General features: G+C 36.5%; 60 protein-coding genes and 1 tRNA gene (1 of these 61 running past the window's edge). 26 read left to right on the top strand and 35 right to left on the bottom strand.

The genetic code is table 11. The features are described from left to right. The 3 genes in view from METBO_RS00295 to METBO_RS00285 are tightly spaced (at most 12 nt apart) and all read right to left on the bottom strand, a layout consistent with a single transcriptional unit that may run on beyond the window. Positions 1-483, bottom strand: the 5' end (the start) of a protein-coding gene (locus METBO_RS00295) for an ABC transporter permease (protein ID WP_013643665.1). The gene continues 687 nt to the left of window position 1, outside the view; the window shows 483 of its 1,170 coding nt (coding positions 1-483); its start codon is at positions 481-483; the stop codon falls past the left edge of the window. Then, positions 476-1,570: an ATP-binding cassette domain-containing protein gene (locus METBO_RS00290; RefSeq protein ID WP_013643664.1), complete on the bottom strand. Its 1,095-nt coding sequence runs from the start codon at positions 1,568-1,570 to the stop codon at positions 476-478. The genes METBO_RS00295 and METBO_RS00290 overlap by 8 nt, the downstream gene beginning before the upstream one ends. Before the next feature lie 12 nt (positions 1,571-1,582). Continuing rightward, positions 1,583-2,050 (bottom strand): PadR family transcriptional regulator, encoded by a 468-nt coding sequence (locus tag METBO_RS00285; RefSeq protein ID WP_013643663.1) that lies wholly within the window; start codon positions 2,048-2,050, stop codon positions 1,583-1,585. Positions 2,051-2,177: 127 nt separating this feature from the next. On the opposite strand from METBO_RS00285, the gene METBO_RS00280 reads away from it, so the two are divergent. The 4 genes from METBO_RS00280 to METBO_RS00265 all read left to right on the top strand — a co-directional run bounded on the left by METBO_RS00280 (position 2,178) and on the right by METBO_RS00265 (position 5,582). Next, positions 2,178-2,939: a sugar phosphate isomerase/epimerase family protein gene (locus METBO_RS00280; protein WP_013643662.1), complete on the top strand. Its 762-nt coding sequence runs from the start codon at positions 2,178-2,180 to the stop codon at positions 2,937-2,939. 263 nt (positions 2,940-3,202) lie between these two features. After that, the gene (locus tag METBO_RS00275; protein WP_013643661.1) at positions 3,203-4,309 is read left to right on the top strand and encodes a DUF362 domain-containing protein; all 1,107 of its coding nucleotides are present in this window, start codon (positions 3,203-3,205) and stop codon (positions 4,307-4,309) included. A gap of 153 nt (positions 4,310-4,462) precedes the next feature. Then, positions 4,463-4,963, top strand: a complete 501-nt coding sequence (locus METBO_RS00270; protein ID WP_013643660.1) for a DUF6790 family protein — start codon at positions 4,463-4,465, stop codon at positions 4,961-4,963. A 1-nt stretch (position 4,964) separates the two neighbouring features. Continuing rightward, positions 4,965-5,582, top strand: a complete 618-nt coding sequence (locus METBO_RS00265; protein ID WP_013643659.1) for a TMEM175 family protein — start codon at positions 4,965-4,967, stop codon at positions 5,580-5,582. A gap of 123 nt (positions 5,583-5,705) precedes the next feature. On the opposite strand, the gene METBO_RS00260 is transcribed toward METBO_RS00265, so the two are convergent. The 4 genes from METBO_RS00260 to ala all read right to left on the bottom strand — a co-directional run bounded on the left by METBO_RS00260 (position 5,706) and on the right by ala (position 8,594). Beyond that, positions 5,706-6,494, bottom strand: a complete 789-nt coding sequence (locus METBO_RS00260) for an HAD family hydrolase (protein WP_013643658.1) — start codon at positions 6,492-6,494, stop codon at positions 5,706-5,708. 173 nt (positions 6,495-6,667) lie between these two features. Next, positions 6,668-7,315, bottom strand: a complete 648-nt coding sequence (locus tag METBO_RS00255; RefSeq protein WP_013643657.1) for a LysE family transporter — start codon at positions 7,313-7,315, stop codon at positions 6,668-6,670. Between the two features lie 56 nt (positions 7,316-7,371). Beyond that, positions 7,372-7,533 carry a hypothetical protein gene (locus METBO_RS13800; protein WP_013643656.1) on the bottom strand — a complete coding sequence of 54 codons (162 nt, stop codon included), beginning with the start codon at positions 7,531-7,533 and terminating at the stop codon, positions 7,372-7,374. A gap of 53 nt (positions 7,534-7,586) precedes the next feature. Beyond that, complete coding sequence (gene ala, locus METBO_RS00250; RefSeq protein ID WP_013643655.1) at positions 7,587-8,594, bottom strand: alanine dehydrogenase; 1,008 nt, start codon at positions 8,592-8,594, stop codon at positions 7,587-7,589. 141 nt (positions 8,595-8,735) lie between these two features. On the opposite strand from ala, the gene METBO_RS00245 reads away from it, so the two are divergent. From METBO_RS00245 to METBO_RS00230, 4 genes are all read left to right on the top strand, one after another. Continuing rightward, positions 8,736-9,503, top strand: coding sequence for a DUF1624 domain-containing protein (locus METBO_RS00245; protein WP_013643654.1), 768 nt, complete (start codon positions 8,736-8,738; stop codon positions 9,501-9,503). Positions 9,504-9,625: 122 nt separating this feature from the next. Then, positions 9,626-11,005, top strand: coding sequence for an Asp-tRNA(Asn)/Glu-tRNA(Gln) amidotransferase subunit GatA (gene gatA, locus METBO_RS00240; protein WP_013643653.1), 1,380 nt, complete (start codon positions 9,626-9,628; stop codon positions 11,003-11,005). Positions 11,006-11,259: 254 nt separating this feature from the next. Continuing rightward, positions 11,260-12,519: an MFS transporter gene (locus METBO_RS00235; RefSeq protein WP_013643652.1), complete on the top strand. Its 1,260-nt coding sequence runs from the start codon at positions 11,260-11,262 to the stop codon at positions 12,517-12,519. Positions 12,520-12,583: 64 nt separating this feature from the next. Beyond that, on the top strand, positions 12,584-14,077 hold the full coding sequence (locus tag METBO_RS00230; RefSeq protein ID WP_013643651.1) for a nucleotide-binding protein: 1,494 nt from the start codon (positions 12,584-12,586) through the stop codon (positions 14,075-14,077). 31 nt (positions 14,078-14,108) lie between these two features. Here the strand turns inward: METBO_RS00230 and ribB are convergent, their stop codons facing one another. The 3 genes from ribB to sepS form a co-directional block, all read right to left on the bottom strand. Then, the gene (gene ribB, locus METBO_RS00225; RefSeq protein ID WP_013643650.1) at positions 14,109-14,792 is read right to left on the bottom strand and encodes a 3,4-dihydroxy-2-butanone-4-phosphate synthase; all 684 of its coding nucleotides are present in this window, start codon (positions 14,790-14,792) and stop codon (positions 14,109-14,111) included. A gap of 43 nt (positions 14,793-14,835) precedes the next feature. Continuing rightward, entirely contained in the window at positions 14,836-15,213 is a 378-nt protein-coding gene (locus METBO_RS00220) for a DUF120 domain-containing protein (RefSeq protein WP_048186290.1), read from the bottom strand. 140 nt (positions 15,214-15,353) lie between these two features. Continuing rightward, positions 15,354-16,949 (bottom strand): O-phosphoserine--tRNA ligase, encoded by a 1,596-nt coding sequence (sepS, locus tag METBO_RS00215; protein WP_013643648.1) that lies wholly within the window; start codon positions 16,947-16,949, stop codon positions 15,354-15,356. 441 nt (positions 16,950-17,390) lie between these two features. On the opposite strand from sepS, the gene tfrA reads away from it, so the two are divergent. Next, the gene (gene tfrA / locus METBO_RS00210; protein WP_013643647.1) at positions 17,391-19,067 is read left to right on the top strand and encodes a fumarate reductase (CoM/CoB) subunit TfrA; all 1,677 of its coding nucleotides are present in this window, start codon (positions 17,391-17,393) and stop codon (positions 19,065-19,067) included. 56 nt (positions 19,068-19,123) lie between these two features. Here tfrA and METBO_RS00205 read toward each other — a convergent pair. From METBO_RS00205 to cfbD, 7 genes are all read right to left on the bottom strand, one after another. Beyond that, positions 19,124-19,195 (bottom strand) — tRNA-Arg (locus METBO_RS00205). Between the two features lie 124 nt (positions 19,196-19,319). Continuing rightward, entirely contained in the window at positions 19,320-19,934 is a 615-nt protein-coding gene (locus METBO_RS00200) for a phosphatase PAP2 family protein (RefSeq protein ID WP_013643646.1), read from the bottom strand. Positions 19,935-20,125: 191 nt separating this feature from the next. Next, positions 20,126-20,557, bottom strand: coding sequence for a hypothetical protein (locus METBO_RS00195; protein WP_013643645.1), 432 nt, complete (start codon positions 20,555-20,557; stop codon positions 20,126-20,128). A 55-nt stretch (positions 20,558-20,612) separates the two neighbouring features. Continuing rightward, positions 20,613-21,977 (bottom strand): AIR synthase-related protein, encoded by a 1,365-nt coding sequence (locus METBO_RS00190; RefSeq protein ID WP_013643644.1) that lies wholly within the window; start codon positions 21,975-21,977, stop codon positions 20,613-20,615. Between the two features lie 78 nt (positions 21,978-22,055). Further along, positions 22,056-22,667 (bottom strand): imidazole glycerol phosphate synthase subunit HisH, encoded by a 612-nt coding sequence (hisH, locus tag METBO_RS00185; RefSeq protein ID WP_013643643.1) that lies wholly within the window; start codon positions 22,665-22,667, stop codon positions 22,056-22,058. A gap of 44 nt (positions 22,668-22,711) precedes the next feature. Then, positions 22,712-23,719 carry a sugar phosphate nucleotidyltransferase gene (locus METBO_RS00180; protein WP_013643642.1) on the bottom strand — a complete coding sequence of 336 codons (1,008 nt, stop codon included), beginning with the start codon at positions 23,717-23,719 and terminating at the stop codon, positions 22,712-22,714. Between the two features lie 172 nt (positions 23,720-23,891). Then, on the bottom strand, positions 23,892-24,971 hold the full coding sequence (gene cfbD / locus METBO_RS00175; RefSeq protein ID WP_013643641.1) for a Ni-sirohydrochlorin a,c-diamide reductive cyclase catalytic subunit: 1,080 nt from the start codon (positions 24,969-24,971) through the stop codon (positions 23,892-23,894). A 103-nt stretch (positions 24,972-25,074) separates the two neighbouring features. Here cfbD and sfsA point away from each other — a divergent pair, with 103 nt between their 5' ends. The 3 genes from sfsA to METBO_RS00160 all read left to right on the top strand — a co-directional run bounded on the left by sfsA (position 25,075) and on the right by METBO_RS00160 (position 27,832). Continuing rightward, complete coding sequence (gene sfsA / locus METBO_RS00170) at positions 25,075-25,791, top strand: DNA/RNA nuclease SfsA (protein ID WP_013643640.1); 717 nt, start codon at positions 25,075-25,077, stop codon at positions 25,789-25,791. 245 nt (positions 25,792-26,036) lie between these two features. After that, on the top strand, positions 26,037-27,434 hold the full coding sequence (locus METBO_RS00165) for an NAD(P)/FAD-dependent oxidoreductase (RefSeq protein ID WP_013643639.1): 1,398 nt from the start codon (positions 26,037-26,039) through the stop codon (positions 27,432-27,434). Positions 27,435-27,454: 20 nt separating this feature from the next. Further along, a complete protein-coding gene (locus tag METBO_RS00160) occupies positions 27,455-27,832 on the top strand; it encodes a DUF5518 domain-containing protein (RefSeq protein ID WP_013643638.1) in 378 nt (125 codons plus the stop codon). 164 nt (positions 27,833-27,996) lie between these two features. Here METBO_RS00160 and METBO_RS00155 read toward each other — a convergent pair whose 3' ends face one another. Next, positions 27,997-28,221, bottom strand: a complete 225-nt coding sequence (locus tag METBO_RS00155) for a hypothetical protein (RefSeq protein WP_013643637.1) — start codon at positions 28,219-28,221, stop codon at positions 27,997-27,999. 226 nt (positions 28,222-28,447) lie between these two features. Here METBO_RS00155 and METBO_RS00150 point away from each other — a divergent pair, with 226 nt between their 5' ends. Beyond that, positions 28,448-29,665, top strand: a complete 1,218-nt coding sequence (locus tag METBO_RS00150; RefSeq protein ID WP_013643636.1) for an MFS transporter — start codon at positions 28,448-28,450, stop codon at positions 29,663-29,665. 63 nt (positions 29,666-29,728) lie between these two features. On the opposite strand, the gene METBO_RS00145 is transcribed toward METBO_RS00150, so the two are convergent. The 7 genes from METBO_RS00145 to METBO_RS00115 all read right to left on the bottom strand — a co-directional run bounded on the left by METBO_RS00145 (position 29,729) and on the right by METBO_RS00115 (position 34,653). After that, positions 29,729-30,079: a VOC family protein gene (locus tag METBO_RS00145; RefSeq protein WP_013643635.1), complete on the bottom strand. Its 351-nt coding sequence runs from the start codon at positions 30,077-30,079 to the stop codon at positions 29,729-29,731. Between the two features lie 113 nt (positions 30,080-30,192). Continuing rightward, a complete protein-coding gene (locus METBO_RS00140) occupies positions 30,193-30,813 on the bottom strand; it encodes a carboxymuconolactone decarboxylase family protein (protein WP_013643634.1) in 621 nt (206 codons plus the stop codon). Between the two features lie 608 nt (positions 30,814-31,421). Next, positions 31,422-31,748, bottom strand: coding sequence for a hypothetical protein (locus tag METBO_RS00135; RefSeq protein WP_013643633.1), 327 nt, complete (start codon positions 31,746-31,748; stop codon positions 31,422-31,424). A gap of 87 nt (positions 31,749-31,835) precedes the next feature. Further along, positions 31,836-32,195: a hypothetical protein gene (locus METBO_RS00130; RefSeq protein WP_013643632.1), complete on the bottom strand. Its 360-nt coding sequence runs from the start codon at positions 32,193-32,195 to the stop codon at positions 31,836-31,838. Positions 32,196-32,228: 33 nt separating this feature from the next. After that, positions 32,229-32,513, bottom strand: a complete 285-nt coding sequence (locus METBO_RS00125; protein WP_048186289.1) for an ArsR/SmtB family transcription factor — start codon at positions 32,511-32,513, stop codon at positions 32,229-32,231. A gap of 479 nt (positions 32,514-32,992) precedes the next feature. Then, on the bottom strand, positions 32,993-33,295 hold the full coding sequence (locus METBO_RS00120) for a hypothetical protein (RefSeq protein WP_394294928.1): 303 nt from the start codon (positions 33,293-33,295) through the stop codon (positions 32,993-32,995). A gap of 170 nt (positions 33,296-33,465) precedes the next feature. Then, complete coding sequence (locus METBO_RS00115; protein ID WP_013643628.1) at positions 33,466-34,653, bottom strand: redox-regulated ATPase YchF; 1,188 nt, start codon at positions 34,651-34,653, stop codon at positions 33,466-33,468. A 218-nt stretch (positions 34,654-34,871) separates the two neighbouring features. Here METBO_RS00115 and cbiE point away from each other — a divergent pair, with 218 nt between their 5' ends. After that, positions 34,872-35,495 (top strand): precorrin-6y C5,15-methyltransferase (decarboxylating) subunit CbiE, encoded by a 624-nt coding sequence (cbiE, locus tag METBO_RS00110; protein WP_013643627.1) that lies wholly within the window; start codon positions 34,872-34,874, stop codon positions 35,493-35,495. 68 nt (positions 35,496-35,563) lie between these two features. Then, positions 35,564-35,950 carry a DUF2115 family protein gene (locus METBO_RS12910; protein ID WP_013643626.1) on the top strand — a complete coding sequence of 129 codons (387 nt, stop codon included), beginning with the start codon at positions 35,564-35,566 and terminating at the stop codon, positions 35,948-35,950. Positions 35,951-36,010: 60 nt separating this feature from the next. Here METBO_RS12910 and METBO_RS00100 read toward each other — a convergent pair whose 3' ends face one another. After that, on the bottom strand, positions 36,011-36,379 hold the full coding sequence (locus METBO_RS00100) for a cupin domain-containing protein (protein ID WP_013643625.1): 369 nt from the start codon (positions 36,377-36,379) through the stop codon (positions 36,011-36,013). Between the two features lie 41 nt (positions 36,380-36,420). Continuing rightward, positions 36,421-37,419, bottom strand: coding sequence for a TRC40/GET3/ArsA family transport-energizing ATPase (locus METBO_RS00095; RefSeq protein WP_013643624.1), 999 nt, complete (start codon positions 37,417-37,419; stop codon positions 36,421-36,423). A gap of 212 nt (positions 37,420-37,631) precedes the next feature. Here METBO_RS00095 and METBO_RS00090 point away from each other — a divergent pair, with 212 nt between their 5' ends. The 3 genes from METBO_RS00090 to leuS all read left to right on the top strand — a co-directional run bounded on the left by METBO_RS00090 (position 37,632) and on the right by leuS (position 41,820). Beyond that, positions 37,632-38,465, top strand: a complete 834-nt coding sequence (locus tag METBO_RS00090; protein WP_013643623.1) for an NAD+ synthase — start codon at positions 37,632-37,634, stop codon at positions 38,463-38,465. 2 nt (positions 38,466-38,467) lie between these two features. After that, positions 38,468-38,788 carry a divalent-cation tolerance protein CutA gene (cutA, locus tag METBO_RS00085; RefSeq protein WP_013643622.1) on the top strand — a complete coding sequence of 107 codons (321 nt, stop codon included), beginning with the start codon at positions 38,468-38,470 and terminating at the stop codon, positions 38,786-38,788. 155 nt (positions 38,789-38,943) lie between these two features. Further along, positions 38,944-41,820, top strand: a complete 2,877-nt coding sequence (leuS, locus tag METBO_RS00080) for a leucine--tRNA ligase (RefSeq protein ID WP_013643621.1) — start codon at positions 38,944-38,946, stop codon at positions 41,818-41,820. Between the two features lie 49 nt (positions 41,821-41,869). Here leuS and METBO_RS00075 read toward each other — a convergent pair whose 3' ends face one another. Both METBO_RS00075 and hisG read right to left on the bottom strand, forming a co-directional pair. After that, positions 41,870-42,649 (bottom strand): fumarylacetoacetate hydrolase family protein, encoded by a 780-nt coding sequence (locus tag METBO_RS00075; protein ID WP_013643620.1) that lies wholly within the window; start codon positions 42,647-42,649, stop codon positions 41,870-41,872. Between the two features lie 11 nt (positions 42,650-42,660). Next, positions 42,661-43,521 carry an ATP phosphoribosyltransferase gene (gene hisG, locus METBO_RS00070; protein ID WP_013643619.1) on the bottom strand — a complete coding sequence of 287 codons (861 nt, stop codon included), beginning with the start codon at positions 43,519-43,521 and terminating at the stop codon, positions 42,661-42,663. Between the two features lie 111 nt (positions 43,522-43,632). On the opposite strand from hisG, the gene METBO_RS00065 reads away from it, so the two are divergent. From METBO_RS00065 to truD, 4 genes are all read left to right on the top strand, one after another. Continuing rightward, entirely contained in the window at positions 43,633-44,931 is a 1,299-nt protein-coding gene (locus tag METBO_RS00065) for an amidohydrolase family protein (RefSeq protein WP_013643618.1), read from the top strand. Positions 44,932-44,949: 18 nt separating this feature from the next. Continuing rightward, positions 44,950-45,630, top strand: a complete 681-nt coding sequence (locus METBO_RS00060) for an HAD family hydrolase (protein WP_013643617.1) — start codon at positions 44,950-44,952, stop codon at positions 45,628-45,630. Between the two features lie 159 nt (positions 45,631-45,789). Beyond that, positions 45,790-47,130 carry a coenzyme F390 synthetase gene (ftsA, locus tag METBO_RS00055; protein WP_013643616.1) on the top strand — a complete coding sequence of 447 codons (1,341 nt, stop codon included), beginning with the start codon at positions 45,790-45,792 and terminating at the stop codon, positions 47,128-47,130. A gap of 198 nt (positions 47,131-47,328) precedes the next feature. Continuing rightward, the gene (truD, locus tag METBO_RS00050; RefSeq protein ID WP_013643615.1) at positions 47,329-48,582 is read left to right on the top strand and encodes a tRNA pseudouridine(13) synthase TruD; all 1,254 of its coding nucleotides are present in this window, start codon (positions 47,329-47,331) and stop codon (positions 48,580-48,582) included. Positions 48,583-48,668: 86 nt separating this feature from the next. On the opposite strand, the gene METBO_RS13150 is transcribed toward truD, so the two are convergent. Genes METBO_RS13150 through METBO_RS00040 form a run of 3 tightly spaced genes read right to left on the bottom strand, consistent with a single transcriptional unit; the run spans position 48,669 to position 52,581 of the window. Continuing rightward, positions 48,669-48,815, bottom strand: coding sequence for a YHS domain-containing protein (locus METBO_RS13150; RefSeq protein ID WP_013643614.1), 147 nt, complete (start codon positions 48,813-48,815; stop codon positions 48,669-48,671). Between the two features lie 56 nt (positions 48,816-48,871). Beyond that, positions 48,872-51,307, bottom strand: a complete 2,436-nt coding sequence (locus tag METBO_RS00045) for a heavy metal translocating P-type ATPase (protein WP_013643613.1) — start codon at positions 51,305-51,307, stop codon at positions 48,872-48,874. Positions 51,308-51,333: 26 nt separating this feature from the next. Continuing rightward, positions 51,334-52,581 (bottom strand): metal-dependent hydrolase family protein, encoded by a 1,248-nt coding sequence (locus METBO_RS00040; protein ID WP_013643612.1) that lies wholly within the window; start codon positions 52,579-52,581, stop codon positions 51,334-51,336. Positions 52,582-52,752: 171 nt separating this feature from the next. Between METBO_RS00040 and METBO_RS00035 the strand changes: the two genes are divergently transcribed. The 4 genes from METBO_RS00035 to METBO_RS00020 all read left to right on the top strand — a co-directional run bounded on the left by METBO_RS00035 (position 52,753) and on the right by METBO_RS00020 (position 54,630). Then, positions 52,753-53,130 carry a hypothetical protein gene (locus METBO_RS00035; RefSeq protein ID WP_048186286.1) on the top strand — a complete coding sequence of 126 codons (378 nt, stop codon included), beginning with the start codon at positions 52,753-52,755 and terminating at the stop codon, positions 53,128-53,130. A gap of 199 nt (positions 53,131-53,329) precedes the next feature. Then, a complete protein-coding gene (locus METBO_RS00030) occupies positions 53,330-53,701 on the top strand; it encodes a DUF5518 domain-containing protein (RefSeq protein WP_013643610.1) in 372 nt (123 codons plus the stop codon). Positions 53,702-53,765: 64 nt separating this feature from the next. Further along, positions 53,766-54,212, top strand: coding sequence for a YrzE family protein (locus METBO_RS00025; RefSeq protein WP_013643609.1), 447 nt, complete (start codon positions 53,766-53,768; stop codon positions 54,210-54,212). Then, on the top strand, positions 54,205-54,630 hold the full coding sequence (locus tag METBO_RS00020) for a DUF5518 domain-containing protein (protein WP_013643608.1): 426 nt from the start codon (positions 54,205-54,207) through the stop codon (positions 54,628-54,630). The genes METBO_RS00025 and METBO_RS00020 overlap by 8 nt, the downstream gene beginning before the upstream one ends. 34 nt (positions 54,631-54,664) lie before the next feature. Here the strand turns inward: METBO_RS00020 and METBO_RS00015 are convergent, their stop codons facing one another. The 3 genes from METBO_RS00015 to purB form a co-directional block, all read right to left on the bottom strand. Next, entirely contained in the window at positions 54,665-55,072 is a 408-nt protein-coding gene (locus METBO_RS00015; protein WP_013643607.1) for a DUF126 domain-containing protein, read from the bottom strand. 66 nt (positions 55,073-55,138) lie between these two features. Then, positions 55,139-56,029, bottom strand: coding sequence for a hypothetical protein (locus tag METBO_RS00010; protein ID WP_013643606.1), 891 nt, complete (start codon positions 56,027-56,029; stop codon positions 55,139-55,141). A 241-nt stretch (positions 56,030-56,270) separates the two neighbouring features. Further along, positions 56,271-57,620: an adenylosuccinate lyase gene (gene purB / locus METBO_RS00005; RefSeq protein ID WP_013643605.1), complete on the bottom strand. Its 1,350-nt coding sequence runs from the start codon at positions 57,618-57,620 to the stop codon at positions 56,271-56,273. Between the last annotated feature and the right edge of the window lie 51 nt (positions 57,621-57,671).

The following is a 57,671-nucleotide window of genomic DNA, read 5'->3' as shown; positions in this document are numbered from 1 at the left end:
TGAAACTGATATTGATGATGACTGAAGTTTTTGTTCTGCTATTTGCTGGTTTATCTGAGTAAATAAGCCTTGTGTGGCCGGTATAATCGTGCCTGCTGCCAGTTGATCCGAAGAATCGACATCGACGACAATACTTTTTGGCGACGTATCATTCAGAGTATCATAATTCGTGGGAAGAATTATGGCTGCTTTTGCCTGTCCATTTTGAACCATTTGCAATCCTTTATTGGGATCTGTAGTTATTTCCTTAACATCGTACAATGTATTACCTTTAATTGCACTTAGTGTTGCATCAGACAGGTTTCCTTGACTCTGATCCACTACAACTACTGGAATGTTGTTTATTGTTCCTCCCATACCGTAACCAAAAAGGGTTATCATGATAATGGGGAACAAAAATAGGGATATTAAACGAGGTTTGTGTCTCCATAGGACCATCAAATCTTTTTTGATCATCCACATAATCTTTTTAGTTTCAACCATCTTCTGCACCTTCTTCTTTATTTTTTGAAGTTACACTCATGAAAACATCTTCCAATGAAGGGTCTTTAGTGGATATTGAGGTGATAATTCCGCCTTTGTTGATTATTTCGGTGATTATCTTACTCACAGACTCATCTTTAGAGTCAATATCCATGACTATTCTTCCAGAATCGTGTTCATCCAACAGATCTACTTCAGGCAAGTTTTTCAGATGATCGGTCATATTTTCATCTAAATTGCTGATCATTACACTTAATTCTTTTAAGTCTCTGTTCTCACGTTCTATTTTTTCTTTTAATTGGTCGTAAGCTGCATTATCTTCAGCATCACTTTCCTTCCTGAGTTCATCCATAATTTTAATTACATTGGATGATTCTGAGGATCGAACTTCTTTCTGTTGATGGATCATGGTGTCTTTAAGACCTCTAGGTGTATCGTAGGCTGCAAGGACTCCTCCATTAATAATTCCAATTTTATCACAGAGAAGTTCTACCTCGTACATATCGTGGGAGCATAGAATAATGGTACGTCCTTCAGAGTTCAATTCTTCTACTAAATCCCATAAAACCCTCTTGGTTGTTGGATCCAAACCTATGGTTGGTTCATCAAGGAACAGAATATCTGGTTGATGTATTAAACTAGCAACTACTGATGCTTTTTGTTTCATTCCTCCAGATAACTGTTTTACCAACTTGTTTTCTGCATATTTGATGTCAACGAGTTCCATTAACTCTTCAGAACGACTAATTTTCAAGTCAGTTGGAAGCCCGTAAAAGTCTGCGCAGAGTTCAATGTTTTCACGTACTGTAAGATCTCCATACAAACTTACCAGTTGTGGAACCATACCAATTTTTTCTCGAACTTCGTTGGGCTGTTTTGATATGTCAAATCCAGCCACATTTGCTGATCCTCCAGTGGGCTGTATTAAACATGTGAGCATTTTAATTGTTGTGGTTTTTCCAGCTCCGTTTGGTCCTAGAAAACCGAAGATACTTTTGTTATCAATTGTCATGTTGAGTTCATCAACAGCTAAAAAATCATTGTTGTATTTTTTAGATAGATCAAAAGTTTCTATTGCATATTTCATTTTTTACCCCCTTTAATCATTTTTATCAAATATATCTCTCCAAAATTCCTCTAAAAGGGCAGTTCTGTGACATTTGAACACTTTTTTGATTCTTTCCAGAGTTTGAACGCCTTCTTCGGTGATCTCATAGTACTTTACTTTTCTTTTACCATGAGATTCCCATGTTCCTTCTATTAATCCTGCCTTCTCTAGATCATGCAGTATGGGATATATTTTCCCAGGTTTTCCCTGCAATTGTTCCTGTTCAGCAGGATTGACTTTATTTATTTTGCTCATTATTTCGTAACCATGAATTCTCTCTTTACTAATAATCCAGAGAATCAGGGTTTTACCGAATCCCTTCATGCTTTTAAGAAGTTTAATATCATATTTTTTAAGCTTTGATAGCTCGGAGTTACAATCCAACTCATTTTCTAATTTATTAGGGTCATGATTTGTGGATTTGGAATCCTCCAAGGGATTGCTACCTTTTTCTTCCATTTTTTTCACGTCACTATATTAAATTTTAATATATCATTTTTTGATATATTTAGAATCTATATATAGTTTTTGATTATATAAAAAAATTAAATAAAAAATATAAACTAGATTCATAATAGGATTATTTATGAAACTGGGCTTTTCAACTCTGGCACTTTTTATGAATTCACTGGAAGATTTTCTCGAAACTGCATCCATTGATGGGTTTCAAATGATTGAAATTCTTTGTGAAGGTCCGTACTGGCCGCGTAATGTTTTGGCCTTTAACTCTAATTTCGAAATATTCGATTCTTACGATATAGATGTGTATCTCCATTCTCCCACCATAGACCTTAATCCTGGAAGCTTAAACCCAGGAATTCGAGAGGAAACCTTGAAACAACTCAAAGAAACCGTGAATTTCGGTGTTAAAATTAATTGTAAGGCTATTACAACTCATCCTGGATTGATACATAGGCTTGAAGAAAGGGTACGAAATTTCGGAATGGAACATGCAATAAACGTTCTTACAGAGGCCAATAATTATTCCGAGGAAATGGGAATCAAATTTTCCATTGAGAACATGCCCAACAAATATGCATATTTTTGTAACAGTGCTGACGAGCATAAGTTTTTTGTAGAAAAATGTGGATCCTATGCAACTGTTGATACAGGTCATGCTAACACATCTAAAGATGTTAAATCATTTTTTAAGCTTAAAAATATCGTTTATTATCATTTAAATGATAATGATGGTGAAAAGGATCAACATTTGACTCTTGGCGAGGGAACATTGGATTTAAATCTTTTAAATGGAGTAAAGAATGGTATTATAGAATTAAATAATTATCAAAATGTTCTTAAAAGCCGTGATTTAATCCGAGCTGGTTGGCCTCATGATCATAAATGAACTTAGGTGTGCCTAAAAAAATAGGAAGATTTATAAGTTGTGCGAGTTAATTTAAATCCACCCACTATTAGGCATACCTAAATTTTGGGTAAAAATATGGTTCTTGTAGATCATCCTCAGCTCAAATGTACCACTGGGCCATATTTTTAATTTTAACTTTTTTTAGAATGAATTTTAGATAAATTATAAAGTTATAATATAGCATTATAACAAAATATTCTGTAAAGTATGAAGTTCCAGTAATGTCAAGCTGAGGGAGTTAAATGGTGAGCAAAGTATATTTCACAGATTTTAGATCAAAATCCAACCAAGATAATAAGGTTAACAAAGTTAGAAACCTATTTGATGCAATAAATTTCCAAGCATTTATTGATGAAAACGATTTAATGGCTGTCAAACTCCACTTTGGAGAAGAAGGAAACGATTCATATATTAACCCTGTATTGGTTAGGCAAGTAGTGGATAAAATAACTGCTCAAGGTGCTAAACCATTTTTAACTGATACTAATACTCTTTACTACGGAAGCAGACATAACTCACAAGATCATCTTAAAACAGCTATTTTACATGGATTTGATTACTCAGTAGTGGGAGCTCCTTTAATTATTGCAGATGGATTGAGGGGAGAAAATTGGGCCAATGTCCAGATCAAACAGAAACATTTTGAAAATGTTAAGATAGCAGGGGATATTCTCAATGCTGATGGAATGGTAGTGTTGTCCCATTTCAAAGGACATGAAATGGCAGGATTTGGAGGTGCAATTAAGAATTTGGCCATGGGATGTGCTTCTGCCCCTGGAAAAATTGAACAGCACGAATGTTCTAAACCAATTATTAATGAAGGATGTAATTCTTGTGGAAGATGTGCTGATTCATGTCCAGTATCTGCATTTGAAATATCTAAAGCAGGAGCTGCCATAAACTATGATAAGTGCATAGCATGTAACAACTGTCTTGGGGCCTGCCCAGATGAACTCATTAAACTCAACTGGTCAACCATGGAAGAATTCATAGAGAGAATGACGGAATATGCACTGGGAGCAGTTAAAAACAAAACTGAAAAGATGGGATACATGAACTTTCTAATGAATATTACGCCGGAATGTGACTGTTTACCATACAGCGACAGTCCAATTGTTCCAGATATCGGGATCATGGTTTCAAAGGATCCTGTGGCACTCGATGCAGCATGTTATGACATGGTTAATGAACAATGCGGACTTGAAAATTCAATGTTAAAACACAACCATCAACATGGAGAGGATAAGTTTAGAGGGTTGTGGAAAAATGTAGATGGCCGCAGACAGCTCCAATACGGCGAAGAAATAGGATTGGGCAATATAAAGTACGATCTTGTAGATATCAGTTAAAATCGAGTTCTAAGATACGATATTAAAGATTTATTCCATTATTTGTTACTAAATGTTGGGGATGTTTTTGATAGCTTTGTTGATGTGCAGATCATAACAGATAATAATAAGTGGGTTTTATAGTAAAGTATTGAACATTAAGGGAGCCAATTCATGGAGTTTATATTGATCCTTATAATTCTAACAATCTTAGTTGCATTAACTACTTTAATCAGGAACAAAATAAAAAATAGGTCTTTAAACGGATTAATAATCATTAAAACATTTTTACTTTCATTTTTAGTAATATTTGTGGGTATTGGTTCAATTTGGGCGTTTATTGGTCATGCATTCATGCCAGTACTAGTTGCAGAAAGTATAGGGTGGGCTACAGGCAGCCCATTCCAAACTGAAGTTGCATTTGCAAATTTGGCCATTGGAATTCTTGGAATTTTATGTTACTTTTTTAGGGACAACTTTTGGGTAGCAACTGTGATCGCAAGCTCAATTTTTTTACTTGGGGCTGCCTATGTTCACCTAATAAATATTATTAGTTACTCCAATCATTCAGTAGGAAATGTAGGAACCATATTTTTCATGGATATTATTGGTCCTGTGATTCTAGTAGTGCTTTTGATACTTTACAAATTATATGAAAGAAAGCAGATGGATTGAAATGAACACGACCAATAAGCACGATGTTTGGTTAACTACTAAACGGATTGAAACTCTTGTTGATGGTATATTTGCTATTGCCATGACTTTATTGGTCTTGAACATTGATATGCCTCAAATAGCAGGACCAGTGTCAAATCCTGCTATTTGGCAGTATATGCTCTCATTATTCCAACAGCTTGGTATCTATGCATTCAGTTTTATTTTGCTTGCAAGTTTTTGGCGGGCTCATCATCTCCAGTTCTTTTATATTAAGAGAAGTGACAGCGCTTTAATTTGGATAAATGTTATTTGGCTAATGTTTGTTGCTCTAGTTCCATTTTCCACTAATTTTGTCAGTAACTATGGTAACCATCCTATCCCCATGCTATTTTTCAATATAAACATGTTCATCATCGGAATCTTCTTCATGTTGATATGGTACTATGCAAAGAGAAAAAAATTCTTCATAAAAGAAATGACTCCTGAATATTACCAAACAGTGAAAAAGATAAATTATATTTTGCCTTCTGCAGCATTGCTTGCTGTATGCATCACATTTGTGAGTCCAACATGGAGCCCTGTATCGTACTTTTTGATATTCATTCTAAAAAATGCATTTAAGAAGGGCTTAATGTAATTTGGGATTCATTATTTCTTATTAAATATTGTCTACAGTAGACTTTTTAATTGAAATTTTTAGTTTCAACCGCCAGTATTTTCTACAGTAGAACAAATATTTAAAAAAAAATAAAATATTCCTTTAAAAATCAACATTCAAAATTTCTGAAATATTGTTTATAACATGGTCGGCAGCATTAAAAACTTTATCTGGTGTTTCATCACCTTGCTGTAGTGTAAGAACCCCAATATCCGCTTCTTTAAGTGCCAAAATATCGTTTGAACTGTTACCAACCATCATAACTCTATATCTCTTTTTCAAGCTGTCAATAATTTCCTTCTTCTGTCTAGAACTCGCTGTATCAAAAACATTTTCCTTAGGGATGTGGATGTACTCTGCTAATTGTTCCAAAGAACCTTTTCTATCTCCTGATGCAACAAATATTTGAATATTTCTGTTTTTAAGCTCAGAAATTACATCTGGAACTTCTTTGAATATTTTTCCACCTGCTGTTATTGTAAATTCAACTCTTCCAGTTTTCATATTCACGATAAAACCCGATCCACTGCAAATGTGCACGTTGTACTTTTTATCTATAACTGCATTATAGGTGTCTTGGAGATCTTTCATGGTGGAATCATCGTTTTCAATAGATTTAAGCAAATCAGATTTAGCTATATCTACATCGGAGTAACTAATATCGAACTGAACATCATTTTTCATAAGGAAATCATGAATGGTTTGGTTGGGATTTGCTTTGATGATACATTTGGAGGGGTCTGTCTGTAAAACAACAAGGGCACGATTTATGTCATGATCAACAATTTGAATAGAGTTTGCATAATCGCAGATAAGTCCATTTCTAAGGTCTTTCAATGCTTTATAGCGCCTTATAAGTGTCCCTGAATTATCGAATACAACAGCTTTCATATTTAGAGATATAATTTATTTAATCTATAAATATTTCCATTTGATAAACGATTAATATGATGTTTAATGGAAAATTAGAGGTTTAATACTGAATTTTGTTTAGGTCTTAGAAAATCAATTTACCTGGTTTTGATAGTAAATTAAACAAATTGTTAAAAGATGATGAAAATTTATTACACAACACACGAACTGATCACGAAATAAACACCTAAAATCATTAAAAAAATTCCACTTACACTCATGATAATTTTGTAATGGTTATCTTTCATTATGTTGGATCCCTTGGTAGTGAAGATTGAGACAGTGCCGAACCAACCGAGATCTGAACACCAGTGTCCAACTAAAAATCCCGTGACTCCTAATATTCCTGCTAATTCGATACCCTTTAACATGAAAGCCCATCCCACAGTTGCCCACCATATAAAGAAATAGGGGTTTGATACGCTAGTTAAAATTCCGTTTATTATTGGGCCATAACCCTTGGATGTTTCGCTACTTTTCTGAAGATCCTGTAGAGAATTGGATGATCTTGCCATTTGAAATCCCATTAAAACCATTATTAACCCACCAATCGCACCAATTACAAATATTGCAGTTTCAGATCCAATCAGCCAACCTAAACCTGCAAATATCAATAGTATAAGGATGAATTCTGTTATTATATGTCCAAAAACTATTTTTGGTCCTGCTGTAGCTCCTTTTTTTAGCGAATCTGAAATTGTGACAGTGAGCATGGGTCCTGGGACCATGGCCCCAGAAAGGCCAACAATGAAGGAAGTAGCAGTAAAAAGAATTATTCCAATCCAAACATTATCCAACATGGTAATCAACTAATAAAAATATAACGAATAAAATTTAAAAAACAAGTTAAGGCTCTTTAACTATCGTTTAGAACCTTCATGATCTCTGTCAGATGATAATCTATGGTTTGAATTTGTTCTTGTTTGAAAGATTTTGATCTAGTTAGAAATCTGTAGCGTTCAAATACATGGCCCATTTTATTTAGAACATCTGTTCTGGAAATCTTGTTTGAATACATATAACCACCATTTTAAGATTTAATTTTTAACTTTATAAATTTGTTGTCTTTTTTCAATCGAGGAAATTTATAACAGTACCCACGCCCTTTTTAACAGCTTCTTCGTAGACTTTCCATCCAGTGACCATATCTTGAACAGCCAAACCAGTGGAATCGAACACGGTAATATCTTCGTCTGAAATTCTTCCCTCAGCATTACCTATAATAACATCCCCAATTTTGGAGCTGATTGATTTTCTGGTTATTATTCCATCATGGACCGGGACATTGATTTCTCCACTGTGTCTGGCCTGTTCCCAGCAATCAATAAATATTCTAGCTTTTTGAAGAATTCCAACTTCAAGTTCCTGTTTTCCAGGTGCATCTGCACCCATTGCGTTTATATGTGTGCCTTCGGTTATCCATTCAGTTTTTATAACTGGCTTATTTGCTGGTGTTACAGTAACAACAACATCCATATTTTTAACAGCTTCTTCAGCAGTTGAAACTGCATTAATATCGATATCAAAACGTTTGCGAGCCATATCTGCAAAATTTTCCCTTGATGAACATGTTCTACAAAATACATGGGCATGTTCAATATCCATTACTTCTTTAAGTGCCATAAGCTGTGTAAATGCTTGTTTACCTGCACCAATTATTCCCAGTGTTTTTGAATCTTCTCTAGCAAGATACTTAGTTCCTACACCTGCAGCAGCTCCGGTTCTCATGTTAGTTATCCAGGTTCCATCCATAACAGACAATGGAAATCCAGATTTAGGGTCAAATAATTGGATAATGCCCATAACTGTGGGTAAATTATATTTCACAGGATTTTCAGGATGAACGTTCACACATTTCACACCGGCCTCATCCATATTCTTTATGAAAGCTGGCATTATTCTCAAGTCGCCGTTGTATTTTTTAAAAAATAAATATTTCTTTGCAGGCATCTGCACATTTCTTGTTGCATGCACAGTGTAAGCTGTTTCAACAGACTCAATAATCTCTTTCATTTCTATAAGTTCTTTAATTTCGCTTTGTTTGAGGAGAAGTGTTTCATATCGAGTTGCATCTTTCATGATTATAATATTGAATCAAGCTTTATATCCAAATTTTGGATTAACAACAAGGACTATAGAAAGGTTTCTATTCAAATAATATTAACTCCAACCTATTAACAGAGGATATTAAGTTTTTATAAATTAGCTAGGGTTAAGACAATGGAAAAAAATTTAAATGTAAGATTCTGGGAAGTTGATTCCCTCCGTGGTCTTGCTGTTGTGTGCATGATCTGTTACCATTTTCTGTTTGATCTGGCATTTTTTGGAGTAATATCTTGGGATGTTTCATCTGGATTTCCTTGGTTTTTTGCAAGGATAACGGCTTTGACATTCATATTTTTAATGGGTGTTTCTTTAACACTCAGTAGTTCAAGATCAAAACTTTCAGGAAGATATCTACACAAAAGTCTTTTTAAAAAGTATCTTCAAAGAGGCTGCAAAATATTCGCCCTAGGTTTGTTCATTACAGCTATAACATGGATATTTATTCCTCAGGAATTCATAATATTCGGAATTTTACATTTCATTGGAATATCTATCATCCTTGCATATCCATTTTTAAAAAGGAAATATCTCAATTTAGTAGCAGGAATTTCCATAATTTTAATTGGAATTTATTTACAAACGCTAAGTTTTAATTTCAACTGGTTGATGTGGTTGGGATTTGTACCGAATTCTCTTAACACAGTGGATTATTTCCCTATCTTTCCATGGTTTGGAATTGTTTTGCTGGGAATTTTCTTTGGAGGTATACTGTATAAAAATTATAAGAGACAGTTTAAACTGCCTGACTGGTCTGATAATTATTTTTTCAAGGGATCAGCTTTTCTTGGGAGACATTCACTGGTTATTTATTTAATTCATCAACCCATTATCATAATAGTGCTGTACTTTTTGGGTGTAGTAAACATCAACTACTTCTTCTGATAATTGCTGAGTTTGATCAAAAATTATAATATTGAAGTAAATTAAAAAACAAGTAGATATTAAATTAAAACTTAGATAAGCAGGGATATTAATATTCATCCGTATTAATTACAGGTGTGACCATGAAACTATTAGATAAATCAGAATTAATTAAAGATCATGAAATCACAGCATTAGATAATCTGGAAATGTTCTGTAGGACTATTGGACATAAGAATGATGATTATAATGCTTTTTTAGAGATAAACGAAGGTTCAGCTCATGAACGTGCTGAAGCCATCGATAAAAAGATCGAGAATGGTGAGAAGGTAGGAAAACTCGCAGGATTAGTAATTGGAATCAAAAGCAACATAAATGTTGAGGATTTTCATATAACTGCAGCTTCAAAAACCCTTGAAAATTACCTTGGAAGTTATGATGCAACTGTTGTTAAAAGAATAAAACAGGAAGATGGTATCATAATTGGAATGACCAACATGGATGAATTTGCAGCTGGAAGTTCCACTGAAACATCTTACTTTGGCCATACTGAAAATCCAGCAGCTCCGGGAAGAATTCCTGGAGGTTCTTCAGGTGGAAGTGCTGTGGCAGTTGCAGCTGAGATGTGTGATCTGAGTATTGGTTCTGACACAGGCGGTTCAATAAGAAATCCGGCATCACATTGTGGTGTTGTAGGTTTTAAACCTACATATGGGGTTGTTTCAAGACAGGGACTTTTGGATCTTGCAATGAGTTTTGATCAGATTGGCCCATTTTCAAGGGACGTAAGTGGGGCTGCCCTCCTCATGGATGTTATTGGGGGTTATGATGAAACTGAATGCACATCTGTGAAGTGGGATTCTCCAAAATTCACAGACCAACTTGGGCAAAACTCACTTGAAGGTACCAGTCTGGGTGTGGTAAAACAGTTCTTCGATGTTTCTGATGATAAGATAGTCAATATTGTTGAAGAATCCATAGATAAAATGAAGGACATGGGTGCTGAAGTGCATGAATTAAGCTTCGATTATATTGATTTATGCCTACCTACTTACTACCTCATAAACTATGTTGAATTCTTTTCTGCAACACGAAAGTATGATGGAAGAAAGTACGGTGAAAGAATCGAAGAAGTTTGTGGAGAAGAGGTCCTAAGAAGAATCTACATGGGTTCCTACATCAGTCAAAAAGAATTCAGTGGTAAATATTACAAAAAAGCACTGCAGGCCAGGTCACTCATCAAAAGGGAAGTAAACAAATTACTTCAAAACGTTGATGTAATTGTCGGGCCAACCGTTCCAATGTTACCACACAAGATCGGAACATCTTTGGAACCAATGGACATGTACTCCTACGATGTTCTGACTGTTATAGCCAACTTGGCAGGAATCCCTGCAGGTAGCATGAAAGCAGGTGAAGTGAACGGAATTCCAGTTGGTATTCAAATTCAGGGAAAACCATTCGAAGACTCTAAAATATTGGGCATAATGTCTGCGTTGGATGATGCAGATCCAGAAATATAAGATATACCTTCTTTTTTTTGGACCCAAATTTTCACCTTATTCTTTTTAACTAAAATTTTATCCTACCCCTAATAGTATTAGAATGTTAATTTTGGAAAACCAAGATTATAGTTGTTAGAATATGAAACAGTTGAGAATCTTTGATATTTAGGCATCGAGACTTCTTATTTTAAATGTTTAGAAGATTTAAATATCACTAAACTAAATTAATGCTTAGAAATCAGATAGTAGTGTGATTAAATGGGAGGGTTGCATTGTCACTCTTGAATCAGCATAAGAAACTTAACAGTATTCATTACAGAATATTTGGAATCAGTTGGGCAGGTTGGGTTTTTGATTTTTACGATCTCATACTCTTCACATTTCTGATAATTCCGATTGGACATGAACTCAACCTTTCTACCATCATGCTTTCATACGCGTTAAGTGCGTCTATTTTAGCTGCAGCTGTTGGAGGAGTGATATTTGGAGTACTGGCAGATAAATATGGTAGAAAACCAGTCCTTCAGTGGACAATAGTAATATACAGCATTGGTACCTTTTTATGTGCATTTTCAACCAATCTTGAGACATTAATCTTGTTCAGGATCATAACAGGATTGGGAGTGGGTGGTGAATGGGCCACTGGACAGACCTACGTTAATGAAACCTTTCCTGCACACTTAAGGGGCAAGTTTGGGTCTCTGTTACAAACTGGAAATCCAGTAGGATTTATTCTGGCAGCACTGGTTGGTGGATTTTTGGCACCTATCATAGGATGGAGGGAAGCATTTTTTGTCTCTGTTATTCCGGCCATTCTAGTGATATTCATCAGGAGAAAAATACCAGAATCAGATGTATGGATAATGAACAACGTTAGCTCTGGTAAAAATAGGGTTAAAAAGACTTTGTTGAACAAAAAAAATCAATTCTTTGAGTTATTTACAAAAAAATACAGAAAACTATTTTTTAAGGCATTACTCCTAGCAATATTGGGCAGTTCTGCCTACTGGTTTACATATTCATGGCTGCCAACATATCTGCTTCAGCAAAATATTTCAATATCCAAATCTGCCCTTTGGATAATTGTAAATCAAGTAGGGGGAATAATAGGCCTATTAATATTTGGTTTTATCGCGGATAAGTTTGGTAGAAGACCTGCTTTCTCAATCTTTGCTACAACCATGGCTTTTGGCCTGATCATGATTACCATCTTCTGGTCCAATATCCAAGCTTACCCTCCATTCATATTTATTTTCATGTTCATAATAGGAATAGGAACTGGTATCTATGGGGGATATGGACCGATAGTCTCGGAACTCTTCCCAACAGAGATAAGAAGCACAGCATTAGGTGCAGGATTCAACCTTGCGCGAGGTACACAGTTTTTAACTCCAATTATCTTAGCAGGTATTGCAATCTACTACGGTCTTGGAAGCGGAATATTCCTTGGATCCATATTTGCATTGAGTGTTGCAATTTTCATTTGGACCTTCCCGGAAACAAAGGGAATCGAACTGGAAAGTTTAGAGTAGTTACTGGAACCAGAATCCAATCAATGAAAACATTTATGATTAAGGGATAATAAAGATACCAAAGATGAAAAAAATAGGATTTCTCTATGTTAAAGGAGCTTTACCAGCATTTGAGGATTTTGGACATCTTCCAACCCATATTGTAGGGAGTAATGGGACTGTAAATGGATTTAAAATGCACAAAGAGTTGGATGGTCTGATAATACCTGGCGGAAGTATAGTTGAATCCCAAAGTGTCGGTCGCGACATAGAACGGGAAATACATAAGATGAATGCTGAGGGTAAATTTATTTTTGGTATGTGTTCTGGCTTCCAGCTTCTTGCAAACCAAACAGATATTGGCCGAAAATCACCATGTCCCGTTGAAAAGAAGGGTATGGGTATTCTAGATGTTTCATTCAGCCCAATGGTTGGAACAGATCGTGTCAAAGCTAAAATTGTGGATGACTCATTTTTAACAAAAAATTTAACAGGAACTTTGGTTTCAGGATTCCACTGTCACACATATGGTAATATAACAGGTGATGCCAAAACAGTGTTGAAATCACTTGTAAAGAGAACTGATTACCAGAACAATCCCCGTGAAATAACTTCTGGTGTTACAAACGATGAAGGCAATGCAGTGGGAATCATGCTACATGGGGCCTTGGATGAAAATCCAATGCTTAGAACCAACATGTTAGATTTTATAGGGGCAGATGATAAGGATCAAACAGAAATTAAGGATGCCAATGAAGTTTTATTAAAACAGATAAAAGCTGAAATGGGCATAGAAACCGGAATTAAAGTCATAAATTCAAAACAGGAACCGGCCCATGGCACAAAAATGATCATGATGGCAAGCACAGGATCCGATTCTGGAAAAACATTCCTAACAACTGGAATCATTGGTGCTTTACGCAAACGTGGAATGAGGGTGGCTGCCATAAAGGTGGGTCCCGATATTCGAGATATTGTTCCATCTCTTTACCTAAACAAAGAGAAAATGGAAAATTTTTCCTCAATAAAAATAGGGGATCTAGGATGGATGGATTTGGATCATGTAATCAAAGCTGTTAATTCTAACAACTATGATCTAGTAATTGTTGAGGGTGTTATGAGCATTTTCACTGGACTTTTAAACGAAAAAGTTCCATTTTCTTCTGCTGAAATTGCATTAGCAGCTAACTTACCTGTTATAATGGTTTCACCATGTAACAAAGGAGGAATTGAAACTGCAGCGATAGATCTAACGGCCCATGCAGAAATGATGGAGAAATTAGGAATTAACACTGTAGGCTTAATTTTAAACAAAGTATATGATTCTAAAATAGCAGGGGAAGCAGAAAAACACATTAAATCCCGAATAAATCCTGAATATTTTGCAACAATACCCAAGGTGAAGCTCAAGGAAAGGGGAAACATGCCTGAGGTCGAGATCAAACTGGAAGATTTCTGTTTGAATGCAATAAAAACTGTGGAAAACTATTTGGATCTTGATGAAATCGTAAAACTAGCAGCCACACCAAACTTTTCTGGTTATACAGATTTTAATGCCCTGCTCAAATCTTTTAATTAAGAAAAATTTAAAAAAAAATTAGAATAACGACTTAGCTGTCGTTTTCTATATAATTCTTGTAGGCTTCAATGAGGTCTGCACCACTTAGGAACACAAGGTCATGTTCTTTTGCATACTGTTCTGCTTCAGCAGTAGGTAATGATCCTCCTGTTTTATCATCCATCATTTCACAACATACAGCTACTTCTGTGAGACCAGCCATTTCCATTAATGCTATGCTCATTTCAGTGTGGCCTTTTCTACTTCTCACATGTCCCTTTGCAGCTCTTAAAAGCGTAACATGTCCTGGAGCTCGGAAGTACTTTCCAAATTCCCTTTGTTTTCCTTCCTTACATAGTGAAGCAAGCTCGTTAATGGTGCATGCCCTATCATTATCTGTAATTCCTGTGAAGGTTTTTCTATGATTTACAGTGATGGAAAATGCAGATTTTTCATCGTAGGGAATATCATCGGGATTTAACTCTGCAAGAACAGGATATTCTGAACTTGCAATATCCATGATATCTGTCATGAATGGCACTCCAAGTGCATCTGAATTTTCTGATGAGAGTGGTACACAGAACAAACCTCCTGCATCATTTCTTATCTGGGTCATGTGTTCGGGGGTCATAAACTCAGCAGCCACGATCATGTCTGTTTCACGCTCACGATTATCACTGTCAAATACTAAAACGATCTCTCCATTTTTCAATGCTTCTAATGCTTTTTCTATCATTTGATCACTCTTTGTAACAATCAATTATAATTTACAAACTGTTTTAACCTAATATGACGGTTACTTCATCTCCGTCCTGAAATTTGAATAGTTTCCTGAGATTTTTATCTGTAATAAATTCCAACACATCTTCGTTATGTTCACTCTTTGCTGGAAATACGAGGGCACCATATATTTCGTTGTTAATGGTTGCTTTAATAAATTTAACATCTCCAAACTTACCCTCACCATGAATCAGACCAAATTTATTTTTAGGGATGGTCTTCATGGAATCTATTGATTTTGAATCAATTTTCAGGTTAAGAGTACCTTCAAAAGGTGTGAAATGGACTTTTTCCTGGAACTGCGCCTTGTAAAAATCTTGCGACATGAAAAAGGTTCCTTTACCCATCCCTGAAACTATTTTGCCCATTAATTTCATCCAATCACTATCTCCAAATTAAATCATTAATGATCTTAAATTTACTACAGTTTATTTTTATCATAAATTAACAATTGTTCTAGTATTGTATTTATTTAGTAAACCTTTTTTTGTTAATAAAAAAAAATTATTTTGGAATATCAATCAATCACTTCAAAGGTTACTGTACTGAAAATAGGTCCCCTAATATCAATTAGCTTGTTGTTGCTAGTTATATAGTTTAATGCAACTTCCTCAAGTTTGAGATTTACATCTGAAAGTGATTTTGCAAGGGTGGTTCTGAATTCAGATTCTGTTTCGCCACCAACGATCATTTCCTCAATCATGTAACAAGCCTTAGCAATCACTCCATCCATGTACGTGATTCCAAGGGGAATGCCATTTTGGACTGTTTCTAGAGATAATTCATCTTTGGCATTGTTTTCTGGCAGACCCACTATATTTCCATCTTTAATATAAATGGAGTTCCATGCGGCCGGTCCCAGTAAACGGGTGTTTGATTCAGGTTCGAGTATCTTGACCCTTATGTTTCTACCCAAGAATTCACCTTCAAAAACCGTAAATTCGCATGGTGATTCCTTTTCACTGTACTCGAGGAATTTTTGCTTCAAGATATCCATCAACTCACGTCCATCGGTGCTGAATGGATAATAATTAATATGTAACATCGATGCAAGTTCTCTGTCTGTTAAATGCCATTTAGCATAGGTTTGAGGGTAAACCATTTCCCGGACATCGGTTTGATTATGTAAAATCATGGCTATCCTCTCTGCACCCACTCCAAGGTTCATCACCTGTTTGTCAATACCATAATGTGAGAGTGCAATTGGAGAATAGAGACCAAAGGTTGCCACTTCTACCCATTCATTGAGCTTAGGATGATAACCGTAGACTTCAGTTTGTGTTCCAGGTATGTAGTACTTGGATTTTTTTTCATCAGGTATGAATTTAAATTTTTTAAATCCAAAGTGCTGAAGCAGATTTTCTGAAACAGCCATTCCCATGTCGAGTGAAATCTCATCATCTGCCCATACACACGAAGCAGAATGATAGGTCATTAAATGACTCATATCTTCCCGTTGTTCTCTTCTGAAGCAACGATCTATTGAAAATAACTTCAAAGGCAGCTTACTTTGGTTGTGCAGGGATTGTAATGTTAAGAACCATCCACTTGTCATGTGGGATCTGAGGGTGGTTCTTGATGAAACTGGTTTAAGTTCACGAAGTTCGGGAAATACATTTTCGAGGATCCTTAAACCAACAGAATCTTGCACATCTAATGCTACAGAGACGTGGTGTACCAAGTCATCTCCACTTTCATCACCCTTCTTGTAACCTCTAAAAACTTCTTTCAAGGCTTGAATTTTGTCATCATTAATTTCGACACCAATTTCTTCTATCACTGCAATTTTATCCATCCCAATACCAATATCGGGCCTTGGTAATCCTGCCAAGTAAAAACAACGATCAAGAACAGCAGGTGCTTCCGGGCCAAACTGCCTGTAAATATCGTCCTGTTCAACAAATACTGGATTTATTGTTTCATTAAATCCAAGATTCAGATAGGCTTGCCTCAACTCCCAAATGGTGTTGTACAACATGTGGGATTGGCCTGTTCTCATTTGAATACGTGGATATTCATTGTCAGTATGGGGCTTTTTCAATGTTTGGGCAGTTTCAACCCAAGCTTTCTCAAAATCTTTTCTTGCCAATTTTAATAGTTTATTTGTTTTCAAAATGATGTCCCCATGTGATTTCTATTATGTAATAACTTAATCAACACACAATAGGATTTTTGTGTTGATCACTTTTATATTTAATTTTATAAATTTTCAGGCCCTTTAAAAATTGGTATTTACATGGTGATTTAAGAATTTACCATTAAGTTTTAATATTTAAATTTTAATGTTTGAAGTAATACTAAACTATTGGAAGGTGGGCACTGAGAATGTTTAAAATTGTTTCTTTGTTGGCGTTAGCTGTTTTTGCAATGAGTAGATGTCATTAACTTTCGCAGCTCCAATGAATAATAATATCTTAGTGTCACTGTCAAACTCCACGTTATCGTCGGATGCATTTCCAGATTCAGTAAATTTAGCAGTGAAAAAGGCGAATTATTCATACCTTACTTTTGAGTCGAAACAAAAAATAAATACCAATATGAATAATTCCATATTATGGAAAGATCGATACATGAATGTGACGTACTCGTAATTGGTTCGGGCGGAGCAGGATGCCGGGCAGCTATTGAAGCAAAAAAACATAATTTGAACGTTACCATAGTTTCTAAAGGTTTATCTTTTAAATCAGGATGTACAACCCTTGCTGAAGGCGGTTACAATGCCGCATTTGGATATGTTGATTTAGAAGACAGTGTGGAATCACATTTAGCTGATACAATCAAGGGTGGGGCAGATCTAAATGATAAGAAACTGGTTCAAATTTTAGTCAACGAATCTAAGGACAGATTGATAGAATTAGAATCCTATGGGGCAATATTTGACAGACAAGAATCTGGAAAACTAAATCAACGCCCATTTGGTGGCCAGAGCTTCAGAAGAACTTGTTTTCAAGGAGATAGAACTGGACATGAGATGATGATGGCTTTGAAGGAGGAGGTTATTCGGCAACATATAAATACTGTGGATGAAGTTGCAATAACTTCTTTGATCATGGATGAAAAGAATGAAGGAGTAATCGGAGCATGTGGAATCTCCTTAAAGGATTCAAAGTTCATGATATTTAAATCTAAATCTGTTATCCTTGCAAGTGGCGGTGCTGGATGGCTTTACCCTGTAACATCGAATGCTGTACAAAAAACAGGAGATGGGTACACTCTTGCTTACGTTGCCGGTGCAGACATGATAGATATGGAAGAGGTACAATTCCATCCTACTGGAATGTTGTACCCTGAATCTAGAAGGGGCGTTCTGGTAACTGAAGCGGTTCGAGGAGAAGGTGGAAAACTCTTCAATGTCAACATGGAACGATTCATGACGAATTACGATGAAAGGGGAGAACTTGCCACCAGGGATGTTGTTGCAAGAGCTATTTACAACGAAATCAGAGAGGGAAGGGGAACAGAAAATGGCGGAGTTTACCTTGATGTGAGCCATCTTGATCCCAAGCTAATTGAAGAAAAACTTGAAACCATGCTGTTACAATTTCTTGACGTGGGTGTTGACATAAGAAACCAAGCCATGGAAGTTGCTCCAACAGCTCACCATTTCATGGGGGGAGTTAAAATTAATCCAGAATGTGAAACCACCATAAAAAATCTATACGCTGCAGGAGAAGTTGCAGGTGGTGTTCACGGAGCAAACAGACTGGGAGGAAATGCCCTGGCAGAGACTCAAGTATTTGGTAGGCGTGCAGGAGAATCAGCAGCAAAAAATGCCGTTGAAAAAGAACAGAAATCCAACGAAGCTTCAGTTGAACTAGAAGAAGAAAGGATCGCTGGTTTGTTTAAAGGGGGAAATGTACGTCCCCACGAACTCAAGGCAGAATTGATGGAGATCATGTGGGAGAATGTGGCGATCATAAGGAATGAGGAGGGTTTAAAATTGGCCCTTGCAAGGATTGAAGAGATTCAAAATAAACTTCCGGACATGAAAGTATCAAAAGATTCGGGTTACAGCAAAGACCTCCTTGACGCTATTGAAATTCAAAACATGCTTGAGGTAGCATCACTCGTTATTCAATCTGCTTTAATCCGCCGTGAGAGTAGAGGATCACAATATAGGGAAGATTATCCAGATAGGGATGAGAGATGGAACAGAAGCATTGTAATGAACAAAAATAAAGATTTCAGCTACATAAGAAGGGGTATGGGCTGTAATACATGTAAATTATGAAGTTAAAACCCAATTATCAACAGATAAATGGGTTAACCTCTGTTTTTATATTTTTATGCCCTGACCGGGACTTGAACCCGGGTAATAGGATCCGCAATCCTACGTGATATCCGCTACACTACCAGGGCTTAATTCACAATTTCTAAATTTTTTTTTTATCCAAATTTAAAAAATAGGATCAAGCAACATAGAACAATTTAACTTTTTATGTATTTAAGGTTTCACCTTGAAATGAATTTATTTAACTCATTATCAGGGATGAATTAATGGAACTAGGTAACTCAATTGGATCCATGTCGACAAAAGCCCAAGCAAAGAACCAGCAATAACTTGGGAAGGGGTGTGTTTCTTAAGTTTTAACCTGCTCCACATTACAAGAGGTATTATTAACCCTACTATGATTCCTAAAGGGCCAAAAGTAAATATGAATGCCGCTGTTGGACCTGCAATTCCCATGGCATGAATGCTGATCTTCCAGTAGAAATTTATTATGAGAATTAGCAGGGTGTTTGTACCGTATATCAACATGAGCACAGATACAATGTCGGGTGCACCATACCATAACAACATTAAAAATCCGAGCAAATAAGAACAAATCGCAAAAATTAGTGGCACAGTTCTTTTGGTGCGGTCTGTTATGTCTAGATCGGTGTGCATTTTTTTAATAAGAATTAATGACGTTGAAATGGGTATTAAAGCCCCAAATATTATGCTGATAATGGTAGGAACAATAAACTGATCCGGACCCGCAAGAAAGTAATTTAAAATAATAAATGTGGGTATTGAAATAACAGGAGGATGGGCCACCATCGAAATGAACTTCGCTGTTTCCAACTCTGATGGATGATTATTCTGAATATTATCCATGATTTAACCCTAGCAACTAATACCGATCTAAAATAACAATTCAAATCTATTAAACATTGGTGAATCAGTAATAAATAGATATTGTAAATAGTTATGGCCTATGAATTATTAAAAATCCAATACACTGTTATTTACAATATCACTGTGATGATATCATGATAAAATCAATTATACCGTCGTTTATTATCATGTCATAATCCGAGATATAGCTTATACACATGGCCTTTATAAGATTTAACAGCCACAGCAACGATTTTGGTGTTGTCAATGCCTGGAGATGAACATATTTCCTGTCCATTCCTTTGATTTACTTCTACCAAACGATATTTCCTGTTTTCTACCCTGTTTTTAAGCCAGTTGTTGCCAATTTTATGGGCAGATTCTAGTTTATTGTCTGAAATTGAAGAGGAAATCTGTTCTAGAGTTGATGGTTCCAATGGATTAGCACTGATAGACATTAAATCGAGAGTATCCTGTGCCTGATGAAACAGGACCAATTCAAGATTGGAACCTGAAGGATCTATCTGGATATTTGTAACAGCAGCTAAAATAATTATAATCGGTAGAAGGGCAAGTAATGCATCGTAACACAAAAATATTCCACATTCCTCTTTTTTAATCATATTATCAACCCCAATGGTGAATAATTAAATTTTCAGATGTGGATATTTTTGATGCTTATTTTTCTTGGATGGCCTTCACAACTTTGTCCTTCTTTTTGATGGATTCAATGGCAGCCCTTTGGACTTTGTCCTTCATCTCATCAAAATCTTCAGGTTCAATATCTCCAACGATTTTTTTTATCTTAGTGTAGGCAGCTTCCCTAAACAAGGGTTTTAACTCTTCTTCCCTTCCATCTTCCTTGATTAATTTAGAAATTCCAGAGTTATCTACCACTCCAATTTCATTAATTTTCACACCTGCACTTGAAACTACATTCTTAACCCTTGTTGCCAGATCTTCAGGAGCTATGATCATTAATGAATCAACAGAAACTCCCAGTGGATCAATTTCTAGTTTTTCAAGCATATCTAAAACCTTTGGATTGACCATTTCTCGGATCTTTTCCTCGGAAAAACTCAGCCCTAGACCGGTAGTTTGACTGATTTCGTGGGCATCTCCTCTTAAACCGCCGTTGGTCACATCTGTCATTGCATGAACTTCTGGAAGGAGCCCGGCATTAAATATTGCTTCAGAAGCCTTTATAAAACTGATGTCCATGGTTTCTTGGACAACATCAAACATACCATGGTAAATGGCTGTTGTTGATATTGTTCCTCCACCAGACCCTTCTGTAAGAAGAATAACATCACCCGATTCTGCTCTTTTCCTGGCGGTTGGTGCATACTCTGAAATTCCAACTGCACCAACAGCACTGACAAGTCTGTCTCCTAAAACCATGTCTCCACCAACCCTAAGGGTGCTTCCAGCAACCAGGGGAACATCTACAAGTTCGGAAACTGCACAGACACCTGCTGTGAAGTCGAACAATTTTCCCACATCTCCATCGTCTGCAAGGTGCAGATCACTCAGCATAGCTATGGGATTTGAGCCCATAACACAGACATCTCGAAGTGTGGCCCTTGCAACATGGAAACCACCAAGAAATGGGTATTCACTCAGTCTGGAATGAATACCATCTACTGCTGTTGTTATGTAAACATCTTTACTATCCACAGTTGATTTAACCACACCACCATCATCTTGTGCTGATGGGTTTATGTAAGAGCTTGTTTTTGCACTTGAAACTATTTCGGCAATTTTACGGTGCACAAAGAAATCACCAGCACCACGGGATCCAACTCCAATATCTCCCATGGATACGCTGGATTGGGTGTAGTTTATCAGATCCCTCATGAATTCGTCGGGATAGGAATCAATAGTCAGGGTATTTTTAACCTCTTCAATGACGGCAGATGCCATTTTTTCTGCTTTGTCGTTATCCAGATCCTTAAACTCTAATATTTTTTTTACCAAATTTTTCTGGACAGTTTCCTCATCTTCCTCTTTAATTGATCTTCTCACGAATCCTTCGATATCCACATGCCACACCTTTTTATATTTAGTTAATTTTTAATAAAATTTTTCATACAAATATCAAAAATAATATTATTAAAATATTTATTCTACCAATTCAACAAAATTTTTCAGTATCTTAAGTCCTTTATCCCCACTTTTTTCAGGATGGAACTGTGTTGCATAGACATTATCCTTACAAATTACTGCAGGCACGTCAATTCCATAGTCCACCGTAGCAACAACAACATCAGGATCATCGGGAGCAACATAATAGGAATGTACAAAGTACATGAAATCCGATCCTATACCCTTTAGAATTGGACATTCGCCACGAATTTGCAGTTGATTCCATCCCATTTGGGGAATTTTTAATCCAGATTCCTTGATTGAATCTGGAAAATGCAGAACACTTCCTTCAACAACATCAAGTCCTGTAGTGTCTGGGCTTTCTTCGCTTCTGGTAAAAAGGATCTGAAGCCCTAAACAGATACCTAAAAAGGGTTTTCCATCGTGTATATGGTCATGGATGGCTTCCTGGTAGCTTGCAACTCCTTCCATTGCATTACCAAAAGCCCCAACACCAGGCAGAACAAGTGCATCAGCATCTTTAATTTCATTTATTGAAGAAGAAATATGGGTACTGGTGCCAATTTTGGAAAAACCATTTTTAATACTTTTTAAATTTCCAGATCCATAGTCAATAATGGTTATCATGGTTTTATTCCTAAAAAAATATGAATTTTTAAAGATTAAAATGTTTATCTTGCTTTGTAATAATCTTTAACTCTTATTGTGTCGTTGAGATGTGGTGTTGAAACTTCGTGTAGGACAGTGTTTTCTGTTGCAACTATGGAATGTTCTTCCTCTGGTTCTATCCTTATGGTGTCATTTTTTCCGAAGTAGTCTTTCCTGTCGTTAAATTCTATGTAACCTGCACCACTGACTATGTACATGGTTTCATCCTTCTTTGAATGGTAGTGGAAGGATGTTTGGTAGCCTTCCCTTATGAAAAGCTCCTTGGTCAGGTACTTATCGGTGTTTATTAAGATCTTTTCATATCCCCATGGTTTGTCTTCACGGTTTTCATATTCCTTCTTTATGGCTTCAAGTTCTTTGGAGGTGTCTATTGCCATCCAGAAAAGGCCGTTTTCTTTGTAATAACCTAATTTATTATCCTTTGCAAGCATTGGGAACACTGTTTTTTCTATGTCTCCCACTTCAAAACTTCCAAAGTCAATGTGTCCGTTGGAGAAGTAAACTCCTCCGTTGATGTAATAATCAAGAACAGGTTTTTCTTTGAAGGATACTAGCCTGTCGCCACTGATCTCCACAATTCCGTATGGTGATACCATTTGAGTTATGAAGATGGACAGTGGATAGTCAGATTTTTCCCCTTGTTCAATCATTTTTTTAATGTTCAGATCCGCCACGACATCTCCATTCCTAATTATGCACTGTTCATTATCTTCGAGGCTTTCCATACCTAGTTTAATAGCATTTAATGTTCCGAGCGGTTCATCTTCAACTATGTATTCAATTTTAACTCCTTTATATTCGTCTCCATATCTTTCTCGAATTTTTTCACTGAGAAAACCAGTTAAAAGCAGTACTTTATCAACACCTGCATTTTTGAAGTCGAAGAGTTGTTTGTCTAGGATGGTGTAATTGTCTTTAATTTCTATGAGTGGTTTGGGAACTGTTTCAGTTAATGGCCTTAACCTCTTTCCGAAGCCTCCGCAGAGTATCATTCCAACTGTTCTTGTCATATTATCACCTTACATAATACAAATGATCTTAATTTTTTTTGATATGGCTATACTATTGTGACGATTGTATATAAAAATTCATTTCAATTAATGATTTGCCTATACAAACTTTATTCTGTTTAGTACAAGCCAAACGTTTTTTGTTTCGTTTGATATTTCATTTGAGTGCTGATCAATCTTGAATTTCCATCAATCCCCTTAAACTATCTCCTAGATCCGACGGAACAATTTTATCAGTTCCAAGTGTCTTGGAATGAGCATCTAGTTCAGTTACTACATAATCATATCCAAGGCTTTTTAATGGTTCAACAAGTCTAGGACCATCTGTAACAGCCACTGTCACAGAATTAACTTTCTCAACAGGAAATGCATGGGGCACACCCAAAACAACAACTAAATCAAAATTACCTTCATTCAAAATTTGTTCTGCCTTTATTCCAGTCACAGGATACTCGTCCAACCCTCCTGTGATATGTTTCACGGTTGTTCCACTTTCTAGGAGTTCTTTTGTTATGTTTGATGCATGTCCCCTTATTCTTGGTAAACCCACATTTTCATCTAAGTTGGCAATCACAGTGTACTCATTTTCTGGAAAATATTCTCTGAATGGAATATTCAGGATATCTGCAAAGAGATAAGATGTTTCTTTCTTGGAGTTTAGAATAAATGCAATTTTTTTGTTGGATTTAAATGCATTTAAAATAATATTTGCAACTTTAACCTTATTGTCTCCGTAGGATGGTTTGATGTAACTTCCCTGTGCCATTCCCCTGGTTTTTTCGATCTCTGTTGCTTTCTTAAGCATTTTCGTCTGTCTTTCCATTTCATCTCGAGATATGATGCCTTGGTTTGAAGCAGCATCCAGCACAGCAATGGCCCCTTCGGTGTTATCACCTTCTCCCAAACCTCCATGGGATTCTACTGTAACTACTTGGGCATTTATGCCTGCATTTTTAACTGCTTCTTTCATATCTTCGCCTATGATCATGCTTACACAGGTTCCAACAACTCCAACCAACTTTGGATTAAAAAGTTCTTCTACTTTAAGCAGAACTTCTTCGAGTTTTTCTGAAGCTCCAAAAATGAAATCATTCTCAGACATGGAAGTCGTTACAACTCGGACTCCGTCATTTTCAAGCAATCTACCTGTTCGAAAACAACAACCATGTGGGCCGTGTAAAACAATTACATCGGCATTCATATCGCGTAATGTGTATAAAGACGCTGCTATAGGGCTCGGTCTTGGATGCAATTTATCACCTCGATGAACTTGATCTATAAACTATAATGAATTGTGTTATAGATATAACATTAACCCCATTCAGAAACTAACTGAAAATTTAGTAGTGAGGATTATGAAGATAGAAAATATATTCGAAGGCATATTTGTTGAAAGACCAAACAGATTTCTAGTTCATTTTAAACTAAATTCAGCAGATAAAACCGTTGAAATGGCACATTTGAGAGATCCAGGAAGATTAACAGAACTTTTAACTCCTAACATCAAACTCCTCCTTAGGAAGGCAACCAACCCAAACAGAAAAACTGGATATGATGTGATAGCAGTTCATAATAACAACAGATGGATACTCATAAATTCAGGTTTTCATAGTGATCTAGCTTCCGAACTCATAAAATCTGGTCTGATTAGGGATATAAATGATTATTCAATAGATAGGAGAGAGTTCAGCTATGGAAATAGTAGAATAGACTTTCTTTTAAAGGCAGCCACATCCATCCCGATGCTATTGGAGGTGAAAGGCTGTACCTTGGTTGAAGAGGGCTTGGCAAAATTTCCAGATGCACCAACTTTAAGGGGTAAAAAACATCTTGACGAACTTTCAAAATCAACTAAAAATGGATATGAAGCTGCAGTACTGTTCCTAATAATTCGTGACGACGCAGAAGAATTCACTCCAAACACACCCATGGATCCAGATTTTGCTGCATCTCTTAAGAATGCAGATGAAAATAGGGTTAAAATCATTGCATATTCCTTTCAAAACATTTATAAAAACAATATCCTTGAGATCAGGCCATTTAAACGAGTGCCAATAGTTTTAGACAATTAAATCTTTTAACTAATCTAATTTGTGATTATGTGGTGATCTAGTTGAATTTTCCATTTTTATGATTAAAATTATTCTCTTGGAATAATTGGGCCTAAATTTTGGGGTTATTCTGGATTCAATTTTTTCTTTAATTATACACTTGCAATGCACGTCTCTCTCTGAAAAATTATATTACTTAATAACAAATTTTATGATGTTTTCCATACAAATATATCCCATAGAAATGGAAACTGGGGAGGATTTGAATGGATTATGATGTTATAATTATTGGTGCAGGTCCTGCGGGTATTTTCGCTGCAAATGAACTGGCAGACAACATGAAGGTTGTTGTTGTGGATAAAGGAAGGGGTCTAGATCATAGGATTTGTAGAGCCCTTGAAGATGGAAAATGCAGAAAATGTTATCCTTGTAATATAACTGGGGGACTAGGGGGTGCAGGTGGACTTTCAGATGGTAAACTGAATCTCAAACCCGATATTGGGGGTGATCTTGAAGAATTTGTGGACACAGATGAAGCTTGGAAAATTGTAAGGCAAATAGATGAATTATTCCTAAAACATGGTGCTTCCAAGGAACTATTTGCACCTGAAGCTGACAAAATAGCCCCAATTATGAAACAAGCAGCTGCAAATGGAATAAATTTCATCCCCATAGTTCAAAGACACATGGGATCCGACAAAACACCACCTATCATAAATTCCATCAAAAAAGAATTGGAGAATAAAGGTGTTGAGTTTTTGCTAGATACCGAAGTAATTGACATAATTGCAGATGGAGAGTTAAGAGGTGCTTTACTTAAAAATAAGGATGGAGAATTTACCTTCAAAACCCATTATGTTCTCGCTGCTCCTGGAAGGGTAGGTGCTAAATGGTTGTATTCCCAAGCTCAAAAACTTGAAATTCCAGTTAGACACAACCCAGTGGATCTTGGAGTACGTGTTGAAATTCCCCAAATAGTGATGGATGAGTTAACAAAGATAAACTGGGACCCTAAATTTCATATCATCACTAAAACCTACGATGATTTTGTGAGGACATTTTGTGTCTGTAACAAGGGTTTTGTTGTTGAAGAGGTATATGATGACTTTGTTGGTGTGAATGGTCATTCAATGATAAATAAAATTTCTGAGAACACGAACTTCGCTTTTCTAGTAAGAGTTGAACTAACAGAGCCTGTAGAAAATACATCAGAATATGCCTCTTCCATTGCAAACCTTGCAAACACATTGGGTGGAGGTAAACCCCTTATACAAAGACTTGGAGACCTTAGGAAGGGCAGAAGATCCACTTGGAGGAGGTTGGAGCGAAGTAACGTCACACCAACGCTAAAAAGTGTGACTCCTGGTGATATTGCAATGGCTCTACCCCACAGAGTTGTCGTAGATATTATTGAGGGGCTAGAATCTTTAAACAACGTTATTCCGGGAGTGGCATCTGATTCAACCCTAATTTACGCTCCTGAAATAAAACTCTATGCAATGAGATTAGAGCTAGATAAAAACTTAAAAACAAGAGTTGACAGGCTTTATGCTGCTGGAGATGGGGCAGGTGTTTCAAGGGGAATAGTAGGTGCTGCAGCAACAGGAATAGTGGCAGCAAGAAATATCCTTGAAAATTATCTAAAAACAGTAAAAAGCAATTAAGAAAACTAAAGGTAGATGAAATGAACTGGAAGCTGCTTGGATTGGGAGCATGTGTGAATGCAATTTTAACAGGCATTATAACCATAATATACTTACCATTAGCTTTCATAGGGCCTTTTACAGGAGGATTCTTGGTATCATACCTCAGTAAAGGATACGAAGATTACAATGGAATTGATTGGAAGGATGGAGCAGTTGTTGGAGCAATTTCCGGATTGATTGGCGGTCTGATTCTGGCACTGCTTTTTATATGGCTTGGAACTTGGAATGCAGCATTAGAAAGTTTAACAGGGAACAATTTAATTCTGATATCCTACGTTATACTTCAGGTAACCGTACTCCTAAGCTTTATTTTGGGATTGATTGGTGGAGTTGTGGGAGTGGCACTCAAGAATTAAATTATTATTTTAAATGATTTAAAGAATTAATAATAATATGGTGCTTTTTAAGCGGAATTATGACGAAAATTAAGGAAAATTATATAATTCAATCGTGATAAAAAAAATGAGAGGTTTAAAATATCCTGGAGGATATTAATACTTTAGTTAATTTAACTCTACCATTAACCTGTGATCTCAACCTCGAGAACTACCCATGGATTTGCACCAGTATCAATGGTTGCCCACACTTCTTCTTCAGTATCTTTACTGAATAGGGCTTCTGTGTCAATTTCAAGGTCTTCAGCTAATTTAACACTGTATGTTCGACCTCTTTGAGATTTAACTATTAAATCATCTTCAAAACCAATTCCTATAACTTTTTGTCTTAATTCAGTTTTTTCTGCCATAATTATTTCCCCTTAGTTTTGATTAATATTCTTTCTTTCATACTTAATAATTTAGTTGGATCGCACTGGCAACATAGTATATGCAAGTATGAATTATTAATTGTTAAGGAATTTGATTTTGGAAAAATGTCGATGTTAACCTGTTATACCACTTAAATTTTTTATAAACCTACAAGGACATTCTTATTCAGATGGAATTTAGCGAGAATTCATTAAATATTTGGAGATGCATAAACTGAGCACAAATTTTGATAAAAACAGTCTTAAACTGCCCTGGAAGACTTTATCCATAGCAATTGTTCTAAATTTTTTTATATGGGCATATCTATTCATTACGCCGGCCATGGAAACAGTACTCGCAGCAAATTTACATATTTCGCATTTTCAGACAAGTTTGCTCTTCACTGCTCCAATACTCATGATTGCGTTGGTTGCAATACCTGCAGGTATAACCGCAGACAGAATAGGGCTTAAAAAAACAATGGGAATTGGTGCAATTGTGGCTTGTATTGGTGCCGTACTCAGGGGTACTGCTCCAGACTATTCCTCCCTCCTCTTATTTTCAGTAATCTTTGGAATAGGTATGGGACTCACATTTGCAAATTTGCCGAAGTTAGCAAGATCATGCAGTTCTGTGGAACAAACTAGTTCTGTCATGGGATTTGTCAATGGATTTGGAGTTTTAGCAGGTATTGGGTTGGCCCTTGCCATTACAGTACCAATAATATACTCTTTTACAAACAGTTATCAGGATGTTTTTTATATATGGGCTTTGCCACTGATTTTAACCACGATTCTTTGGTGGATAATCGTTGATGAACCTCCCTGCACAGACCATGAACCCGAATCTGATACTGGATCCATGGGGCTCATTGAGGTCCTAAAAAATAAAACATTGTGGCTTCTGGCAATCATACTTCTACTCCACAACATATTCTTCTACACTTGGTCTGGATGGATTCCCACCTACCTACTAGAAAAGGGAATCAGTATGAACGTCAGCGGTCTGTTAACATCTATCATGCTGTGGGTGGGTATTCCAACTGTGATACTGGTACCTGCATTATATTCAAGAATTAATGTGTCGAAAAAACTTCTAATACTGGTTCCAAGTTTGATATTTACATTTCTTGCACTTTGGATAATGCCTGCAGCAGGATTTTCCATACTCATAATAATGATAGTTGCTGGAATAATCAACATACTCCGTTTCAATACATTACTCAGTTTACCAGTTGAGATAATGCCAAAAAAACATTCAGGAGTTGCGGGGGGAGTTGTTATATCCATTGGTTATTTGGGGGCTGTTATTGGGCCCAGCATGGCCGGACAAATATTAGATATTACTGGAAGTTTTCAGCCGATATTTATAATTCTGGCAGTTCTATCCTTGATAACTATGGGATTAACATTTTTGCTACCAAAAAACAAACAGGGGATTTGAATAGGCTTAATTTAACCTATTATGGTTATGGGTTGATATAAGAATAAATATGAATTTGATAATTCAGTGATGTTGGATCAGAGCAATTTTCACACCATTTGGATCCTCCATGAAAGCCAGTTTACCAACTGTTATTGGCACAGGATCCATGGTAATATTAGCTCCCTTAGATATCAATTCTTCAACTATGGCTTCAACATCTTCAACATCCATGCCTATGGAATAAAGTCCAATATCGTGTTGAGGATCCTTTATCAGTTCAATCATGGTGTCCCCTTCGCCTTTAAGTAAGGTTATCACTATGTCTGGGGCGGGATTGTGCTGGCTATCCACTTCAAATCCAATCACGTCCCTATAGAAACTCACAGATTCATCCATATCCTTGACAATCATAGTAGTGTATTTAATTTTCACAGTGATTCCTCCTTAAAAGAGTCTTTTACCTGATGCACATGACTCCTCATTTAACGACAAAACATCACCCAATTTATTTTTTTTCTTAAATGAAATAGTATTTATGAAGAGGTTTAATTAATGATGGGTATTCTAAATAAATCAGAGATTAATGCGTGAATAATAGAAATTGGTGTTAAGATTATCCCTAACATCATGCTTACCTCATATAGTAAACTGCTTCTTTGATCGGGTCTAGATCTAAGTCGATTAAAAAATGAACTCCAAGCAATACCATAAGCGTTTCCGATCATTATGGAACGAATGGAACCGAGGATGCCGTTTGCTTTGGATATTCCATAGATATCTACTATGCGTTGCCACGATTCACTAGTAGGGTTTCCTCTCGTGTCTGCATAATGTTGCGCAAAGAGGACGGCTGCAACTTCATTAGTAGGTACATCATCAATAATTCCAGAAAGCATATTTTTGATTTCTTCATTACTCATTCCACTCTCAAGAGCCCTTTTTGTGTGTGCATAAGAACATATTTCACATCCATTCACTTCAGTCACTGCAAGCATTATCCTTTCTATAAATTTTGGACTTAGTTCTTTTTTTCGTTTAGCTTCAAACATATATTTCATCGTTCGAATTCCTTTGTAAAAAATCCAGTAAGATTCTCGGACTGAGTATAGGTTTTTGCCAAATTCCGGCTCAATATTTCTGATTTTGTGTTTTTCTTTGATATTCATGACTTATTTCCTTCAAAATTAGAATTTATATGAAAATTATTGGATTAATCATTAATATTTAGAGCTAATTCGTCATTGCACGATTTAAAGCGGTTCAATTTACATAATATATTTTTGTCTCTTATCTTTTATTTTAGATTAATAAATAATAAAATTATCAGTGGGATGTCCATTTTATTTTGGATGAAATTTTTCCTTAAATAACATTTAATTTTTCCTTTGATAAAGCAGAGCTTATCTTATTCTTCATGTTTTTTGACCTCGTTATTTGTACAAACATGGTAGGGAGGATTTCCGGTAGTTCTGGAAGTGGAATAATGTGACCAGGAATAGACTTATGCCCAGTTCAACATGTTCATAGAGTAGTTGTGATTAGTGAACAAACCAAATTCCATAGGTAATAGGAACTCGAAACCTGCTCCTGCGGATAATAAAAAATGTTAATCCAATTATTAACTCCTCATGAGCTTTTATTTAAATTTTAAAATTTTTAAAAAATTTATTGATATTGCTCAAACATTAAAAAAATGTTTAAAGGGGGATACTTCAAAAAAAGGGATTAAATAGAGACAATTCTCTATTTAATTTTTTGATATTATTTAGTACAGTTAGGTGTTTTGGCTACAGGTAGCTCCGGAGGCACCGTTTTTCTGACCGTTCTGGTATTTGTAATGGTTATCTGTACTGGTGTTAGCAGTATTTTTTAAACCATACTGGTACTTGTGTTGGTCTCCGTCACTCGTTGTACACTTAGTGGTTGTGCAATTTTTCTGACCGTTCTGGTTTTTGTCATGGCTGTGTGCTTGGGTTTGATCACAAGTTCCTGAATGATTCTGAACTTGAGCTGTTGTGTTAGTTGATGTTTGATTCAATGCAAATGCCGGTACAATACTGACTATTAGTACCATTGCACAAATTAAAGCTGCTTTTTTCACATTTTCACCTCCATCTCTTGGGTGACTAGAGATTGTCCGGCAGTATATAAATGAATATTCCGAGTTTTTACCCAGATTAGTACCAGATTACTCCCAAGTTACCCCGATTAGGATAGAAAGTGCGAAAAATTCTATTATATTTAAAAAGAAAATTGGAGCGCCCATACCCGGACCTCTAAATCCCTGATATGTTAGTAAAAATCCAGTAAATAGTATATTCTGTAACAAGAGCAAAAGAGCAAATGCCACCAATCCGAAAGTAAACTTAGATTTAAAATCTCGATAACTTCTTAAATACATAAATAATAAAAATATTAGAAGGCATATATTCCCAATTCCTATGATGATGTCAATTGTTATAATTTGGGAGTTTGCAAGCTGCAGTCCTAATCCTTTTCCTGCTTCAGTTCCGTTTCCTCCATGAAATCCTTGTCCTCCCACTTGCATTTCAAATCACCTCTACAAATTATGAATTGTTCATTATTTTTTCATTTTGCTCAGAATCTCAATGAATATGGGGTAATTCTCTTCCATACGATTTGATAAAAATATCATTTTCCCATATTTTTTCTCATCACCGGAATTAACAAGAATATTATGATCCTCTAAGACTTTAATATGATGTTGAATCGTTTTATAATCCAAATCCAGTTCTAAAGAAAGCTGATTTATATTATAAGGCCTATCATGAAGGGCTTCAATTATCCTAGCACGATTAGTTCCTCCCCTACTTCCAGCTATCAAATACCATAGAACCCGCTTCATGAATATCATGATTAATTATGTTATAGATAATATATGAGATTATCTAAATTCACAACGTTAGAAGGATGGTTCTAAAGTTTTTGAAGAATTGGATACATTGTATTTATAATTTCTCAAAGATTTGGAGATTAGTAAAAAAAATAGAATTAAAATACCAAAAATATGGAAAGATCTACAAAACAAACAGAGATAAGAAATTATGTACGGTTGTGAAAAAAGATTATTATTATTCAAAATGAAAAGAAATGGAAAATTTAATGAGTTATTCTACATTAAAGTTTCAGTCCCAAAAAGCAAAATAAGTGTTATTTTTGGCTTGATTGGACTATAATTGACTTTACTAACTAAAAAATCCAAAGATACTATTAAAAAGTTCTAAATTTGATTTAAATGCGTCGAGGGTATTCAAAACACAACTATATCCTCACCATATTGTTCCACTAATATATTGTAGTTCAACAATATTCTTGATTTTCCCTCTATTCTTCTTCTTTTTTAACAGAAATATCGCAGTCATCCATGATATCTTTGAGTGTTTCTTTGAGTTCTTTTTGTGATTCATAGATTGTTGTTTTTATTTCGTAGGCTTCACTGTCCATGTTTGCCAAGACTTCTTTAGTTCTCTCATGATTGTTATCCATAATATCCTTTAACCTTAAAAAATTCTTCTTAAGTCTTCCTTCAACCCGCATGGAAAATAATATGGCAAATATTGCCAGTATAATTGAACTAATGCTGGATATGATGGATACTATAACTACTATATCAGCCAATTCTCTCACCAATTATTTGTATGAATGTGATGCATTGTAAAATCGAGATTGAATATTTTCCGAGTCAAGTACAGCCTATCTTCCATGAGGTGCTTGTATACGTCTTTCATATGATAAATTTAAGGGATTTATATGAGTACTACTTTTTTGTTAAATATTATATTTTATAATAAATATCCCTATCTGCATATGATGCTTAGAATATCTCCATCCTTGATTTCGTATTCTGATGAAATTCTTCTGCAACTTCTAGCATCAATTGCATGCATGAAACTGTCCCCAATATCGGTGTGCACAACATATGCCATATCCCGTGGTTTAGACCCATTCTTGATTAGGAGTGCATCTGGCAGTACATTGCCCTTTTGATCAGACATTTTATGTTCGTCTTCAACAGGGAAAACAACTATCATATCCAACACATCAAACACTGCTGCATTCAATGCTTCTTGAACTCCTGTACTACCATATTTTTGAAGTACATGTTCTTTGATGTAGTTGAGGGCTTTCATCTGATTTTCATTAAGTTTTTCTGGGTTAACAACTTCAAAATTTGAATCACCCGGGAAATAATCGATCAAACCTGCTTCAGATGCTCTTATGAGGGCTAGTTCTGATTCAGCTGATGCTGGGATGACTCTGCCATACTTTTCTTCGAGCCTTTTGATATTTTTCTCTGAAGTAGGTAAATCTGCCTTATTTGCTACGATTAACATTGGTTTTGCCCTTCTAAGAAGGTCTTGAAGCATGTTGATGATGTCATCATCTTCCCATTTATCGTAGTCCTTGTCTACCACCTTTTTTGCTTCTGCAATATCTTCCAATGCTATTCCTGTTCCGCTCAGCTGTTCTGAAAGAACTTTAGCAATGTCGAGTCTTTCTGACATTACCTTTCTGATCATTTTATTCCAGTTCTTCTTTAGAATTCCGAAGAGCCACATGGTGATCTCGTGCTCTAAAAATTCAACATCTTCCAGAGGATCATGGGTTCCTGGTTCGCAGGGTCTTCCTTCCTCATCTGTTGAACCTGAAGCATCAATGATATGAATAAAAGCTCTTGCTTGTCTTAAATCGTCTAAAAATTTGTTCCCAAGTCCTCTTCCTTCATGGGCCCCTGGAACTAGACCTGCAACATCGATTAATTCTACTGGTATCAATCTTTTCCCACCATCACACTTGGAGTTGTGGGGGTTGCATGTGAGTTCCAGTTCCTTGCATGGACAATCTGTAACCACGTGTGCAATTGCTTTGTTCGCATCTATGGTTGTGAATGGGTAACTTGCAACATCAACCTCTGATAATGTTGCTGAATTAAAAAAAGATGACTTTCCAACGTTTGGTTTTCCTGTAACAGCAATTTGAAGCATATTTTTCCTTCCTTATAATAGTTCTCTGATCTCTAAACTAATTTAAAGGACCATGTTAAATAACAATTTCGATATAATTAAAAACTGCATAAAATTCTAAGTTGTTTAGGAAATTAAATCTTTAAACTCTGTTCCATTAAATAGATGAATATCAAAGAGTTTGGACACAAGTTTTAGGAAAACAACACTTTAGAGAATTTATTAAGGAGAATAAAACCATGTCAAATTTATATCTGGTGGGTATTGGCCCGGGATCAGGGAAATATTTAACGAAGGAAGCAGAAGATGTTGTCAACTCTTCAGAAATTGTGATTGGCAGTAAAAGGGCTTTAAAACTATTTCCAGATATGAAGGCAGAAAAAATTGAACTCAACGCCCAAAATATGGGGGAAATGCTTAAACTGGCTGTTTCAAAGGCTGCTGATAATAATAAGGTTGCACTCCTCTCCACAGGTGACCCTGGATTTTCAGGTTTGCTCAAGCCCATCCAGAAAATTAAGGGAAATTTGGACCTTGAAGTTGTTCCAGGAATCAGTTCAATTCAACTTTGCGCATCCAAACTTCAAATACCTTGGGACGAGGCAAATATCATAACAATGCATGGAAAGGGATTTTCATCCAGTCTCTTACCATTACTATCAAATGGTAGACCAACCATTATCCTGCCAAACACCACCATTAATGAAACTGTGAATTATCTGATGGAAAAAGGAATAGAACCAAACAGGGCAGTAGCTGTGTGTGAAAATTTATCCTATGAAAATGAAAAAGTTGTGAAAGCCAAATTAGAGGAACTTCTGGCTGAAAAATTTGGTTACATGTGTGTATTGGTGGTTTACTGAGGTGAATAAAAATTAAAAGTTCAGAACTACTTTTAAAACTAAAAACAGAAATAGAGCCCTACAGGACGTTGATCAAACCTAAAACTGATATAGATGATGAATTACAGGGGGCAATGTCTTCCTACAACGCTGAAAACTTTAGAAGATTAACAGAAACCCATTTTTCGGGAGAAGATGAAGAAATTAACACAAAGGAATTAACTGCCCTTGAAGAATCCATAGATCACTACTTTGAATTGTACGCACCCGACAACATAGAATTTAGAGAGTTCATTAAGATAGTATCTGTCTATCTAACATTCATAGAAAAAAGGCCATTACATCCTCCGGGCATAATATTTTCTGGAGGAGACACTGTATATGAAAACAAGGGAATTTACTACTGTACAGGAAAAAAACAGTTTAAAAACGACGATCATTCACTCTGTAACTTCTGTGTTTGTCATGAAATTTAAATAAGAACTGTAAACTCAGTTAGTCTTGAAAATAAAATTATAAATAAAATTTTTGCAGTGCTAATGGCTGCTTAGCTCTTCATCAGATTCATTCCACGGTGGAGACACTATGCATAGAAATTTAAGATCTTCTTTTCCCGTGTTTTTTATCCACTGATTCTTTTTAGGGGGAATGTAAACTGCCTGGCCTGATTCCACAGTTTCCACCTCGTGGTCAATATGCATCTGACCTTGACCCTCCAGTACGAAGTACACCTCAACAGATTCCCTAAGAATATGGGGCAGTGAAGATTTTCCAGGCTTTAGAACGGCATGTGCAATGCTGAAGTCCAGTTTGACTCCGTCGTTTTTGGGGTGTAACAATTCTGCTAGAACTGTTTCATCGACTGCATTGAAGTAGTTTGAACTTTTTGTGTCCTTGATGAGCATGGTTTTTTTATAAAAAAAAATAGGGGAATTTGATGGTTTCCCTAGTTCATTGGAATGGCCTTAACTCCATCGTCAAGATGATCTCCGTAGAGAATATCTCCAATTTCTGTTAAACGCTCCATTCCTTTAACTTCGTGTTTTTGTAGAGGAATTTCTGCAATAACTTGCTGACCGAATTTTTCCTGTATGGTTTTCAACCTCTGTTCCTGTATCTTCCTTCTTGCAGCACAGAATTCACAGTCAGCTTCTTCAGGCTGGATCTGGTTGACTATAACACCATCAGTTGTCATGTTGTACTTTTTAAGTGCCTGCATAGCACGTTCTGATTCGTATATGGACATTTCTTCAGGTATAACAACGGTTTTGAAGGTTGTTCTCATTGGATCAGCCATAATTCCCCTGGCTTCTTTGATCCGTTTTTTGGTTTCTTCCATATCTTCAAGAGCCTTATCTTCTTCCTCTTCGTCTCCCATGAACGGCATGATATTCTTAAATGCCTTGGCCATGCTTCCAACCTGGCGCCTAATGGTGATCATTTTACCAACCCAAGAATCCATCATTTCAGGCATTGAAAGTAATCTCAGTGTGTGGCCTGTTGGAGCGGTATCGAAGATAACAATATCGTACTCGTCAGTCATCATGTACTGTAAAAATTTGTCAAATGCAGCAGCTTCATCTATACCTGGAGCCATTGAAGCCATATCCATCTGGTCTTGCATCATTCCCATATCCATACCTGGATTTAAGGCTTGTTGTTCCTGCATTTTTGCCTGATAATCTTGCATAGCAATCTCTGGGTCGATTTCAAGGGCTTCAAGATTTTCTGCAATTGGTGTTGGGTTGTGTCCAATGTTCCTTTCATAGGAATCTGAAAGTGAATGTGCTGGATCTGTAGAGATGATAAGGGTGTGTTTTCCCTGTCTAGCAAACCATAATGCTGTAGCAGCGGAAATTGTAGTTTTACCGACTCCACCTTTACCACCTATAAATACAAATGTTGTTTTTCCTTTATTAAACTTAAAAATGTCTTTAAATGCCATGATACTCCTCCAGTTCTGTAACTAAAAATTAGTAAACATTTTTAGTAGTAAGATATGTTGTAGTTAGTTTTAAAGTATTCTATAGTATACATGATCAATCCCATAAAAATATGATCCATTCACTAAGAAATTCATTTAAAAATTATATTAGATTGAAAAACAGAATGAATTGTAGAGTTAAATAACCAAAATATGTAAACAAGGGTTTAAAAATGAAAGAAAAAAGCATCGATATTCCCATGGACGATGGTGAAAAAACCATCAAACAACTATCTGAATTTATCAAAGACAAAGTATCACAGTCCAGAAGTGCAGGGGTAGTGATTGGCCTCAGCGGAGGTATAGATTCTGCTACAACAGCCTACTTGTGTGCAAGGGCACTTGAAAAAGAGCAGATTCTAGGCATAATAATGCCGACTGAGACAACTTCCTACGAGGATATTGACGATGCCGTAACAGTGGCTGAAGAACTGGGAATTGAATACGAAATTATAGCTGTGGATGATCTCATTAGCCCTTTCAATGAGCTCTGCATGCATTCAGTGAGCAACAAACTCAAAAACACTCCGTCAAGGAGTCTTGCAAATGCAAATTTAAAGGCCAGAATCAGGATGATGATCCTATACTACCATGCCAACGATCTTGGAAGGATGGTGGTGGGAACTGGAAACAGAACAGAACTTCTAATTGGCTACTTCACCAAGTATGGTGATGGTGGTGTGGATATTCTTCCAATAGGAAATTTATACAAGACAGAAGTAAGAAGCATTGCCCAAATATTAGGGGTTCCAGAAAACATCATTAAAAAGGCACCAACAGCAGGACTATGGCATGGACAAACAGATGAAGAGGAACTAGGTATCAAATATGAAACACTGGACAAACTCCTTTTCTTGATGGTTGACAAAGGTTTAGATGACCAGAAAATTGCAGAAAATCTGGATATTTCAGTGGAAGAAGTTTTAAGGATAAAAAACAAAGTTCAAAGTTCCAAACATAAATTAGAACCTGCTCCAACACCGGGACCTGATATTGGGAGTTATTAATAATGTACTCCAGTATATACGTCACAACATCAGATATTTCCGAATCAAGAAAAATTGCAAGGGTGCTGGTCCAAGAAAGATTGGCTGCCTGTGTGAACATAGTGCCGGCCATAGAATCCATCTACAGATGGAATGGGGAGATAGAAGAGGATTCAGAATCTCTTATTTTTATTAAAACACGGAGTGACCTGGTGGAAAATGTGATTAAGAGGGTAGAAGAAATTCACAGTTATGATACGCCATGTGTACTGGAGTTATCAATTAAAAGGGGTTCTAAAAAATATTTTAAATGGCTGGATACAGAAGTAGATAAAGTGATTTAAATGAACTGTAGTTTACATATTATTTGTTGAGAATTAATATGTTATGAAATTCAATTCATTATAAAAATTCAAACAATTAAAGATCATAAATAATTGATTTTAAATTCACGGTAGAATTTTAATTGAAATTTAAGTTTTATTCTGGGGATGATCAGTTGACCGACATTAAAATTGAAGAGAAATGGCAGAGGGTTTGGCAAGAATCCAACTTATTCCAGTCAGATCCCAACAACAAAAAGAAAGTATACGTAACAGTTGCATATCCGTATCCAAGCGGTGCAATGCATGTGGGCCATGGAAGGACCTACACAGTACCAGATGTATATGCACGTTTTAAGAGAATGCAGGGATATAATGTCCTGTTTCCGATGGGATGGCATGTTACAGGAGCTCCTGTGGTAGGTATTGCCAAGCGTATACAGAGACAGGATCCATGGACCATTGATATTTATAAGAACATACACAAGGTTCCTGAATCAGAACTCGCAAAGTTCACTGATCCAGAGTACATCGTGAAGTACTTCGGTGAAGAGTACCACGATGTCATGACAAGGATGGGTTACTCCATAGACTGGAGAAGAGAGTTCAAAACATTAGATCCACACTATCAAAAATTTATAGAGTGGCAGTTTAGAAAATTGAAGAATATGGGCCTGGTGGGTATTGGAGAACATCCAGTGAAGTACTGTCCGGAAGATCAGAACCCTGTTGGTGACCACGATCTACTGGAGGGTGAAGGAGTTGGAATAAACGAACTTACCCTGATCAAATTTGAACTGGATGGAAATTATCTTGTTGCAGCAACATTCAGACCAGAAACTCTGTTTGGTGCTACAAATCTATGGTTGAACCCTGATGAAGATTATATCAAGATAAAGATCGGTGATGAAAAATGGATCATTGCCAAGGATGCTTACGATAATCTAACTAATCAAAAGAAGAACATAGAAATCGAGGGAGATATTGATACCAACGAACTGGTGGGAAAATATGTTAAAAATCCACTCACAGGAATTGAACACATAGTACTCCCAGCATCCTTTGTAGATCCAGAGTATGGGACCGGAGTGGTTTACTCCGTACCTGGCCATGCTCCAGCAGATTTAATAGCACTTCAAGACCTCAAAAAGAACAATGAGCTACTAGAGAAATTTGGTCTTGTTGAAAAAATCGAGACCATACAACCGGTGGGAATAATCAAACTAAAGGGTTATGGGGAGATACCTGCCCAGGACATGCTTGACAAGTTCGATGTAAAACATCAAAACGATCCTAATCTCAAGGAAGCAACCAATGAAATATACAAGTTGGAACATGCAAAGGGGGTTATGGATGAGAAAACTGGGGATTACAACGGATACAAAGTTGTGGATGCTCGGGATGAAATTATACAACTTCTCCTGAAAGATAAGCTTGGAGATATACTGTTTGAATTCGCAGAAAGACCAGTTATTTGCCGTTGTGGTACAAAATGTGTGGTTAAAATCCTGGAAGATCAATGGTTCCTCAAGTATTCAGACGAAGAATGGAAAGAGTTAACCTATCAGTGCCTCGAGAGCATGAACATAATACCTGAAGAAATCAGGGCCAACTTCAAATATTACATAGGATGGTTGCAGGATTGGGCTTGTTCACGTAGAATTGGGCTTGGAACTAAATTACCATGGAACACTGACTGGTTGATAGAGCCTTTAAGTGATTCAACCATATATATGGCCTACTACACCATTGCAAAGTACATGAATTCAATAGATCCAGAAGATCTCAACGATGAATTCTTTGACGAAGTATTTTTAGATATTAAATCCGATAAATCATCAGTTAAGATAGATAGTGAACTTACAAAGCAGATGAGGGATGAATTCAACTACTGGTATCCTCTGGACTGGAGGTTATCTGCCAAGGATCTGGTTGGTAACCATCTTTCATTCCACATGTTCCATCATTCAGCAATATTTCCAAGGGATAAATGGCCTCAAGGAATAGTTGTGTTTGGAATGGGACTTTTAGAGGGAAATAAGATGTCTTCTTCCAAGGGAAACATCATAATGTTGGAGGACGCAATCAACACCTACGGTTCTGATGTTATCCGACTATTTTTAATGTCCTCTGCAGAGCCTTGGCAGGATTTCGACTGGAGAGAAAATGAGGTAAGGGGAATCAGCAAACGTATGGAATGGTTCTTTGAATTTGCCCGTCGTGTGGAAAAAATCTACGGTTCTCAAATACTCATCATGGATCACCTAAACCCTCCATCTGTTGAACAGCCAATAAGCAAATGGATGCTTGCACAAGTGAACATGCGAATAAATGATGCAACAGAAGCATTAGAAGGATTCCAAACAAGAAAAGCACTACAAGATGCATTTTTCTTGTTTAAAAAGGATATAGATCATTTGTTCTATAGAATAGAGCACCAAAGTGAAGATGAAGAAGCAATGAACGAAATTGCAGAAGTTCTGGTGTACATTTTGGGAGTGTGGATCAGGCTCATGGTTCCATTCGTACCCCATGGATGTGAAGAACTATGGAACAAATTTGGAGGAGAAGGTCTGGTATCCACAACACCTTGGCCAGAGTACTTTGCAGAACTCGTGGATGAATCTGTTCAAAAGGGAGAGGAAATAGTTCACGGACTTTCACAGGATATAAATGAAATTAAAAAGGTCATTAATATCAAACCACAAAAGATCCATGTATACGTGGCTCCAGAATGGAAATGGAAGTTATTTGAAATTGCAGACGGTATTGGTAAGCCTGACATAGGAAAAATAATGCAAACAGCTATTAAACAAAATATTCACGACAACAAAAAGGAAATTGCTGAATTTGCAAAGAAAATCGGTAGAGAAATGACAAAGATGAAATATGTGGGCATCATCGATGAATATTCAATATTGAAGGATTCAATTGAATTCCTTTCAGGGGAAGCAGATGCAGAAATAGTTATCTATGATGAACCTAGTTACGACCCTGAAAACAAATCCAGAAATGCCATGCCATACAAACCTGCAATATTCATAGAAGGATGAAATTAATCCCTTCTATTTTTTTTATTTTTAAAAGAGAACTGATTCGATCTTATTCAGATTTTAAATAATTTTTTAAGGTACCAATACCTTCAATTTCAATTTCTACTGTATCTCCTATGTGCATTGGCCCTACACCTGGAGGCGTTCCTGTTGAAATTATATCTCCGGGCAGTAGTGTCATGATGCTTGATATAAATTCCACCAGTTCGTTGACATTAAAGATCATGTTTTTAGTATTGGAATTCTGCTTGATCTCGTTGTTAAGTTTTAAAGAAATATTCAAATTCATGGGATCCACTTCAGTCTCTATACATGGTCCAATGGGTGCAAATGTGTCAAAACTTTTTGCACGAGTCCACTGAACATCCTTCCTTTGTTTGTCCCTTGCTGTGACATCGTTAACAACTGTGAAGCCTCCAATGAATTCTTGTGCATTTTTTCTATTCACTCTATGGGCTTCTTTGGATATGACAATTCCAAGTTCTGATTCGTAGTCCACTTGTGTGGAAGTTTTGGGATATATTATGGGGTCTAAGTGCCCAATTACGGTTGTTGAAGGTTTTATAAAGATTATGGGTTCTGTTGGAAGTTCCATATCCAATTCCTTTGCATGATCCTGGTAGTTTAAACCCACACAAACGATCTTTGAAGGTCTAATTGGGGGTTTAATTTCCAACTCAGAAATATCATGGGTTTTCACTCGTTTAATTGTATTGATATCTTGGCAGTTTAGTGCTTGGATCATTGAACAATCAATTTCAATCAATTCTTCATCTGAAACGATCCCCACCTTTTCAGTGCCCTTGGATTCAAAACCCATCAATTTCATAGACAAATCTCCTATATAATTCTTTCAATTGGCACTACGAGAATGTCCCTAGCCCCAATTTTTTTCAAACGATTAACCAGGTTGAAAACATCCTTTTCATCCACAACTGCATGAACAGCCACAACATCTTTACTTGATAAAACACTCGAAACTGTTGGTCCTGTGAGTCCGGGCATGGCCTTTTTCACATCCTCAAGGAAACTCTCCTCAACATTCATCATAACGAGTTTTTTACCTTCAGCATCTAAAACTCCCTTAATTCCAGTTCTTATGGCTTCAATTTTTTCATTATTAACATTGAAACTTTTCTTATTGGCTATAAGTTTAATGGAACTTTCTAGGACGGTGTCTATAATTTTAAGATGGTTCATTTTGAGGGTGGTGCCTGTGCTAGTCAGATCTGTTATTATGTCTGCAACCCCAATAAATGGAGCAATCTCTGTTGAACCACTTAACTCTATAATTTTAGCATTAATTCCTTTAGATTTAAGATATTTGCTGGTTAAATTTGGAAATTCAGTTGCAACCACAGAACCATCTGAAATATCAGTTGTAGACACAATATCAGATTCTTCTGGAACTGCTAATACCAGTTTAGCACTTCCGAAATTTAGGTCTTCAAGTATCTCCACATCTGCGTTGTTCTCTTTTATCAGATCAAGTCCTGTCATTCCAATATCTGCTGCACCGTCTGCAACAAATTCAGGAATATCTGCAGCCCTTGTGAACATAACACTAATTTCTTTGTCGTAAGTTTCTGAAAAAAGCTTTCTGTTGGCAGTATCTTTTATTCCTATTCCTGCCTTGGCTAAAAGTTTGACAGCAGGATCACTTATCCTTCCCTTGGAAGGTACGGCTATTCTGATTTGCATTTAAGTCCTCCTATCTAAATCCATGATCATAATTGGTTAATTTGAAACATGCTAAAATTTGAACTGTTAGGTATTTATGTTCTTCCCTCAATTATTTTAAATGGTGTGAACATGGAAACAAAAAACATCCTTATAAAAAATGCAACTTTAATTGCGGATGAAATTAAAAAAAGCTCCATTTTAATAGAAAATGATGAAATAGTGGAAATTTCGAACGATCTTAAATTTAATGATGCAGATGAAGTTATAGATGCCAGTGGAAAACTTGTAATTCCAGGGCTTGTCAATACACACACCCATCTTTCAATGACACTCATGAGGGGTCTTGCAGATGACATGCCCCTTGATACTTGGCTAAACGATCATATATGGCCTGCAGAGGCTGAATTAAACGGCGATTATTGTTATGCAGGTGCACTTTTAGCATGTGCAGAGATGATCAAATCTGGTACAACCTGTTTCAACGACATGTACTTCTTCATGGACCACGTTGCTAAGGCAGTAGATGAATCTGGAATGAGGGGAGTTTTATCCCATGGAATGATAGATTTTGGAGATGAAACTAAAAGGAAAAACGAATTCAAGGAAACCAGAAGAATCATAGATAAATGTCACAACAGTGCTGATGGAAGGATAAAGGTTGCATACGGTCCTCACTCTCCATACACCTGTTCTCAAGAACTTCTTGAAGAAGTAAAAAAAGAGGCAAACAAATCCGGTCACAGAATTCACATACACGTATCTGAAACCCAAAAAGAAGTTTCAGACAGTCTGGAATCTAAGGGTAAACGGCCATTTGAATATCTGTCAGAAATAGGATTCCTAGGGGAAGAAGTTACAGCTGCACATGCAGTTTGGCTTTCAGAGGATGAAATTTCCCTTATCAAGAATAGTCAGACTAAAATATCCCACAATCCTTCAAGTAACATGAAACTCGCTTCAGGTATTGCTCCAGTTTCTAAACTACTTGCCGAGGGTGCAAGTGTATCCATAGGAACTGATGGAACTGCTTCCAACAACAACCTGGACATTTTGGAAGAGATGAAGATCACATCACTGCTCCAGAAGGTAAACACTTTGGATCCATCGGTACTTCCTGCTAAAGAAGTGTATGAAATGGCCACGATTAACGGAGCTGCAGCAATTGGGCTTGAAGCCGATATAGGAACCATAGAAGTCGGTAAAAAAGCAGATATGGCTTTATTAGACATTAAAACAATTCGAATGACTCCATTTAGAAATCCAATGTCTCACTTAGTTTACTCTGCTCAGGGTGGAGATGTTGACACGGTGATATGTAATGGTGAAGTGCTTATGGAAAATAAAAAGCTCTTAACCATTGATGAGGCGATGGTAATTGAAATGGCTCAAAATGCAGCTGAAGAAATGTTGACCAAAAAAGCTGACTAATCCTCGAGGAGATAATTTATGGACAGATTAGCACTTTTTGACATTGATAAAACCCTGATAGTTGGCTCAAGCTGCCATTACAACGCACTTAAAAAATCTCTGACCCAAGTGTATGGAGTGGAAAATCCACAGTCCTTGAAAAATATGCAAGGGATGACTGACCTCAAAATAATCTGCACCACATTAAAAAACGAAAATATTGATGTCAATACCATAAAATCCGGTCTTGAAGAGTGCATGATTGTTATGCATGATAACTTCAATGAAGCCCTGAAGATGGGTGATCTCAAAGTGCTTAAAGGAGTTAAACCACTTCTCCAAGATATGCAGGAACACCAAATACCCATGGGACTAGTCACAGGAAATATGGAAGCCATAGCATGGCTTAAATTGGATAAAGTGGGTTTAAAACAATATTTCCAATTTGGAGGATTTGGTGACAGGGTTTTAAAAAGAAGTGGCCTGGTCAAAAAAGCCCTGGAAGCATCTAAAAATATTATAGGAAACATCGATAGGAAACATGTATATCTGATTGGAGATACTCCAAGGGACATTTGGGGAGGTCAAAAACTTAATGTAAACACTCTTGGAGTTGCTACAGGAGATTTCTCTGAGCATGATTTAAGGGCTGCAGGTGCAGATTACGTAGTGAAGGATTTGACTGACAAAGACAGGATACTATCAATAATTTTAGATTAAACGGATATAATCGTATCGATTTATAATTTAAGTAACCATTTTTTTATTTATCCTTAATTTTTTTTTCATTGTTACTGTATTCTGTGTGTTTTGCTTGATCCAATCATATTTTAGTTTAAGATAACATAAAAATAAACATAGTTCAGTAGAGGTGGAAAATTGGATTACTACAACCATGTTATTGAGACTATGAAACGTCCTGAATTGGATGTCTTGGTGGAGAACAGGATTCAACACACAATCAGATATGCATACAAACATTCTCCATTCTACAGAAAATGGTTCGACAGAAACGGCATAAATCCTTCGGATATTCATAGCCACGAAGATTTGAGAGAGCTTCCGCTAATTTCTGGAGGGTTGATCAGGGAAAATCAACCACCAATAACTCCAGGTTTTGAATTTAAATCTATTCCATGGAATGATGTATACACCATCCACGAAACCAGTGGAACCAGCGGAGTTCCAAAATCATTTTTTTTAACTTGGGATGATTGGCAGAGGTATGCAGAAAAATATGCTCGTGCATTTGTTTCTCAAAATTTTGGAGAAGGAGATCGAGTAGTTATATGTGCATCCTACGGGATGAACGTAGGTGCTAATACCATGACATTAGGGGCTCATAAAATAAATATGAGCATAATTCCAGAGGGTAAATGTTCATTTCCCATCAGAATCATCCAGAATTACCAACCAACAGGAATTGTGGGTAGTGTATTTAAACTTCTAAGGCTAGCAAAAAGAATGAAATCTTCAGGTTTAGATCCTAAGGAATCAAGTATAAAAAGACTTATTGCGGGAGGAGAAAGCTTTCCAGAAGAATCAAGAAAATATTTAGAGGAACTTTGGGATGTTCCAGTGTACAACACCTATGGAAGTACTGAGGGCACCATGTGTGGAGAGTGCAGGATGAAATCTGGCCTCCATGTTCCTGAGGATTTGGTACATCTCGATGTATACGATCCACAACTAAAAGACTTTGTGAATGATGGGGAGTGTGGCAGAATAGTTTTAACCACGTTACTACCTGAAGGTGGGAAAACTGGAAATTTACTCATTAACTACGATACAGATGACACCACAACAGTGGTTTCAAGGGAAAAATGTTCGTGCGGCAGGACACACATGAAAATTATGAATCCTCAGAGGGAAGCAGAAACAGTTTATGTGGGGGGTTTCCCATTCAACAAGGTGGATGTGGAACAAGGAGTGTTCCAAAGGGATAACATGGAATATTTAACAGGAGAGTATGAGGCTTTTCTTTATGGGGATGAAGAAGAAACAACTCTAAGGGTGAGTATGGAATGTGAAAATTCTCCAAACTGTGATGTTGGATCAATAGAAAATAATTTCTTGGAAACTTTCCTAAAATTCAAACCTGGTCTACGTCAAGCACACTCAGATGGAACATTCAACATCATCTTCAATTTTACTGAACCCGAAGGTCTTGAATTTTATAAGATAAGTGGCAGACCTAAAAGATTAGTAGACCGCAGATGATTATAAAGGATACTAAAATTTTTTTTATTTTTAGATGTCCAAGATTAAGTCACACAATTAAGATTATTTAATAACTTCAAAATCTTTAACAAAATAGTCAGCACTAAAAATGAAATTTATTGTTGTTAGAACTAAGAATAAACATCCAAATCAAATATTTACAAATCATATTCATGAAATTTAAGGAGAAACTAGTCCATGTTAAACGCCGAAACTTACGAAACTAATAATAAAGGTATTGGGGGCTCAATAAGAAATGAAAGGGAAGATTTTTATGTGGAAGAAATACCATTGAGTCTGCCCAGTGGAAATGGTCCAAACACATGGATTTTCATTGAAAAAATTGGTAGAAACACTTTGGATGTGGTTTTGGATATAGCTAAGGAACTCAAAATCAGCAGAAAAAGAATGGGATTTGCAGGAATGAAGGATAAAACTGCAAGAACACGCCAATGGTTATGTGTTTCAAACAGTAGTGTGGAAGAAATCCAATCGATCACTGACAAATTGTACAATGTGGAAGTACTGGACATCAAACAGAACGAGAAAAAGCTTCGAATAGGGCAATTAGTAGGTAACAAATTCAAAATATTGATCCGAAATACCGATGATCCAGAAAATGATGTTGAAACAGCTCAGGATGTTCTAAAACAACTAATTGAAACAGGGGTACCTAACTATTATGGATGGCAAAGATTTGGAAAGGAAAGATCTAACACCCACGTAGTTGGGGAGTACCTTGTACACAACGATGTTAAAGGTGCGGTTGATGCCTATATTGGAAATCCATACCCTAAAGAAAGGGAGCATATAAAGGAAGCCAGAAGCCTTTACGACGAAGGAAAACTTGAAGAAGCCTACCAAACAATGCCAGGATCCATGCGCTACGAAAAGATGTTGCTAAGGGAACTCCTAAACCTCCAACGTAGAAAAGGCGAATTAACGGAAAAATCGTATATAATTGCGATTGAAAGCTTGCCAAAACCATTAAAACGAATGTTTGTTCATGCATATCAATCATACCTGTTTAACAAGGCTGTAAGCGAAAGAGCAAAGCTGGGACTCAACAAATATGTGGAAGGAGATATTTTAATAGACAATGAAGAGCATTTGGTCCATGAATTTGATGTTGAAACGGTTGAAGACAGAATAAAAAACTTTGAAATACACCCCACATCTCCGCTTTACGGTACAAAGGTGCCATTGGCCGGGGGAGTGGTGGGAAAACTAGAACAACAAGTGATGGATGAGGAAAACATTAAACTTGAAGAGTTTGAATGTCCTAAAACTCCAAGATTGGGAAGTCATGGACTCAGAAGAGCTATGAGATTTAAAATATGGGATGTTTCAGCAGAGATGACTCCTGAAGGAGTATTAACAGAATTTTCAATCCCAAAGGGTTGTTATGCAACTGCAGTTTTAAGGGAAATAATGAAGGAAGATGTGTATTAAACAAGAATGAATAAGGAATATATTAAACTAATTATATTCCTTATTTTTCAAGTTTAAAGATAATTTAAATTTAAATGTCTATTTAACTATTTTTCAGCGTACTTTTCTGGATCTTCTTCGAAGGTTTTTTTACAACCCGGGGCACAGAAGTAATATTTTTTGCCATTGTATTCACTGACCCACTTTGCAGTTTTTTCATCTACATCCATCTTACATATTGGATCTATCGCCATTCAAAATCACTCCTAAACATTTTTTTAGCAATCTTCAATGATATATTTCATAAAATTTATATCTTTTCCAATTTCTTTGCAGGAGGCAAATAACTCTTCAACATCAAGGAAAGGCTTACAACTGTAACAGAACTCAATGCCATGGTAAAACCAGCATATTCTGGTCTAAACAAAATTCCAAAGGGAGCATAGAGTATTCCTGCAGCCACAGGTATTAACACCACGTTGTATGCAAATGCCCAGAACAAATTCTGTTTAACCCTGGAAATTACTTTTTTAGACAGTTGAATCCCTGCAACACTGTCCATGATGTCATCCTTTATCAGTACAATGTCACCACTTTCAATTGCCACATCTGTACCACTTCCCAAGGCTATTCCAACATCGGCCTGTGCCAGTGCAGGAGCATCATTTATACCATCTCCCACGAAGGAAACTGTCTCACCAGCATCTTGCAATCTTTTGACTTCTGCTGATTTGTCTTGGGGTAGGACTTCTGAAATAACATTATAAATTCCCACCTGTGAAGCTATTGCTTTAGCTGTTCTTTCGTTATCTCCCGTGATCATGGTGATTTTGAGGTCCATTTTCTTGAGTTCAGCTATTGCATTTGCGGTGTTTGGTTTTATTGTGTCAGCAATCGCTATCAATCCTGCTAAGACATCATCGATTCCAACTAAAATAACAGTTTTACCATCTTTTTCGATTTTAAATATATTAGCTTCGTTTTCACTGTTAAGTTCAATATTTTTTTCTCTTAGCAAAGATCTGTTTCCTATGATGATATTTTTCGCGTTCACAACTGCTTTGACACCTTTGCCACCAAAACTGTCAAATTCTTCCACTTCTCCCAGTGATAAATTTTCTGCTCTGGCCTTCCTGACTATGGCATCTGCCAAGGGATGTTCTGATCTAGATTCTACAGTTGCAGCGTAGAACAGTAATTCGTTTTTGTCTAATTCAAAGCTAATTATATCTGTAACTTCGGGTTTGCCCCTTGTTAATGTGCCTGTTTTATCGAAAAGTATTGTTGTAAGTTTTTCAGATATTTCCAGTGCATCACCATTTTTAATTAGAATTCCTAGTTCTGCACCTTTTCCGAGTCCTACTGTGATGGCTGTTGGTGTTGCCAGTCCAAGGGCACAGGGACATGCAACAACCAAAATGGATATTAGGACTGTTAAACCGAAGAGCAGAGAACTTCCCAGCAGTAGATACCAGACAATAAACGCCACTATGGCTATGGTTAGAACTGTTGGAATGAAGTAGGTCACAGCTTTATCAGCGATTTTTTGAACTGGTGGTTTGGAACCCTGTGCAGTTTCAACCAGCTTAACAATCTGTGCCAGAACAGTGTCTTTGCCTACTTTAGTTGTTTTAAAATTTAAAGTTCCATTCTTGTTTATTGTCCCGCCCACAATATCTTTACCCTTATTTTTAAGCACAGGAATTGGTTCGCCAGTTATTGCAGATTCGTCAACGTAACTTTCTCCAGAACAAACAACTCCATCGGCAGGTATCTTTTCACCAGGTTTAACAACGACAGTATCGCCTATTTCCACATCTTCAACCGAGATTAAAACTTCTTCACCCTCTCTCATTACTGTGGCTGTTTTTGCCTGCATACCTGCAAGTTTTTTAATGGCAGTTGATGTTCTGCCCTTGGCCCGAGTTTCAAGATAGCGGCCCAACATTAAAAAACCAGCTAACATGAGTGCAGTTTCATAAAACATGAATTCGGGGGTGAGTAAAATACTGAAGGTTCCAAGGACGCTGGAAACATATGCAACTCCGATACCCATGGAATACATAACATCCATATCCAGATTTCCATTTTTAAGGGATCTGTAAGCTGCACTGAATATTGGGTAGCTCACGTAGATGAACGGTAGAATGGATATTATCAGGAACAGATAAGTCATTGGAATTGGAGTGGTGATGTTGCTAAACATCAGTATCATTATGGGAATGGCAAATCCAAATGCCACAATTATTCTGTTCCTCTTACCCTTTAGATCCCTCTCTATTAATTCTTCCTCTAAATTTTGGGTTTCTTCTCCCTCTACTCCAAGATAATCGTAACCAAGATCGACTATGGTATTTTTAAATTCCTTAACACCCACCATGGCAGGATTATAAGTAATATATGCCTTTTCAGATGCAAGATTCACATTGACATCACTCACACCGTCCAACTTGTTCAATCCATCCTCAATGGCTTTAACGCACATTGCACAACTCATACTGCCTACTTTGATGGTAATTTTATCGTTAACAACTTCGTAACCAGCTTCTTCAACGGCTTCTGTTAAATCTGCTAACTGGAGTTTTTTAGGGTCATAATTCACACTGGCCTCTTCTGTTCCAAGATTGACTGTGGCTGTTTCCACACCTTCCAGTTCATTCAAGGATTTTTCAATGTTGAGTGCACAGGATGCACATCCCATTCCAGAAATTTTTATATTCGCATTTTTTTTGGGTTGATTAACCATTTTCTTTTCTTCCAGTAATTTTAATTTCAATTTATTGAATGAATATTTTTGACTATAACACCATCTTTGATTACCATGACTATGTTGTCTGGATTTCCAAGTGTTTTTATATATTCAAGTGGATTCTTTTTGCTTAAGACTACGTCTGCAAGTTTTCCTGCTTCTAAAGTTCCAACTTTACTGTCCAATCTTAAACTTTCTGCTGCTCTTTTGGTCCCAGCGACTATGGCTTCCATTGGATCCATTCCCATGTCGCATAAGTATCCTAATTCCTTCAAATTTTGGCCGTGAGGCACTACTCCTGAATCTGTTCCCATGACAATTTTAACACCTGCTTGATAAGCCCTTCGCATATTGGTTTCATGCACTTTTTCCATTCTTATGGCATCTTCACGACTCCAATCGGGAATTGATGAGGTTTCATCCTCTGCCATTTCTTTGTTTATCTTCATTGCAATGAATGTAGGTACTAAATAGGTGTTATTTTCCAACATGAGTCCAATACTTTCATCATCCAAACAGGTTCCGTGCTCCACAGAATTTACTCCAGCAGTAACAGCATTTATAATGCCTTTGTTTCCATGTGCATGGGCCACAACTTGCAAATCCCTAAATTTGGCTTCTTCAACCATTACCTTTAATTCTTCAAGTGTGAATTGGGGATGTTCTGGTTTGTCATTGGCACTTATGACTCCTCCTGTAACCATTACTTTGATAAATTCTGCACCACTACGCATGACTTCTCGAACTTTTTTTCTCACATTTTCAGGTCCATCTGCTATTCCATCTGGAAGACCGGGATACATGGGTTTGATATCAAAGCCCGAAGTGAGCCAGAAATCAAAGTGACCTCCTGTAATTGTCAGGGGAGCTACAGATATTTGTAGCCTTGGACCCGTGATCAAACCTTTATCAATGGCCATTTTAACTCCCACATCTGCCATTCCAGCATCTCTTGCAGTTGTTATACCTGCAAATATGGTTTTTTTCATGAACTCAATTGCATTGTAAAAGTACAGTGAGTGGGGGGTGTATATGGTGTCTTCTCTTGCGAATCCTTCAGTCATTATGTGCACATGTGCATCAATAAATCCTGGTAGAATGAAGCATTCTTCAGCATCTATGATCTTCAGATCAGTTTTCGGAATTTCAATGGCTTTTTCAGAGCCTGCAGCAATAATTATATTGTTTTTTATTAAAACTGCAGCATTTTTTATGGGTTTTCCCCCGTTACCATTTATCAGGGTTCCATTTCTTATGAGGGTGTACGACATTTGGAGACCTTCCATAGCTTAAGGATTTTTAACAATTGTTAATATGTATATTGTTTTCATATTATCTAATAAGTTCTTTAAGATTTGAAAATTTATCGATGATCTATTGAAAAGCAATTTTTTAATGGAAATGTTTAATAAATTTGTTAGAATAATTTGATTGGTGATGGTTTGGTTGAATTTAAAGAATTTGGTTGTGGGCTGTTTCTTGCCATTGTGATGGTTGTGTTGTTGGGGCTTTTAATTGGTACTTATGGAACATATTTGGGAATGGGAATAGCAGGATTTGTAACAGGGTTAATAAGTGGCAGTGAAATCATGGATGGATTATTCAATGGAATTTTTGTCGGTATGGGCACGGGTTTAATTTTATCCATCTTTGCATTGATCCTAGCAATGATCTATGGAGTTACAGCAGGGCTTGGAGCAGGTTTACTGGCAGGAAATATTGGTTACGGTGCTGAAATATATTTAATAGTTGTTTATATCATTCTTGCTTCGGTTGGTTCGCTGGGAGGATCTTTAACTCTCAAATTAATTCGAAGTTAATTAATATAAAAAAATTACTTTTTTTGTAAATTTATGGATGTGTAACTGTTCAAATATTTGTTAAAGTTTTAATTATTTTACAAAAATATTATTAGTACATGAAATTTATATTTAAATAACATAGGAATGTCATTAAACTGATGTATAAGCCATCCAATCAATTATATTTATACTAATCGAATCGTAACGGAGGAAACATATGATTAACTGGGGAGCTGTAATACTAGGATTTATCCTTTCAATAATTTTAGGGGGTATATTTGCTGTAATAGTGCCAATATGGGGCGGAATACTTGGATTACTCCTTGCTGGGATGGCTGTGGGATACATGGTTGGTGGAGATGCCATGAACGGCGCGACCAACGGAGCTCTTGCAGGCATATTTGGGGCCATAGTACTTTCTTTGCTCCTTCTTATAGCTGGAACATTAATTTTAGGAATAATAGGTTTTGCTGCAGCATCCATAACTTCATTATTTATTCTGGCAGGTTTTGTTGGGGTTATGATAATAATGGCTGTTGGAGGAATAATAGGGGCCTTAATAAAAGATGAACCTGAAGTAGTCGGATAAAAGTTTATAATAGTTTTTAATTTATACAAACATAATACACTTAGAGTTTAAGAGGGAGTTTAATATGATAAATCAAAAATCAGTTTTAATAGGTACTTTAGTATCGCTAATCCTACTGGCTTTATTGTCATTAGTTTTAGGATTGCTTGGTTTCTATATTGCAGTTTTCGTTGGTGCAGTGATAACAACGTACCTAGCAAGTGGTAAGGAACAATTAAAAGTAATTGAATCTGGGCTTCATGGAATCATAGTTGGTATTTTCACAGGTGTTATTTACATACTATTTGTGTATGCTTACTCAGGGTTTTCAAAGATAGTTGCAGGAATATTGATCTACGCTGCACTGGTGTTAATTGGAGGATTCATAATAGTTGGTGCTCTTGGTGGAATCATCGGGTTACTAATAAGCGTAAAAACAGGACACATGGGAGTATATGAAGGCGAAATAGAAGAATCAACCGAACCAACAAAGCCAAACGATGAAATAGAAAGCAGTGAAAAAAATGACTGATTGGAAATCTGTTGGAATAGGTGCACTGGCCAATGTGGTGCTAACCATGATATTGACCATAGTTCTCTTTCCCCTATTTTTCCTGGGGCCTGTTATTGGAGGTTTATTAACAGCCTACCTATCAAACGAAAGATTATCTCAACGAACCCCTGCATCAGATGCCGGGGATGGTGCTTTATCTGGCGTGATAGGCGGTCTTCTAATAGGGGCCATATTTATATTGGGGTTCAGTGTTTTAAGCACAGTAATTGGGCTGGTTTTCACACAGATAGGAGCAGTTCTAGGTACAATCACTCTGATCACAGGATTGTTTTTCACACTCATAACAATAATCCTTGGCGGAGTTTTAGGTGCTATGGGCGGAGTTATAGGCTATTCAATGAGAGAAAAGGAATATGTTCAAGTTAAGGTTAACTAAAAGTTAAACCTAAATTTTTACTTTTTTAATTTAATTAAATTATCTTCAAGTAACCTTCATCTGCATTAACTTCAACAACTTGACCATCATGGAGTAAATCGAATATATCAATCTCAGGACGATCAACCATGGGAATTCCTGCCATTATGGCTCCTGTTGCAATGATAGGTTCTCCTTCAATAGCTACAACTGCTAAAGGTGCTGTTGAATTTTTTGCCATTTGGTAGAGTACATACGATCCCACAGTAGATCCTTTACCTGAGGGCATCACAAGTATTTTATTTTTAATATTTTTACCAAAGAGCTCGTGTTTTGAGTCGATTATCTCCCCTGTATCTGGATTGACTCCTCCAAGAAAACTCAAAGAATCCCTGGTTATTATGACTTCTCCAGATGTAATGCCTTTAGAAATTTTTCTGCAATTAATTATTTTTGGATCCATGCTAATAGTTCATGTTTCAAGTTATAAAAATATATTTCAAAAAAAAAATTTGAGTAAAAATTAATATTACTCAATTTCCAGTTTAATTCCGCCAATTTTAGGTCTTAAATAGTTGTATGCGTAAGCCATTACTGCATAGAGAATGAAACTCACAACTAATGTTGTAACAACTTGAATAACTAGTCCAATTAATGCTCCCACAGCTGAAGATCCTATTGCAATGGATACTATCAGATCAATAATGCCTAAAATAAGTTGAATAACCGTTAAAACTAGGGTTATTATCAGAGCAAATTTAACAACAGGTATTGATTCAATTTCAAAGAACTTGCCTGATGCAGTGCTGAAGTTCAGTTCAACACCACCAATTTTAGGGGCCAGTAAATTATAGATTATGACAGCTATTGCTGTGGCAATAAAAATTCCCACGAAAGCTACAATTGGGATTCCCACGATCAATATGATCATCCACAACAATCCAAAGGATCCTATACTTGACAATCCTGGAACGCCTGCTGCTCCTGCCAGTGCTGCACTTTGAATTCCAAATGCAAATAGCGGACCAATGATCAGCATCATTAAGAAGGTTAGAATTCCACCAATTGACGCACTCATCAATGCAAAGGGAACTACAGGGACAGTTTGTATCTGTTTAAGGTCTTCAAAACCTAACTGGATAGCTCCTAATCTTGGAACAAGTTGGTTGTAAAGGAGTGCTACTAAAAACGATTCAAGAACACTGACCAAAAACATCATAGTTGGAAAGGCCAATATGGACCCTATTACTATGGTAGCTATCATTCCTGCCGTGATACCGGGGAGTGAACTTCCAACTGATACTCCGAATATTATGGCAAACACAATACCATATATCAATCCTATAACTGCCGTAATAGACGAATTCATAAGGGTGAATGGCACGATCTTTACGGACTTAATATCTTTAATTTCAATCACTATTACACCTCCAATTGTATAATTTTTGCATTTGGAGGGGTTAATGTTTTTGCATAAAATAAATCGTTAAAAAATAAATTCATCTATTTTGAAGATAAAATACATTTTTTAAATCATTAAAAAATCGTTGGAAGTTCTAGTTAAACTAAAAAATATTTCAAAAAAAAAATTTATCAGTAATTGTTCATTGTAATGGCGGTTTTTAGTAGGTGGTGGAAAAAAATTTGAAATGGTTTAGATATTAGAACCAGTTTTTGGATGCCACAAGCACCTCGTTAACCATTTCAACAGAGGATCCTATGTACGTGTGGGGATCCATAATTAACTCAATATCAGAACTTGACAGATAAGCTTTTATTTCGTCATTAGATTCAATAACTTGCTTTAAACCAGTGTCAAGATCGTAAGCTTCCAACGAACACTTTCTAACAAGGGAGTAAGCTGTTTGTTTACCCATTCCTTTCCTGGTTAATTCTGCCATAACACGTTCTGCCATGATCAATCCATTACTCAAGTTAAGATTTTTCTCAATGTTTTCAGGCTTGAAAACCAAGTTACTGAAAAGTCGAATACTGAGTTTAATCATGTAATCTGTTAACATGCATGATTCTGGAAGAATAATTCTTTCACAAGAGGAGTTGGTAAGATCCCTTTCATGCCAAAGTGGGTTGTTCTGCAAGGCAGGTGCAACATATGCCCTCACTACCCTTGAAATTCCGCAGATTCTTTCAGCTGTAATTGGGTTCATTTTATGGGGCATGGTACTGGATCCAACCTGTTTAGATGGATCAAAACTTTCTCCCAATTCGTTTATCTCTGTTCTCTGAAGGTTTCTCACTTCTAATGCCATCTTTTCAAGGGTGCTTGCAATGTTTGCAAGGTCCATTATGAACTCTGCATGTGCATCCCTTTGAATAACCTGGCTGGATATCATGACGGGTTTAAGATCTAAAATTTTGGAAACTTTCTTATGAATGTCCAATCCTTCCTTTCCAAGGGCGGCAGTAGTTCCAACAGCTCCAGTCACCATTCCCACGCAAAGTCTTTCTTCACACTCATCAAGTCTGTTGAGTTGTCTGTGTAATTCATCTGCCCATATTGCGAATTTCATTCCATAGGTTGTTGGAAGTGCGTGTTGTCCATGGGTTCTTCCTATGCACACATTTGTCTTGTTTTCATCTGCAAGTCTTAGCACGATCTTTGTGAGTTCAGTTAGCCTAGTTTTTAGGACTTTCAGAGTTTCCTTAAATAAGAGTGCTTGGGAAGTGTCTATGATGTCGTTTGATGTTGCACCAAAATGTACGTACTCTCCTGCACCATCATTACAAACTTCTGCAAGGGCCTTGACAATTGAGGCTATATCGTGGTTGGTTTCTGCCTCAATTTCTGATACCCTCTTTGAAGTGACAAATTTAGTACTGGCTTTGGATTTTATTTCTAAAGCTGCATTTTTGGGGATAATATCCAGATCTGCTTCCGCTTCGGCAAGGGCAGCTTCTACTTCAAGCATTTTTTGAAGTTTGTTATCTGTTTCCCAGATCTCTCTCATCTCTTCTGTTCCATATCTAAATTCTATTGGGTGGATAGCCATGTTAATTAACTCCGTAAAAATATTCTAAAATTCAATAATCAATTCGATAAC

It is taken from the genome of Methanobacterium lacus, assembly GCF_000191585.1.
Taxonomy (GTDB): domain Archaea; phylum Methanobacteriota; class Methanobacteria; order Methanobacteriales; family Methanobacteriaceae; genus Methanobacterium_B; species Methanobacterium_B lacus.
The sequence above is the reverse complement of the archived record's forward strand: the minus strand, read 5'-3'. Positions and strand labels throughout refer to the sequence as shown.

Coding starts and splice junctions, on each gene's coding strand:
- METBO_RS00290 (WP_013643664.1), bottom strand. CDS start 1,570: ATGAAATATGCAATAGAAACTTTTGATCTATCTAAAAAATACAACAAT.
- METBO_RS00285 (WP_013643663.1), bottom strand. CDS start 2,050: ATGGAAGAAAAAGGTAGCAATCCCTTGGAGGATTCCAAATCCACAAAT.
- METBO_RS00280 (WP_013643662.1), top strand. CDS start 2,178: ATGAAACTGGGCTTTTCAACTCTGGCACTTTTTATGAATTCACTGGAA.
- METBO_RS00275 (WP_013643661.1), top strand. CDS start 3,203: ATGGTGAGCAAAGTATATTTCACAGATTTTAGATCAAAATCCAACCAA.
- METBO_RS00270 (WP_013643660.1), top strand. CDS start 4,463: ATGGAGTTTATATTGATCCTTATAATTCTAACAATCTTAGTTGCATTA.
- METBO_RS00265 (WP_013643659.1), top strand. CDS start 4,965: ATGAACACGACCAATAAGCACGATGTTTGGTTAACTACTAAACGGATT.
- METBO_RS00260 (WP_013643658.1), bottom strand. CDS start 6,494: ATGAAAGCTGTTGTATTCGATAATTCAGGGACACTTATAAGGCGCTAT.
- METBO_RS00255 (WP_013643657.1), bottom strand. CDS start 7,315: ATGTTGGATAATGTTTGGATTGGAATAATTCTTTTTACTGCTACTTCC.
- METBO_RS13800 (WP_013643656.1), bottom strand. CDS start 7,533: ATGTATTCAAACAAGATTTCCAGAACAGATGTTCTAAATAAAATGGGC.
- ala (WP_013643655.1), bottom strand. CDS start 8,594: ATGAAAGATGCAACTCGATATGAAACACTTCTCCTCAAACAAAGCGAA.
- METBO_RS00245 (WP_013643654.1), top strand. CDS start 8,736: ATGGAAAAAAATTTAAATGTAAGATTCTGGGAAGTTGATTCCCTCCGT.
- gatA (WP_013643653.1), top strand. CDS start 9,626: ATGAAACTATTAGATAAATCAGAATTAATTAAAGATCATGAAATCACA.
- METBO_RS00230 (WP_013643651.1), top strand. CDS start 12,584: ATGAAAAAAATAGGATTTCTCTATGTTAAAGGAGCTTTACCAGCATTT.
- ribB (WP_013643650.1), bottom strand. CDS start 14,792: ATGATAGAAAAAGCATTAGAAGCATTGAAAAATGGAGAGATCGTTTTA.
- METBO_RS00220 (WP_048186290.1), bottom strand. CDS start 15,213: ATGAAATTAATGGGCAAAATAGTTTCAGGGATGGGTAAAGGAACCTTT.
- tfrA (WP_013643647.1), top strand. CDS start 17,391: ATGGAAAGATCGATACATGAATGTGACGTACTCGTAATTGGTTCGGGC.
- METBO_RS00200 (WP_013643646.1), bottom strand. CDS start 19,934: ATGGATAATATTCAGAATAATCATCCATCAGAGTTGGAAACAGCGAAG.
- METBO_RS00195 (WP_013643645.1), bottom strand. CDS start 20,557: ATGATTAAAAAAGAGGAATGTGGAATATTTTTGTGTTACGATGCATTA.
- hisH (WP_013643643.1), bottom strand. CDS start 22,667: ATGATAACCATTATTGACTATGGATCTGGAAATTTAAAAAGTATTAAA.
- METBO_RS00180 (WP_013643642.1), bottom strand. CDS start 23,719: ATGACAAGAACAGTTGGAATGATACTCTGCGGAGGCTTCGGAAAGAGG.
- sfsA (WP_013643640.1), top strand. CDS start 25,075: ATGAAGATAGAAAATATATTCGAAGGCATATTTGTTGAAAGACCAAAC.
- METBO_RS00165 (WP_013643639.1), top strand. CDS start 26,037: ATGGATTATGATGTTATAATTATTGGTGCAGGTCCTGCGGGTATTTTC.
- METBO_RS00160 (WP_013643638.1), top strand. CDS start 27,455: ATGAACTGGAAGCTGCTTGGATTGGGAGCATGTGTGAATGCAATTTTA.
- METBO_RS00155 (WP_013643637.1), bottom strand. CDS start 28,221: ATGGCAGAAAAAACTGAATTAAGACAAAAAGTTATAGGAATTGGTTTT.
- METBO_RS00150 (WP_013643636.1), top strand. CDS start 28,448: ATGCATAAACTGAGCACAAATTTTGATAAAAACAGTCTTAAACTGCCC.
- METBO_RS00140 (WP_013643634.1), bottom strand. CDS start 30,813: ATGAATATCAAAGAAAAACACAAAATCAGAAATATTGAGCCGGAATTT.
- METBO_RS00130 (WP_013643632.1), bottom strand. CDS start 32,195: ATGCAAGTGGGAGGACAAGGATTTCATGGAGGAAACGGAACTGAAGCA.
- METBO_RS00125 (WP_048186289.1), bottom strand. CDS start 32,513: ATGAAGCGGGTTCTATGGTATTTGATAGCTGGAAGTAGGGGAGGAACT.
- METBO_RS00115 (WP_013643628.1), bottom strand. CDS start 34,653: ATGCTTCAAATTGCTGTTACAGGAAAACCAAACGTTGGAAAGTCATCT.
- cbiE (WP_013643627.1), top strand. CDS start 34,872: ATGTCAAATTTATATCTGGTGGGTATTGGCCCGGGATCAGGGAAATAT.
- METBO_RS00100 (WP_013643625.1), bottom strand. CDS start 36,379: ATGCTCATCAAGGACACAAAAAGTTCAAACTACTTCAATGCAGTCGAT.
- METBO_RS00095 (WP_013643624.1), bottom strand. CDS start 37,419: ATGGCATTTAAAGACATTTTTAAGTTTAATAAAGGAAAAACAACATTT.
- METBO_RS00090 (WP_013643623.1), top strand. CDS start 37,632: ATGAAAGAAAAAAGCATCGATATTCCCATGGACGATGGTGAAAAAACC.
- cutA (WP_013643622.1), top strand. CDS start 38,468: ATGTACTCCAGTATATACGTCACAACATCAGATATTTCCGAATCAAGA.
- METBO_RS00075 (WP_013643620.1), bottom strand. CDS start 42,649: ATGAAATTGATGGGTTTTGAATCCAAGGGCACTGAAAAGGTGGGGATC.
- hisG (WP_013643619.1), bottom strand. CDS start 43,521: ATGCAAATCAGAATAGCCGTACCTTCCAAGGGAAGGATAAGTGATCCT.
- METBO_RS00065 (WP_013643618.1), top strand. CDS start 43,633: ATGGAAACAAAAAACATCCTTATAAAAAATGCAACTTTAATTGCGGAT.
- METBO_RS00060 (WP_013643617.1), top strand. CDS start 44,950: ATGGACAGATTAGCACTTTTTGACATTGATAAAACCCTGATAGTTGGC.
- truD (WP_013643615.1), top strand. CDS start 47,329: ATGTTAAACGCCGAAACTTACGAAACTAATAATAAAGGTATTGGGGGC.
- METBO_RS13150 (WP_013643614.1), bottom strand. CDS start 48,815: ATGGCGATAGATCCAATATGTAAGATGGATGTAGATGAAAAAACTGCA.
- METBO_RS00045 (WP_013643613.1), bottom strand. CDS start 51,307: ATGGTTAATCAACCCAAAAAAAATGCGAATATAAAAATTTCTGGAATG.
- METBO_RS00040 (WP_013643612.1), bottom strand. CDS start 52,581: ATGTCGTACACCCTCATAAGAAATGGAACCCTGATAAATGGTAACGGG.
- METBO_RS00030 (WP_013643610.1), top strand. CDS start 53,330: ATGATTAACTGGGGAGCTGTAATACTAGGATTTATCCTTTCAATAATT.
- METBO_RS00025 (WP_013643609.1), top strand. CDS start 53,766: ATGATAAATCAAAAATCAGTTTTAATAGGTACTTTAGTATCGCTAATC.
- METBO_RS00020 (WP_013643608.1), top strand. CDS start 54,205: ATGACTGATTGGAAATCTGTTGGAATAGGTGCACTGGCCAATGTGGTG.
- METBO_RS00015 (WP_013643607.1), bottom strand. CDS start 55,072: ATGGATCCAAAAATAATTAATTGCAGAAAAATTTCTAAAGGCATTACA.
- purB (WP_013643605.1), bottom strand. CDS start 57,620: ATGGCTATCCACCCAATAGAATTTAGATATGGAACAGAAGAGATGAGA.